The organism is Verrucosispora sp. FIM060022 (assembly GCF_003977705.1).
GTDB lineage: Bacteria > Actinomycetota > Actinomycetes > Mycobacteriales > Micromonosporaceae > Micromonospora > Micromonospora gifhornensis.
This window is the reverse complement of the sequence record NZ_RQIV01000005.1, coordinates 288,358-345,206: the sequence shown is the minus strand read 5'-3', so window position 1 is coordinate 345,206 and position 56,849 is coordinate 288,358. Positions and strand designations below refer to the sequence as shown.

Annotated in this window: 54 protein-coding genes (2 of these 54 only partly in view); 15 read left to right on the top strand and 39 right to left on the bottom strand. The window is 70.4% G+C overall.

Going from position 1 to position 56,849, the window contains the following annotated elements; translation table 11 throughout:
* The 4 genes from EG812_RS16770 to chvE form a co-directional block, all read right to left on the bottom strand.
* Nucleotides 1-1,076, bottom strand: partial view of an ROK family transcriptional regulator gene (locus tag EG812_RS16770; protein ID WP_126712086.1) — the 5' portion only. The gene continues 106 nt to the left of window position 1, outside the view; only the first 1,076 of its 1,182 coding nucleotides appear in the window; the start codon lies at nt 1,074-1,076; its stop codon lies off the left edge, out of view.
* A 110-nt stretch (nt 1,077-1,186) separates the two neighbouring features.
* Nucleotides 1,187-2,437, bottom strand: coding sequence for a multiple monosaccharide ABC transporter permease (gene mmsB, locus EG812_RS16765; RefSeq protein WP_013733661.1), 1,251 nt, complete (start codon nt 2,435-2,437; stop codon nt 1,187-1,189).
* Entirely contained in the window at nt 2,434-3,972 is a 1,539-nt protein-coding gene (gene mmsA / locus EG812_RS16760) for a multiple monosaccharide ABC transporter ATP-binding protein (protein ID WP_126712085.1), read from the bottom strand. Before mmsA ends, mmsB begins: the two co-directional genes overlap by 4 nt.
* 107 nt (nt 3,973-4,079) lie before the next feature.
* On the bottom strand, nt 4,080-5,210 hold the full coding sequence (chvE, locus tag EG812_RS16755) for a multiple monosaccharide ABC transporter substrate-binding protein (RefSeq protein ID WP_043720736.1): 1,131 nt from the start codon (nt 5,208-5,210) through the stop codon (nt 4,080-4,082).
* A gap of 561 nt (nt 5,211-5,771) precedes the next feature.
* On the opposite strand from chvE, the gene EG812_RS16750 reads away from it, so the two are divergent.
* Nucleotides 5,772-7,073, top strand: coding sequence for a hypothetical protein (locus EG812_RS16750; RefSeq protein ID WP_126712084.1), 1,302 nt, complete (start codon nt 5,772-5,774; stop codon nt 7,071-7,073).
* Between the two features lie 139 nt (nt 7,074-7,212).
* On the opposite strand, the gene EG812_RS16745 is transcribed toward EG812_RS16750, so the two are convergent.
* The 4 genes from EG812_RS16745 to EG812_RS16730 all read right to left on the bottom strand — a co-directional run bounded on the left by EG812_RS16745 (nt 7,213) and on the right by EG812_RS16730 (nt 12,955).
* Entirely contained in the window at nt 7,213-10,209 is a 2,997-nt protein-coding gene (locus tag EG812_RS16745) for a glycoside hydrolase family 95 protein (RefSeq protein WP_126712083.1), read from the bottom strand.
* A gap of 366 nt (nt 10,210-10,575) precedes the next feature.
* Nucleotides 10,576-11,034 carry a hypothetical protein gene (locus EG812_RS16740; RefSeq protein ID WP_126712082.1) on the bottom strand — a complete coding sequence of 153 codons (459 nt, stop codon included), beginning with the start codon at nt 11,032-11,034 and terminating at the stop codon, nt 10,576-10,578.
* Between the two features lie 137 nt (nt 11,035-11,171).
* Nucleotides 11,172-11,927: an SDR family oxidoreductase gene (locus EG812_RS16735; protein WP_199743895.1), complete on the bottom strand. Its 756-nt coding sequence runs from the start codon at nt 11,925-11,927 to the stop codon at nt 11,172-11,174.
* Between the two features lie 2 nt (nt 11,928-11,929).
* Complete coding sequence (locus EG812_RS16730) at nt 11,930-12,955, bottom strand: zinc-dependent alcohol dehydrogenase (protein ID WP_013733653.1); 1,026 nt, start codon at nt 12,953-12,955, stop codon at nt 11,930-11,932.
* Nucleotides 12,956-13,140: 185 nt separating this feature from the next.
* Here EG812_RS16730 and EG812_RS16725 point away from each other — a divergent pair, with 185 nt between their 5' ends.
* Nucleotides 13,141-13,893: a FadR/GntR family transcriptional regulator gene (locus tag EG812_RS16725; protein WP_126712080.1), complete on the top strand. Its 753-nt coding sequence runs from the start codon at nt 13,141-13,143 to the stop codon at nt 13,891-13,893.
* Here the strand turns inward: EG812_RS16725 and EG812_RS16720 are convergent.
* Genes EG812_RS16720 through EG812_RS16700 form a run of 5 tightly spaced genes read right to left on the bottom strand, consistent with a single transcriptional unit; the run spans nt 13,845 to nt 19,748 of the window.
* On the bottom strand, nt 13,845-14,723 hold the full coding sequence (locus EG812_RS16720; protein ID WP_126712079.1) for an amidohydrolase family protein: 879 nt from the start codon (nt 14,721-14,723) through the stop codon (nt 13,845-13,847). The two genes, EG812_RS16725 and EG812_RS16720, sit on opposite strands and share 49 nt — an antisense overlap.
* Complete coding sequence (locus EG812_RS16715; protein WP_126712078.1) at nt 14,720-16,063, bottom strand: enolase C-terminal domain-like protein; 1,344 nt, start codon at nt 16,061-16,063, stop codon at nt 14,720-14,722. The genes EG812_RS16720 and EG812_RS16715 overlap by 4 nt, the downstream gene beginning before the upstream one ends.
* 52 nt (nt 16,064-16,115) lie before the next feature.
* Nucleotides 16,116-17,156, bottom strand: a complete 1,041-nt coding sequence (locus tag EG812_RS16710) for an ABC transporter permease (RefSeq protein ID WP_013733649.1) — start codon at nt 17,154-17,156, stop codon at nt 16,116-16,118.
* Complete coding sequence (locus EG812_RS16705) at nt 17,149-18,690, bottom strand: sugar ABC transporter ATP-binding protein (RefSeq protein ID WP_126712077.1); 1,542 nt, start codon at nt 18,688-18,690, stop codon at nt 17,149-17,151. The genes EG812_RS16710 and EG812_RS16705 overlap by 8 nt, the downstream gene beginning before the upstream one ends.
* A complete protein-coding gene (locus EG812_RS16700) occupies nt 18,687-19,748 on the bottom strand; it encodes a sugar ABC transporter substrate-binding protein (RefSeq protein ID WP_233579508.1) in 1,062 nt (353 codons plus the stop codon). Before EG812_RS16700 ends, EG812_RS16705 begins: the two co-directional genes overlap by 4 nt.
* 419 nt (nt 19,749-20,167) lie before the next feature.
* On the opposite strand from EG812_RS16700, the gene EG812_RS16695 reads away from it, so the two are divergent.
* Nucleotides 20,168-20,629 (top strand): VOC family protein, encoded by a 462-nt coding sequence (locus EG812_RS16695; protein ID WP_126712076.1) that lies wholly within the window; start codon nt 20,168-20,170, stop codon nt 20,627-20,629.
* Nucleotides 20,630-20,691: 62 nt separating this feature from the next.
* On the opposite strand, the gene EG812_RS16690 is transcribed toward EG812_RS16695, so the two are convergent.
* Genes EG812_RS16690 through EG812_RS16675 form a run of 4 tightly spaced genes read right to left on the bottom strand, consistent with a single transcriptional unit; the run spans nt 20,692 to nt 25,041 of the window.
* Complete coding sequence (locus tag EG812_RS16690) at nt 20,692-21,840, bottom strand: serine hydrolase domain-containing protein (protein ID WP_126712075.1); 1,149 nt, start codon at nt 21,838-21,840, stop codon at nt 20,692-20,694.
* 4 nt (nt 21,841-21,844) lie between these two features.
* On the bottom strand, nt 21,845-22,672 hold the full coding sequence (locus EG812_RS16685; RefSeq protein ID WP_126712074.1) for a carbohydrate ABC transporter permease: 828 nt from the start codon (nt 22,670-22,672) through the stop codon (nt 21,845-21,847).
* Nucleotides 22,669-23,634, bottom strand: coding sequence for a carbohydrate ABC transporter permease (locus EG812_RS16680; protein WP_013733643.1), 966 nt, complete (start codon nt 23,632-23,634; stop codon nt 22,669-22,671). Before EG812_RS16680 ends, EG812_RS16685 begins: the two co-directional genes overlap by 4 nt.
* A 45-nt stretch (nt 23,635-23,679) precedes the next feature.
* Entirely contained in the window at nt 23,680-25,041 is a 1,362-nt protein-coding gene (locus tag EG812_RS16675) for an ABC transporter substrate-binding protein (protein WP_013733642.1), read from the bottom strand.
* A 351-nt stretch (nt 25,042-25,392) separates the two neighbouring features.
* On the opposite strand from EG812_RS16675, the gene EG812_RS16670 reads away from it, so the two are divergent.
* Genes EG812_RS16670 through EG812_RS16660 form a run of 3 tightly spaced genes read left to right on the top strand, consistent with a single transcriptional unit; the run spans nt 25,393 to nt 28,383 of the window.
* A complete protein-coding gene (locus EG812_RS16670) occupies nt 25,393-26,439 on the top strand; it encodes a LacI family DNA-binding transcriptional regulator (RefSeq protein ID WP_013733641.1) in 1,047 nt (348 codons plus the stop codon).
* A 50-nt stretch (nt 26,440-26,489) separates the two neighbouring features.
* A complete protein-coding gene (locus EG812_RS16665) occupies nt 26,490-27,437 on the top strand; it encodes a glycoside hydrolase family 68 protein (protein ID WP_126712073.1) in 948 nt (315 codons plus the stop codon).
* Between the two features lies 1 nt (nt 27,438).
* On the top strand, nt 27,439-28,383 hold the full coding sequence (locus tag EG812_RS16660; RefSeq protein ID WP_502697196.1) for a carbohydrate kinase family protein: 945 nt from the start codon (nt 27,439-27,441) through the stop codon (nt 28,381-28,383).
* On the opposite strand, the gene EG812_RS16655 is transcribed toward EG812_RS16660, so the two are convergent.
* The 14 genes from EG812_RS16655 to EG812_RS16590 form a co-directional block, all read right to left on the bottom strand.
* Nucleotides 28,362-28,544, bottom strand: a complete 183-nt coding sequence (locus EG812_RS16655) for a hypothetical protein (protein ID WP_126712072.1) — start codon at nt 28,542-28,544, stop codon at nt 28,362-28,364. The genes EG812_RS16660 and EG812_RS16655 overlap by 22 nt on opposite strands.
* A gap of 90 nt (nt 28,545-28,634) precedes the next feature.
* A complete protein-coding gene (locus EG812_RS16650; protein WP_013733638.1) occupies nt 28,635-29,156 on the bottom strand; it encodes a flavin reductase family protein in 522 nt (173 codons plus the stop codon).
* 243 nt (nt 29,157-29,399) lie between these two features.
* Entirely contained in the window at nt 29,400-30,407 is a 1,008-nt protein-coding gene (locus tag EG812_RS16645) for a sulfate/molybdate ABC transporter ATP-binding protein (protein ID WP_013733637.1), read from the bottom strand.
* The gene (locus tag EG812_RS16640; RefSeq protein WP_013733636.1) at nt 30,404-31,240 is read right to left on the bottom strand and encodes a sulfate ABC transporter permease; all 837 of its coding nucleotides are present in this window, start codon (nt 31,238-31,240) and stop codon (nt 30,404-30,406) included. Before EG812_RS16640 ends, EG812_RS16645 begins: the two co-directional genes overlap by 4 nt.
* Nucleotides 31,233-32,081, bottom strand: a complete 849-nt coding sequence (gene cysT, locus EG812_RS16635; RefSeq protein WP_013733635.1) for a sulfate ABC transporter permease subunit CysT — start codon at nt 32,079-32,081, stop codon at nt 31,233-31,235. Before cysT ends, EG812_RS16640 begins: the two co-directional genes overlap by 8 nt.
* Nucleotides 32,078-33,097, bottom strand: coding sequence for a sulfate ABC transporter substrate-binding protein (locus tag EG812_RS16630; protein ID WP_013733634.1), 1,020 nt, complete (start codon nt 33,095-33,097; stop codon nt 32,078-32,080). The genes cysT and EG812_RS16630 overlap by 4 nt, the downstream gene beginning before the upstream one ends.
* A gap of 247 nt (nt 33,098-33,344) precedes the next feature.
* Nucleotides 33,345-33,800, bottom strand: coding sequence for an RrF2 family transcriptional regulator (locus EG812_RS16625; RefSeq protein ID WP_126712071.1), 456 nt, complete (start codon nt 33,798-33,800; stop codon nt 33,345-33,347).
* Nucleotides 33,801-33,896: 96 nt separating this feature from the next.
* Entirely contained in the window at nt 33,897-34,919 is a 1,023-nt protein-coding gene (locus tag EG812_RS16620) for an ABC transporter ATP-binding protein (RefSeq protein WP_126712070.1), read from the bottom strand.
* Nucleotides 34,916-35,902: an ABC transporter ATP-binding protein gene (locus tag EG812_RS16615; RefSeq protein WP_126712069.1), complete on the bottom strand. Its 987-nt coding sequence runs from the start codon at nt 35,900-35,902 to the stop codon at nt 34,916-34,918. Before EG812_RS16615 ends, EG812_RS16620 begins: the two co-directional genes overlap by 4 nt.
* Nucleotides 35,899-36,792 carry an ABC transporter permease gene (locus EG812_RS16610; RefSeq protein WP_013733630.1) on the bottom strand — a complete coding sequence of 298 codons (894 nt, stop codon included), beginning with the start codon at nt 36,790-36,792 and terminating at the stop codon, nt 35,899-35,901. The genes EG812_RS16615 and EG812_RS16610 overlap by 4 nt, the downstream gene beginning before the upstream one ends.
* Complete coding sequence (locus EG812_RS16605) at nt 36,789-37,733, bottom strand: ABC transporter permease (protein ID WP_126712068.1); 945 nt, start codon at nt 37,731-37,733, stop codon at nt 36,789-36,791. Before EG812_RS16605 ends, EG812_RS16610 begins: the two co-directional genes overlap by 4 nt.
* A gap of 18 nt (nt 37,734-37,751) precedes the next feature.
* Complete coding sequence (locus EG812_RS16600; RefSeq protein ID WP_126712067.1) at nt 37,752-39,287, bottom strand: ABC transporter substrate-binding protein; 1,536 nt, start codon at nt 39,285-39,287, stop codon at nt 37,752-37,754.
* 81 nt (nt 39,288-39,368) lie between these two features.
* Nucleotides 39,369-40,022, bottom strand: coding sequence for a M23 family metallopeptidase (locus EG812_RS16595; RefSeq protein ID WP_050814609.1), 654 nt, complete (start codon nt 40,020-40,022; stop codon nt 39,369-39,371).
* 32 nt (nt 40,023-40,054) lie between these two features.
* Nucleotides 40,055-40,510 carry a MerR family transcriptional regulator gene (locus tag EG812_RS16590; RefSeq protein ID WP_126712066.1) on the bottom strand — a complete coding sequence of 152 codons (456 nt, stop codon included), beginning with the start codon at nt 40,508-40,510 and terminating at the stop codon, nt 40,055-40,057.
* Nucleotides 40,511-40,551: 41 nt separating this feature from the next.
* Here EG812_RS16590 and EG812_RS16585 point away from each other — a divergent pair, with 41 nt between their 5' ends.
* The 3 genes from EG812_RS16585 to EG812_RS16575 are packed head-to-tail and all read left to right on the top strand — an operon-like array spanning nt 40,552 to nt 42,167.
* On the top strand, nt 40,552-41,724 hold the full coding sequence (locus EG812_RS16585) for an MFS transporter (protein WP_126712065.1): 1,173 nt from the start codon (nt 40,552-40,554) through the stop codon (nt 41,722-41,724).
* Between the two features lie 33 nt (nt 41,725-41,757).
* Nucleotides 41,758-41,904, top strand: coding sequence for a hypothetical protein (locus EG812_RS16580; RefSeq protein ID WP_013733624.1), 147 nt, complete (start codon nt 41,758-41,760; stop codon nt 41,902-41,904).
* Nucleotides 41,901-42,167 (top strand): hypothetical protein, encoded by a 267-nt coding sequence (locus tag EG812_RS16575; protein WP_126712064.1) that lies wholly within the window; start codon nt 41,901-41,903, stop codon nt 42,165-42,167. Before EG812_RS16580 ends, EG812_RS16575 begins: the two co-directional genes overlap by 4 nt.
* 103 nt (nt 42,168-42,270) lie before the next feature.
* Here EG812_RS16575 and EG812_RS16570 read toward each other — a convergent pair whose 3' ends face one another.
* The 3 genes from EG812_RS16570 to EG812_RS16560 all read right to left on the bottom strand — a co-directional run bounded on the left by EG812_RS16570 (nt 42,271) and on the right by EG812_RS16560 (nt 44,356).
* Entirely contained in the window at nt 42,271-43,092 is an 822-nt protein-coding gene (locus EG812_RS16570) for an RICIN domain-containing protein (protein ID WP_126712063.1), read from the bottom strand.
* Nucleotides 43,089-43,598, bottom strand: a complete 510-nt coding sequence (locus tag EG812_RS16565) for a sigma-70 family RNA polymerase sigma factor (protein WP_013733621.1) — start codon at nt 43,596-43,598, stop codon at nt 43,089-43,091. Before EG812_RS16565 ends, EG812_RS16570 begins: the two co-directional genes overlap by 4 nt.
* Nucleotides 43,599-43,693: 95 nt before the next feature.
* The gene (locus EG812_RS16560; protein WP_233579507.1) at nt 43,694-44,356 is read right to left on the bottom strand and encodes a hypothetical protein; all 663 of its coding nucleotides are present in this window, start codon (nt 44,354-44,356) and stop codon (nt 43,694-43,696) included.
* 245 nt (nt 44,357-44,601) lie between these two features.
* On the opposite strand from EG812_RS16560, the gene EG812_RS16555 reads away from it, so the two are divergent.
* The 5 genes from EG812_RS16555 to EG812_RS16535 all read left to right on the top strand — a co-directional run bounded on the left by EG812_RS16555 (nt 44,602) and on the right by EG812_RS16535 (nt 51,273).
* Complete coding sequence (locus tag EG812_RS16555) at nt 44,602-46,197, top strand: GMC family oxidoreductase (protein ID WP_126712062.1); 1,596 nt, start codon at nt 44,602-44,604, stop codon at nt 46,195-46,197.
* 340 nt (nt 46,198-46,537) lie between these two features.
* Entirely contained in the window at nt 46,538-47,818 is a 1,281-nt protein-coding gene (locus EG812_RS16550; protein ID WP_013733618.1) for a multidrug effflux MFS transporter, read from the top strand.
* 205 nt (nt 47,819-48,023) lie between these two features.
* The gene (gene rox, locus EG812_RS16545) at nt 48,024-49,448 is read left to right on the top strand and encodes a rifampin monooxygenase (RefSeq protein ID WP_126712061.1); all 1,425 of its coding nucleotides are present in this window, start codon (nt 48,024-48,026) and stop codon (nt 49,446-49,448) included.
* 23 nt (nt 49,449-49,471) lie between these two features.
* Nucleotides 49,472-49,960 (top strand): GNAT family N-acetyltransferase, encoded by a 489-nt coding sequence (locus EG812_RS16540; protein WP_013733616.1) that lies wholly within the window; start codon nt 49,472-49,474, stop codon nt 49,958-49,960.
* A 53-nt stretch (nt 49,961-50,013) separates the two neighbouring features.
* Entirely contained in the window at nt 50,014-51,273 is a 1,260-nt protein-coding gene (locus EG812_RS16535) for a cytochrome P450 (RefSeq protein ID WP_126712060.1), read from the top strand.
* Nucleotides 51,274-51,360: 87 nt separating this feature from the next.
* Here EG812_RS16535 and EG812_RS16530 read toward each other — a convergent pair whose 3' ends face one another.
* The 4 genes from EG812_RS16530 to EG812_RS16515 form a co-directional block, all read right to left on the bottom strand.
* Nucleotides 51,361-53,622 (bottom strand): catalase, encoded by a 2,262-nt coding sequence (locus EG812_RS16530; RefSeq protein ID WP_126712059.1) that lies wholly within the window; start codon nt 53,620-53,622, stop codon nt 51,361-51,363.
* Between the two features lie 140 nt (nt 53,623-53,762).
* Entirely contained in the window at nt 53,763-54,266 is a 504-nt protein-coding gene (locus tag EG812_RS16525; RefSeq protein ID WP_126712058.1) for an SRPBCC family protein, read from the bottom strand.
* On the bottom strand, nt 54,263-54,625 hold the full coding sequence (locus tag EG812_RS16520) for a metalloregulator ArsR/SmtB family transcription factor (RefSeq protein ID WP_199743888.1): 363 nt from the start codon (nt 54,623-54,625) through the stop codon (nt 54,263-54,265). Before EG812_RS16520 ends, EG812_RS16525 begins: the two co-directional genes overlap by 4 nt.
* 52 nt (nt 54,626-54,677) lie before the next feature.
* A complete protein-coding gene (locus EG812_RS16515; protein ID WP_126712056.1) occupies nt 54,678-55,661 on the bottom strand; it encodes an NAD(P)-dependent alcohol dehydrogenase in 984 nt (327 codons plus the stop codon).
* Between the two features lie 118 nt (nt 55,662-55,779).
* Here EG812_RS16515 and EG812_RS16510 point away from each other — a divergent pair, with 118 nt between their 5' ends.
* Entirely contained in the window at nt 55,780-56,490 is a 711-nt protein-coding gene (locus EG812_RS16510) for a TetR/AcrR family transcriptional regulator (RefSeq protein WP_126712055.1), read from the top strand.
* Between the two features lie 62 nt (nt 56,491-56,552).
* Here EG812_RS16510 and EG812_RS16505 read toward each other — a convergent pair whose 3' ends face one another.
* Nucleotides 56,553-56,849, bottom strand: the 3' end of a protein-coding gene (locus EG812_RS16505; RefSeq protein ID WP_233579506.1) for a DUF5954 family protein. It continues 702 nt past the right edge of the window; the window shows 297 of its 999 coding nt (coding positions 703-999); its start codon lies beyond the right edge, outside the window — the gene reads right to left on this strand; its stop codon occupies nt 56,553-56,555.

Sequence of the window (56,849 nt, the reverse complement as noted above, 5' to 3'; positions counted from 1 at the left end):
TGTTCGCGGGCGACCGGCAGGACGTTGCGGGCGATGCGGGCACGGACCTGGTCGGCCGCGCCCGGGTACAGGTCGCACAGCATCCCGCCGAACACCACCATCCCGGGGTTGAACAGATTGATCAGGTTCGCCACCCCGATGCCGAGCCAGTCGCCGACGTGCCGCAGCGCCTCGCGGGCGGCGGGATCTCCCCGGTCGGTGTCGTCGGTCACCGCGCGGATCGCGTCGCGGCCGAACAGTTCGGCGGGCCGACCGGCGGCGTCGAGCAGGGCGCGCTCGCCGACCTCGGCCTCCAGGCAGCCGTACGAGCCGCACCCGCAGGCCCGCCCGTCGTACGGGTTGACCACCATGTGCCCGACTTCGCAGCCGTAGCCGCCGTCGCCGCCCAGCAACCGACCACCGACGATGATCCCGCCGCCGACCCCGACGTCCCCGTGCAGGTAGATGAGGTTCTGCAGGCCGACACCCGCGCCACGCAGGTGTTCGGCCTGCGCGCCCAGGTGTGCCTCGTTGCCCACCAGCACCGGCAGACCGAGCCCGAGCCGGCGACCCAGTTCGGCGCCGAAAGCCTGGTCGACCCAGCCCAGGTCGGGACCGAAGCGCACCATCCCGTCGCCGGGGCGGATCATCCCGCAGTACGACGCGCCCACGCCGACGCAGGTGGCCGACGGTGGCGCGGCGCGATGCAACTGGCGACCGAACCGGGCCAGCACCTCCACCACCTGCGGCAGGTCAGGCCCGGCGCGGGGGCGTACCGCCTCGCGACGGTCCAGGATGACGCCGCCCAGCCCGACCCGGGCGGCGACCAGCCGGTCCACCGCCACGTCGAAGGCGAGGACGTAGATCCGGTCGGACGCGGGCCGCACCAGCAGGGACGGTCGACCGGCACGACCGGTGTCCGACGGGGACTCCTCCTCGACCAGGCCCACCCGGGCCAGCTCGGTGGTCAGCGCGCGGATGGTGCTGCGGTTGAGCCCCATCCGCGCGGCCAGGTCGGCACGGCAGAGCGGACCGTCCAGATGCACATGGCGCAGCAGTGTGCTGGCGTTGCGCCGACGGATCTCCTCCTGGACCAACCCGATCCTCCGGCATCAGCGTCGATGCGGACACCCCGACGCGAGGCAGTGTGGTCAACAGCCGCCGTGACGTCAAGGCGAGGGCCGGGCGACCCATCTACTCCGCACCGTCAACGGGTCGCCCCGGCGCGGCGCTTGTTGTAGACGTCGAACGCGACGGCGACGAGCAGCACCAGCCCCTTCACCACCGACTGCATCGACTGGTCGACGCCCATCAACTGCATGCCGTTGCTCATCACCGCCATGATCAGGCCACCCACCATGGCACCGACCACGGTGCCGACGCCACCGGTGACGGCCGCGCCGCCGATGAACGCCGCGGCGATCGCGTCCAGCTCGAACATGTTGCCGGCCGCCGGCTGCGCGCCGTTGGAACGGGAGGAGAAGATGACGCCCGCCACCGCGGACAGGAAGCCCATGTTGACGAAGATCCAGAAGTTGACCGTACGGACCTTCACACCCGACAGCATCGCCGCCGGCAGGTTGCCGCCGATCGCGTAGACCTGCCGACCGAACACGGTACGCCGGGTGAGCAGCCCGTAGACCAGCACCAGCACGGCCAGGATGATCAGCACGATGGGCAGGCCCCGGGCGTTTGCCAACTGCCAGGCGAACCACATGACCACGGCGCCGACCAGGACCATCCGCGCGACGAACAACGCGAACGACTCCACCGGCTGCTGGTAGCGGATCCGCGCCACCCGGGTACGGAAGCAACTGACCACGTATCCGGCCACCGCGATGCCGCCGATGAGCAGGGTGAAGGCGTCGTAGCCGTCCCCGCCGATCAGCCCGTTGAGGAAGCCGGCCGCGATCCGGTTGTACTCCGCCGGGAACGGCGACAGCGAGATGTTGTCGAGCACCCGCAGTGTCAGACCACGGAACAGCAGCATGCCGGCGAGGGTCACGATGAAGGCGGGGATGCCGACGTACGCGACCCAGAAGCCGTGCCACGCGCCGACGGCGAGCCCGACGGCCACCGCCGCGAGCACCCCCAGCCACCAGGGTTGCCCCTGCCGGATGACGACCACGGCGGAGACCGCGCCGGTCAGCGCCACCACCGAGCCGACCGACAGGTCGATGTGCCCGCCGATGATCACGATGACCATGCCGATGGCGAGCACCAGGATGTAGGAGTACTGGAGGACGATGTTGGTGATGTTGCCGGGGCTCAGCGAGAGACCGTCGGTGAGGAAGGCGAAGAGCGCGACGATGACGACGAGCGCCACGAAGATGCCGCTCTGCCGCAGGTTGTTCATGATCAGCGTACGGGGGTCGCTACTGCCGACGTGCAGTGCGTCGGCGGGCGTACTCTCGGTCGACCCGCCCTTGTGCACCGAGGAGGGCTTGGTGCTGGTCATCTGACGGATTCCTTGTCCTTCGCCATGAGTTCCATGAGCTTCTCCTGGGTCGCCTCGGCCGCCGGCAGCACGCCGGTGATCCGGCCCGCCGACAGGGTGTAGATGCGGTCGCACATGCCCAGCAGTTCCGGCAGTTCGGACGAGATCATGATGACCGCCTTACCGTCGGCCACCAGTTGGTTGATGATCGTGTAGATCTCGAACTTCGCCCCGACGTCGATGCCCCGGGTCGGCTCGTCCAGGATCAACACGTCCGGGTCGGTGAACAGCCACTTCGACAGGACGACCTTCTGCTGGTTGCCGCCGGAGAGCTTGCCCACCACGGACAGCACGCTCGGCGCCTTGATGTTCATGTCGCGCCGGCTGGACTCGGCGACCCGGGTCTCCTCGTTGTCGTGCACCCATCCGGCGCGGGCCAGCCTGCGCAGCCCGGCCGAGGACACGTTGTGCCGGATGTCGTCGATGAGGTTGAGGCCGAAGCGCTTACGGTCCTCGGTCGCGTACGCGATGCCGTTGCCGATCGCCTCGGACACCGACCGTGCCCTGATCTCCTTGCCGTGCATGTACAGCCGACCGGAGATGTCCCGCCCGTACGAGCGTCCGAAGACGCTCATCGCCAGCTCGGTACGGCCCGCCCCCATCAACCCGGCGATGCCGACCACCTCCCCGGCCCGTACGTCGAGGCTCGCACCGTCGACGACCAGCCGGTCCTGGGTGGGATGCCGGACGGTCCAGTCCTCGATGCGCAGCACCTCCGCCCCCGGGGAGGAGACCCGGTCGGGATAGAAGCTGTCCAGGTCGCGGCCGACCATGCCGCGGATGATCCGCTCCTGGGTCACCTCGCCCGAGCCCATCTCCAGTCGTTCCACCGTGCGGCCGTCGCGCAGCACGGTGGTCGAGTCGGCGATGGCGGTGATCTCGTTGAGCTTGTGCGAGATCATGATGCAGGTGATGCCCTGGTCGCGCAGCCGGCGCATCAGGTTCAGCAGGTGCGCGGAGTCGACGTCGTTGAGCGCGGCCGTCGGCTCGTCCAGGATCAGCAGTTTGACCTCTTTGGACAGCGCCTTGGCGATCTCGACCAGTTGCTGTTTGCCGACGCCGAGTTGCACCACGGGAGTGACCGGGTTCTCGTGCAGGCCGACCGAGGCGAGCAGCTTCGCCGCCTCGGCGTTTGTGCGGTTCCAGTCGATCAGGCCGCTGCGGCCACGGCGTTCGTTGCCGAGGAAGATGTTCTCGGCGATGGAGAGGTACGGCACCAGGGCGAGTTCCTGGTGGATGATGACGATGCCGTGGGCCTCGCTGTCGCGGATGCCGCGGAAGTCCACAGGTTTGCCGTCGAGCAGGATCTCGCCGGAGTAGCTGCCCGACGGGTAGACCCCCGACAGCACCTTCATCAGGGTGGACTTGCCGGCGCCGTTCTCCCCGCAGATGGCGTGGATCTCGCCACGCCGTACGGCGAGGGTGACGTCCTGGAGCGCCGCCACCCCCGGGAAGGTCTTGGTGATGCGACGCATCTCGAGGATGTGGTCGTCCATGATCACCGTCCTGCGGTCTCGATCGTGGTGCGGGGCTAAGTGGTGCGGTCGAAGATGGGTCCGGGCTCGGCGGCGGGCACCCACCGCCGAGCCCGGGGAGCATGCCGTCAGCCCTTGGCCTGGCCGGCGGCGACCTCCTCGGCGGTGAAGTATCCGGAGTCGATCAGGACCGGCTTGATGTCGTCCTTGAACACGGTCTGCACCGGCAGCAGGTAGGACGGGACGACCTTGACGCCGTTGTTGTAGGTCTCGGTGTCGTTGGCCTGCGGCGTCTTGTCCTGGAGGAACGACTCACCGGCGACCACGGCCTGCTCGGCCAGCAGCCGGGTGTCCTTGAAGATCGTGGAACTCTGCACGCCGTCGTTGATCAGCTTGACCGAGGCGATCTCGGCGTCCTGTCCGGTCACCACCGGCATGTCGCCGCTGTAGCCGGCGTTCTGCAAGGCGGTGATGATGCCGCGCGACAGGCCGTCGTACGGCGAGAGCACCCCGGCGACCTTGCTGCCGTCGTTGTAGCTCGACGTCAGCAGGTCCTCCATCCGCTTCTGCGCGCCCTCCTGCTGCCAGCGCAGGATCGCCACCTGATCGATCTTGGTCTGACCGGACTTCACCTTCAGCGTGCCGGCGTCGATGAACGGCTTGAGGGTTTCCATGGCGCCGTTGAAGAAGAAGTGGGCGTTGTTGTCGTCGAGCGAGCCGGCGAACAGTTCGATGTTGAACGGTCCGGTCGCCTCGCCCTTCCCGCCGTCCTTGGTCTGCAGGCCCAGACCGACGAGAAGCGCGGTGGCCTGCGCCACGCCGACCTTGAAGTTGTCGAAGCTGACGTAGAAGTCGACGTTCGGGCTGTCCCGGATGAGCCGGTCGTAGGCGATGACCGGGATCTTGGCGTCGGCCGCCGCCTGCAACTGCCCGCTGAGCGCCGTGCCGTCGATCGCCGCGATGATCAGCACGTCGGCACCACGGGTGATCATCTGGTCGACCTGCTGCGACTGGGTGGGGATGTCGTCGCCGGCGTACTGAAGGTCCACCTTGTAGCCCTTGGCCTCCAGCTTCTCCTTGACGGAGTTGCCGTCGGCGATCCACCGCTCGGAGGTCTGGGTGGGCATCGAGACGCCGATGGTCAGATCGCCGGGCTTGTCGCTGTCATTGCCGCCACCGCCGGCGCCGTCACCACTGCAGGCCGCCATGCTCAGCGCCAGGACGACGCTACCGAGAGCGGCCAGGATTTTTCTGCTCACTGGCTTCCCCAATCTGAACTCGCGCCGTCAGCCGGCTGCGTGGGTCGCACTTGGAGGCCAAGTGTTAGCGCTCACATGTACCAGGTCAACACCTGCCCGGAAATCCAGCGGTCACGGTCTCGTAACGTTCCCAGGGCTCCTCCGATCGACCAATTAGCCGCAGGTCAGAGCGGGTCGCGCCGACGAACGCAGCGGCATCTCATCGATGCCCGAGGATGCCTTTGTCGCGTCGAACGCGACTCGGTGGCGGCCGCCGCGCACCACCCGGACGCCACCCTCGCGCCGTCGCGCACCGGGGGCGACGCCGATGACCACGAAGGGTGACAACGGAGACCACAGGAGACAGTCGGAGGCGGCGCATCATCGTCACCGAGCAGGCGACCCCGAGGCCTCCGTCACGACGGCGGCGCCGTCCGAGCGGGTTCCGATGACCCGCCCGTCCTTGACAGCGCACCGACTCTCGGAAGATGCTCTGCTAAATCAGTTTAGCGACTGCATCCCCCGGACCCCTGAGCAGTTGTCAGCACGCGCGGGCCAGTCGCACCCCACCAGGGAGGATCGATGAGACTGCGCAGGGCGCTGATCGCCGTCGCCGCGGCGCTGGCGATCGGCATGTCCGGTACGGCCTACGCCGCAGCCGGCGACCGGGGCGGTGCCGGCGGCATCGCCAGCATCACCCCCATCACCACCGTCTACACCTACGGTCAGAAGGTCTCGGCCGTGGCCGTCGAGTACCCGGCCACGGTCAACCCGCGCACCCTGGACACCTCGACCTTCGCGGTGTCCGACACGACGTACAACTTCCGCTTCAACCCGATCGAAGACCTGCCCAAGCTGGCGGAGCGGACGATCACCCACACCTACACCAACGACGCGCCGACCATCCGCGCCGACCGGCGGTCGGTGCCGGGGCGGTACGTCATCGTGGAGTTGGACCCGGACGAGAACCTCGGCTGGACCGTCGTGCTCTCCAAGTGCCCGACCTTCCTGTGCCACGTCAAGGTCAACGAGGACCTGCCGACCCGGGTGGTCCAGCGCAAGGACGTCCACGCCCAGCCGGGCAACGGCAAGGGCAAGGGTCCGGTGCTGGTCAAGGCGGCGCCGACCACCGCGCACCCGGTCACCGAGCAGGCCGTCAACCTGCTCGTCGACGACTTCCGGTACGGCTCGTACCTCAGCGGCGGCATGGTCCTGCCCTACCACTACCACCTGCCGAAGAACTACCAGCCCGGCAGGACGTACCCGCTGATGGTGGTCCTGCCCGGCCACGGCATGGGCTGGGACGGCGACAACCTGGGCGTGCAGATCGCCGCCGACATCCCGGCGACGGCCTGGTTGCAGTCGAGCTGGACCGGCAGCACCGAGGACGTCATCGTGCTGGCGCCGCAGAACCAGCGGGTCGGTCTGCCCGCCGAGGGGGACCTGCTGATCCGGCTGGTCGAGCAGTTCGTCAAGGACCACCCGGTGGACAGCGGCCGGGTCTACGCCACCACCGTGTCGTACGGCTCGCGTCTGCTGTGGGAGGCGTTCGCCAAGCGGCCCGACCTGTTCACCGCCGGCCTGGTCACCGGTGGCTTCCAGATCAGCGCCGCCCAGGCGACCGCGATCGCCGCCGGTGAGGTGCCGCTCTGGATCACCCACGGGGTCAACGACCACCTGCTCAACATCTCGCTGGCCCGTAACACGCACGCCGCGTTGCGGGCGGCGTACCAGGCGCAGGGCACCTCGCCCGAGCGGACCGCCGAGCTGCTGCGCTACACCGAGTACGGCAACGAGGCGTTCTCGCTGCCGGACTACCACGCCGCCTACGGCCCGACGTACGAGGACAGCAGCATCCTGCGGTGGCTGCTGGCCCAGCGGTGACGCACCGGTGATGATCGTCGCCTGACGCGGCGCGCCGGCCGCGGCACCCCCGTGGTGCGCGGCCGGCGCGCCGCTTTCGATGGTCCGTGCCCGCCCGGCGGTGCGGGCACGGACGTGTAGGGGCCGACCCGGGCGTTCCTCAGCCGCCGATCGCGACGGCGAAGATGTGCATGGTCGGCACGTTGGCGGCCGGTCGCGCGCTGATGTTGGGCAGCTCGACCCGGCTCACCGGCTTGTTCTGCAACCCCACCCCGACGTAGTAGACGCAGGCGGAGACGTTGTGCCGCTGGTTGCCGGGCCGGTTCTGGTACGCCGTCACGATGGCGGCGGTGGCACCGGCGTGCGGTCCGCCGTACCAGTCGGGGGTGCTCAACGTGAAGCTCTGCCGGGTGCCGTCGGCGTAGACCACCGTGGCGGTGCCGGACACCGCACCGTAGGTGCCGGTGGCGAGGAACCCGAGCGTGCGACCCGTACCGGTCACGCTTATCGACTGCCCTGAGGCGATGGCGTTGTCCGCGCCGCCGGGGGCCACGTTCGGCCAGCGGAAGTTCACACCGTTGCGGCTCACCGTGCTGCCCGGGGTGACGCCGGCCTGGGCCAGGGCCTGCGCGGAGAGGCTGGCGCCGTTGCCGTCGAAGTTGGCCGCCCCGGTGTTGGTGTCGTTCGTGGTGCTGGCGTTGCTGAAGCTCTGCTCCAGCGTCGGTGCGGCCGCCGCCGAGCCGGTGGCCCGGTAGGTGCGTCCACCCTGCACGGTGACCTCGATCAGGTCGGTCTCGACACGGGTGGTGCGGGCCGGCGTGCCGTCGGTGGTGTCGACCACGGTGACGGTGCCGGTGAACATCCGACCGCGCAGGCGTACGGTGCCCGGCCGGTCCGGCCGGACGAGGATCTCGGTGGCCTGGCCGTTGCTCCAGGTGATGCCGACGGTGTGCCCACCGCGCCCGCGCAGGCCACTGACCGAGCCGCTGGGCCAGGCGGCCGGCAGGGCGGGCAGCAGGTGCAGTTCACCGGCGTGGCTGTGCAGCAGCATCTCGGCGATGCCGGCGGTGGCGCCGAAGTTCCCGTCGATCTGGAACGGTGGGTGCAGGTCGAACATGTTGGGGGCGAGCCGGGCGGTGGTGGCCAGGTAGCGGATGAGGTCGTGGGCGCGGTTGCCTTCCTCGAGGCGGGCCCAGAAGTTGATTTTCCAGGCCAGCGACCAGCCGGTGCCGTCGTCGCCACGGATCTCCAGGGTCCGGCGGGCGGCCTCGAACAGTTGCGGGGTGCCGCGCCGGGTGATCTGGTTGCTGGGGGCGAGGCCGTAGAGGTGCGAGACGTGCCGGTGGTTGCGTTCGGTCTCCACCCAGTCGTAGAGCCACTCCATGATGTTGCCGCGCGAGCCGATCCGGGTCGGGGCGAGCCGGTCGCGGGTGGCCCGGACCTGGGCCCGGAAGGTGGCATCGGTGTTGAGGATCTCGCTGGCCCGGGCACAGCCGTCGAAGAGGTCGCGCAGGATCTGGTTGTCCATGGTCGGGCCGGCGCAGACGCTGGCGTCGGCATGGTGGCCGATCTCGGGTGAGTTCGACGGGTTGGTGACCAGGTAGCCGAGGCTGGGCTCGGTGACCAGGGTGTCGAGGAAGAACTGCGCGGCGCCCTTCATGGCGGGGTAGTTGGCGCGCAGGAAGTCCAGGTCGCCGGTGAACAGGTAGTGGTCCCAGATCATGGTGGCCAGCCACGCGCCGCCGGTCTGCCACATCCCCCAGAACGCGCCGTCGACCACCGACGATCCGCGCCAGGCGTCGGTGTTGTGGTGGGTGACCCATCCCCCGGCCCCGTACTGCACCTGGGCGGTACGCGCGCCACTGACGGTCAGGTCCTGGATCATCGAGAACACCGGTTGGTAGCACTCGGACAGGTTCGTGGTGTCCGCCGGCCAGTAGTTCATCGGCAGGTTCGCGTTGATCGTGTACTTCGAGTCCCAGGCCGGGGTCAGCGAGTCGTTCCAGATGCCCTGGAGGTTCGCCGGTTGGGTGCCCGGCCGCGACGAGGAGATCAGCAGGTACCGGCCGTACTGGAAGAGCAGGGTCGAGAACTGCGGATCGTTCACCGAGTTGTGCTGGGCGATCCGGACGTCCGTCGGCTGGTCCGCGGCCGACGTACGCCCCAGGTCGAGACTGACCCGACCGAACAGCGCCTGGTAGTCGGCCACGTGCCGGGCGCGCAGCTGGTCGTAGCTGCTGGCCCGGGCCGCAGTGAGGTGCCGTCGCGCGATGCCCTGGTAGTCGCCGCCGACGTTGCGGAAGTTGACATAGCTGGAGCCGATCGAGACGAGCAGGGTCACGCTTGTGGCGCCGGTGACCCGCAGCGTCCCACCGGAACTGCTCACGGTGCCGCCGCTGACGGTGGCGTGCGCCAGCGCGAGGAACCGGACCGCTCCGGTCACGCCTTCCTGGTTGCCGGAGACGCCGTCGAGAGCGATCGTGGCCCCGTCCGGACTGGACACGGTGGTCCGCTGCGGGCTGTCGAACGTCGCGGTGAAGGTGATCGAGGCGGACCGGTCGGCGGTCAACCGCATCGCGATGACCTGGTCCGGCGCGCTGGCGAAGACCTCCCGCTGGAAGCGCACCCCGTTCATCACGTAGCTGACGGAGGTGGTCGCGGTGGTGAGGTCCAGCTGGCGGTTGTACTGCGAGGTGCCGCTGGCGCTGGCGAAGGCCAGCCGGAGATTGCCGACGGTCTGGTATGCCAGTTGCCCGACCGGGTTGCCGAGCATGGTCTGGTTGATCAGGTTCTGGGCCTGGGTCCACTGGTTGGCGAAGACCAGCCGCCGGATCTCCGCGAGCGAGCCCTGGCCTCTGGGGTTGCTGGAGTCGTGCGGCCCACCGGCCCAGACGGTGTCCTCGTTGAGCTGGAGCCGTTCCGTGTCGCTGTTGCCGAACACCATGGCGCCCAGTCGGCCGTTGCCGATCGGCAACGCCCGCAGCCAGTCGGTGCCGGCGGAGCGGTCGTACCAGAGCGCGAGGTCGCCGGCCGCCAGCACCTGTGGGGGTGCCACCGAGTCGGCGCGGGCGACTGCGGTCCACGGCAGCGGCAGCAGGGCGCCCCCGGCGCCGGCCGCGCCGATCTTGAGGGCCTGCCGTCGGGTCAGGTCTGACATCGATCCTCCAAGGCGGTGACCGATCCCGGCCACCCGAAGCGCGGAAACACTGATTGAGGAATCAGCCCGTTGAAGCCAGCCGCGGCCGCGATGCGTCAGGTCGCCGGTAGCCTGCGAACCAGGCAGACATCTGATGTGTTTCGGAAATGTTACTACCGGCTCGTGCGATAGGCAATGGTCGATGCTTGCGGCGAACCTGCCCGACTGACCGGAGAAAACCGCTGCTGGAGGCGATCAGCGAGAGCTGATCGCCCACCTCAGGCGACACCCGGACACGCCGAGGAAGACAGCCAGCGGAGCAGTCACCGGTCGCTTACATCAGATGTTGTCGGGTACGCTTTTCTGCGTCGGGCTGCGTGGTGGCGGCTATCCGGTCCGGCCGCGACGAGGGTGGGGAATCCGGTCCATGTTGGCCAGCCGGACGAGTGCGGCGGTGCGCAGCACGGCGGGCTCGTCGAGGGCGAGCCGGCGCGCATGCTCGACGATCAGGTCCGGTATCCGGTAGCGGGCCCCGCACTCGACGACCAGCCGGCGCTCCACCAGGTCGGCCAGGGTGCGTCGGGCGTGCACGAGGGTCAGGTTGCCCAGCGCCGCCGCCGCGCACACGTCGAAATCCGGGCCCGGGTGCAGACCCAGACAGCGGAACAACCGCCTCCGGCTGGCGGGCAGGGCGTGGTAGGCCAGGTCGAAGGCGGCCGTCGCGGCCCGCTGCTCCGCAGCCGCGTCGAGCGGCTGACGGCGTACGCGGTCAAGCGCGACGAACGCGGCGGCGGTGGTACCGCTCGGCAGCCGCCCCGCGTACCGCACCTGGCCTGGTAGCCGCATGAAACCCCCTCCCACCAGCCGAACTCGGCAGTGACCTCCGACTTCGACGGTGGCCGCCACCGGCGACCAAGGTGTCCTGCTCATGTCGAGAGATAAAATGTTATCGATAACACTGCAGGAGTCAATGGCACGACAGTTCAGCGGGCGAGCCAGCCGCCATCGACCGGGATGATCGCCCCGTGCAGATAGGCCGCGGCGTCGGAGGCCAGGAAGACGGTGATCCCCGCGAGGTCCTCGGGCCGCCCCCAGCGTCCGGCCGGGATCCGCTCCAGGATGGCCTGGTTGCGTTCCGGCTGCTCGCGCAACGCCTGGGTGTTGTCCGTGCTGATGTAGCCCGGCGCGATGGCGTTGACGTTGACACCGTGCCGCGCCCACTCGTTTGCCAACGCACGGGTCAGCCCGGCGATCCCCGATTTCGCCGCGGCGTAGCCGGGCACGGTGATGCCCCCTTGGAAGCTCAACATCGACGCGGTGAAGATGATCTTCCCGCTGCCCCGGGCCACCATGTCCCGACCGACCTCGCGGGCGAGCAGGAACGGCGCGGACAGGTCGACCTCCAGCACGTGGTCCCAGTCGGCGTCGGAGTGCTCGGCTGCCGGCGCGCGGCGGATGGTGCCGGCGTTGTTGACCAGGATGTCCACCGGTCGGTCCCGCTGGCCGAGCCACCGCGCGAGCGCCCGGACGGCCTCGCGGTCGGACAGGTCCGCCCGGTACGGCACGAACGAACGCCCCTGCGCGCCGACCCGGGCCGCGACCTCGCTACCGGTCTCCTCCAGTGCGGCGCTCACCCCGATCACGTCGGCGCCGGCCGCCGCGAGCGCTTCGGCCATCGCCAGGCCGATGCCGCGGCGGCAGCCGGTCACCACGGCCAGCCGGCCACCGAGGTCGAACATCGTCACGCGTCTCCTCCACAGTCGATGAGCACCTTGACGTCGCCACCGGTGGCCAGTGCCTCGAACGCCTGCGCCACCTCGGTCAACGGCACGATGCGGGAGATCAGTCGGTCGACCGGCACCTGACCACCGTGCACCAGACGGACCGCCTCGACGTAGTCCGCGCGCTCGTAGACGCGTACGCCGATCACCTCCAGCTCGCGCCAGAAGATCCGGTGCAGGTCCACCTCGCGGGGGGCGGGGTGGATCGCCACCACGACCAACCGCCCGCGTACGGCGAGCAGGTCCGTCGCCGTACGGACACCGGCGGCTGATCCCGACACCTCGTACACCACCTCGGCACCGGCGCCCCCGGTCACCTCGTGGACGTAGCCGGCGACGTCGACCGTCGCGGGATCCACCGCGGACAGGCCGAGGTCGGCGGCGAGTTGACGCCGCCGCGGGTCGAGTTCGAGCACGGTCACCTGGGCACCGGTCGTCCGCGCGACGGTGCCGATGAGCAGCCCGACCGGGCCGGCGCCGATGACCACCGCGTGTTCACCGGCGGCCAGGCGGGACCGCCGTACGTCGTGCACGGCCACCGCAGTCGGCTCCACCAGCGCGGCGTGGGCCAGGGACAGCCCTTCGGGCAGCGGCACCAGGATCCGCGCCGGTACCGTCCAGGACTGCTGCATCGCGCCGGGCGAGTCGATGCCGACGAAGTTGAGCCGGTGACAGATGTGGGTGTGCCCGGCACGGCAGGCGGGACAGTCGCCGCACCAGTCCAGCGGCATCACCGTCACCGGGTCCCCCACCCGGTGGCCCTCGACACCCGCGCCCAACTCCGCGATGCGGCCCGACATCTCGTGTCCGATCACCGCCGGTCGCTGGACCCGCTGGTCCATCGCGCCGTGGGCGATGTGCAGGTCGGTGCCGCAGATCCCGGTGTAGGCGACCTCGATGCGGACCTGCCCGGGACCGGGCGGCACCGGGTCGGCCTCCTTGACGACGAAGGTCTGGTCGCCGACGTAGTACGCGCTGCGGTTCACGCCGCCTCCTCGGTCAGGTGCTTGTCGACGGACGTGACCGGACGCCGGTCCCGCTGCCCGGGTGGCACGGCGGACCGCGACGGCGACAAACGTCCGATGTCTCTATAGTGGTGGAAGCTGGTACCGGTCACCGCCGGTGGATCCGAGCCGAGGGTGCGAGGCGGGCCGGGCCGAAGGGGGCGTGGATGGCACTGACCGACGACGCGATCGCGAAGATCCGGAGCATGATCCAGAGCGGTGAGTTGCCGCCTGGGGCGCGGCTGCCACCGGAACCACAACTGGCCGCCCAGATGGGGCTCTCCCGCAGCGGCGTCCGGGAGGCGGTGAAGGTGCTGGAGTCGGCCCGGGTGCTCGACGTACGACGCGGTGACGGCACCTATGTCACAAGTCTCGCTCCTCGACTGCTGCTGGAGGGGCTGGGCCTGGCGGTCGAGCTGCTGCGCGACGACACTCTGCTGGAGGTCATGGAGGTGCGCCGGATGCTGGAGCCGGTGGCCACCGGCCTGGCGGCGCTGCGGATGACCGACGCCCAACTCGACGAACTGGCCCAGATCCTGGAGGACATGCGGGCGGCGGCCGACGACGCCGAGAAGCTGATCCAGTTCGACACCGCCTTCCACCACACCGTCATCGCCACCACCGGCAACGAGACCCTCACCTCGCTGCTGGACGGGCTGTCCAGCCGTACGTTGCGGGCTCGGGTGTGGCGTGGCCTGATCGAGGGCAACGCGGCACACAAGACGATCGACGAACACCACGCCATCTATCTCGCCCTGCGTTCGCGTGACCAGCTGCTCGCCCAGGCCAGCGCGTTGATCCACGTGAACACCTCCGAGGCGTGGTTGCGCACGGTGCTCGCGGCCAACGCGGCGAAGGCCCAGCGACGCGCTCATCCGGGTGCTCCGGCGGGGCGGATCGACGGCACGGACAGGCCGTAGGTGCGTACCGCGGTGCCGGCGAAGATCTCGTTGCGCTGCCGGTCGGTAAGCGTCGGCAGGGCCGCCTCCAGGGCCCGCCGCACGCCCGGATAGTCCGACCTGAGCAGGCACACCGGCCAGTCCGAACCAAACATCAGACGATCGGCGCCGAATTGTTTCACCGCCTCCTCGACGAACGGCCGCAGGTCGTCCGGCGACCAGTGCGGCGCCGCCTCGGTCACCAGGCCGGACAGCTTGGCGGTCACGTTCGGGTGCGCCGCCAGGTCGGTCAACGGCGTACGCCACCGGCGCAGTCCCGCCGCGCCCTCGTCGATGCGGGGCTTGCCGAGGTGGTCCAGAACGAACCGGAGTTCGGGCAGCGCCTGTGCCGCCCGGGCCGCGGCGGGCAGCTGATCGGCCCGGATCACCAGGTCGAACACCAGGCCGGCGGCGGCGATCTCGCCCAGTCCCCGGCGTACCTCGGGCCGATCGAGGTAGTCGGGGTCGGTCTCCCCCTGCACCTGCGAGCGGAGCCCGACCAGCAACTCGCCACCGCGCAGCCGCCGGTAGCGGGCAATGGTCTCGGCGACGTCACCTGCGGCAACGTCGAGCCAGGCCACCACCCCCAGGATCGGGGCGGTGTCGGCGGCGTAGCCGAGGAACTCGGCCGCCTCGTCGGGATGGCAGCGACCACCCTCGACGAGCACCGTGCCGTCCACCCCGGTCGCGCTCAGCTCGGCGGTCAAGTCCTGCGGCGTGAACGGCCGGCGGATGACCGCCAGCTCGGGCTCGTCGAGCCAGGTGTAGCCGCGTTCCGGCCGCCACAGGTGGTGATGCGCGTCGATGATCATGCCGGTGCTCCCGCCATGGTCGGGGCGGCCCACTCCGGGCCGTCGGGGTAGCGGTAGTCGGCCAGCGCGGCGGGCACGAGTTGGGCGCTCATGCCCGGCGCGGTGGGGGCCAGGTAGCGGCCGTCGCTGATGCGTACCGGATCGACGAAGTGTTCGTGCAGGTGGTCGACGTACTCGATGGCCCGGTCGTCGGTGCTGCCGCTGAGCGCGACGAAGTCGAACATGGCGAGGTGCTGTACCAGTTCGCACAGGCCCACCCCACCGGCGTGCGGGCAGACCGGCACCCCGAACTTGGCGGCGAGCAGCAGGATCGCCAGGTTCTCGTTGACGCCGGCGACCCGGCACGCGTCGATCTGCACCACGTCGACCGCCTCGGCCTGGAGCAACTGCTTGAACATCACCGCGTTGTGCACGTGCTCGCCGGTGGCCACCTTCACCGGTGCCAGGGCGGCGCGTACGGCGGCGTGGCCCAGCACGTCGTCGGGCGAGGTCGGCTCCTCGATCCAGTACGGGTCGAACACGGCCAGCTCACGCATCCACTCGATCGCCTCGGGTACGCCCCAGACCTGGTTGGCGTCCACCGCGATGCGCACGTGCGGCCCGACCGCCTGCCGGGCGATGCCCATCCGGCGAATGTCGTCGGCCAGGTTGCCGCCGACCTTGAGCTTGATCAGGCGGTACCCCGCCTCGACGGCCTCCCGGCACAGCCGGGCCAGCTTCTTGTCGTCGTAGCCCAGCCAGCCGGGTGTGGTGGTGTAGGCCGGGTAGCCCTCGGCCCGCAGGACCCGCTCGCGCTCGGCGCGGCCGTCGGCGGCGGCCCGCAGCAGCGCCACCGCCTCCTGCTCGGTGAGGGCGTCGCGCAGGTAGCGGAAGTCCACCTGGGCCACGAGTTGTTCCGGGGTGAGGTCGGCCAGCAGCTTCCACAACGGCTGGCCGGCCCGCCGGGCGGCCAGGTCCCACACCGCGTTGACCAGGCCGCCGGCGGCCATGTGCACCACGCCCTTCTCCGGGCCCAGCCAGCGGATCTGGCTGTCGCCGACGAGTCGCCGGGCCAGCGCGCCGGGGTCGGCGACGAGCTCGTCGACCGACTGACCGATCACCATGGCGGCCAACGACTGCACCGCCGCCACCTGGATCTCGGTGCCGCGTCCCACCGTGAAGACCAGACCGTGTCCTTCGGCCCCGGCGGTGGTACGCAGCAGCACGTACGCGGCGGAGTAGTCCGGGAACGGGTTCATCGCGTCCGACCCGTCCCGGTGCCGGGAGGTGGGGAATCGTACGTCGATGGTCTCTACGGACGAGATGAGTTCAGTCACCGGGGCTCCTGTGGGATCGGACATCTGACCTGCCTGTGCCGGGTGCTCGCCGGTCGGGGCGCCGCAGCGGTGCATCTCATGTCTGTGCCTTGCCTCCGGTGATGCGGGAGACCACCAGGGCCACCAGGATGACCGTGCCGTTGAGGAAGTTGGTCCACTGTGCGGGCACACCGGCCAGGGTCAACACGTTGATGATCATGAACAGGAGCAGCACTCCGGTGAAGGCGCCGAACACGGTGCCCTTGCCGCCGTTGAGGCTGACCCCACCGATGACGGCGGCGGCGAACACCTGGAAGATGGCACCGCTGCCCTGCGCCGCGGGCACCGAGGCGAGCCGACCGCTGATCAGCAGCCCGGCCAGGGCGGCGAGCATGCTGGCGACGATCAGCGCGATCCACAGCACCCGGTCGGTACGGATGCCGGCGGCGCGGGCCGCGTCGACGTTGCCGCCGATGGCGTAGAGCGCCCGACCGGCCCGGGTGTAGCCCAGCACCACGATGCCGACCGCGAACAGCAGCAACGACACCCAGATCGACACCGGTACGGCGAACCAGCTCGCCGAGCCCAGGTAGGTCATCGACTCGGGCAGGGCGAAGAAGGTCTTGCCACCGGAGATACCGGTCAGCAGTCCGCGCAGCACGATGAGCATGCCCAGCGTGACGATGAACCCGTTGAGGCCGAACCGGACGATGAGCAGGCCGTTGAAGGCGCCGACGAGGGCGCCGACGGCCAGCACGACCGGGACCGCCCAGGCCGACGGCAGTACGTCGAGCCCGAGGCCACGGGTCAGGGCCGGGTCGACGACCAGCCAGGCGGCGATGCCGGGGGCGAGCCCGAAGGTGGATTCCAGGGACAGGTCCATCTTCCCGGTGATCAGCACGATTGTCTGGGCGAGCACCACGATCGCGATCTCCGACATACTCTGCAGCACGTTGATGATGTTGTCGGAGCTGAGGAAGACCGGGTTGACGACGAAGCCGACGATCGCGACCGCGATGATCGCCGGCACCAGGGCCAGGTCCCGCAGTCGGGCGATGGCCAGCGTCCGTGACGGCGGCCGGGTCGGTGGTGGTGGCGCGGCAGCCGGTGACGCGGCGGTGGACAGCGTCTCAGACATGGTGGAGGTCCACCCCTTCCATGGCGGCTACCAGATCGTTGTCGCTCCAGCCGTGAGCCATCTCGCGGACGACCCGCCCCTGGAACATCACCAGCACGCGGTCGCAGATCCGCAGGTCGTCCACCTCGTCGGAGACGACGAGCACGGTCGTGCCGCGGCGTCGTACCTGCTCGACGACGCCGAGCAGAGTCTGCTTGGACCGCACGTCGACACCGGCGGTCGGCGTGATGAGCACCAGCAGCTTCGGGTCGCTGGCCAGCGCCCGGCCCATCACCACCTTCTGCTGGTTGCCGCCGGACAGCTCCGCGACGGGCACCTGCGGGCCGGCCGCCTTGATCGCGAGGTCGGCGATGCTCTGCCGGGCGAGGGCGTCGCGGCGCGCCGGGGAGATGAGGCCCCGCCGGCCGACCCGGTGCGGCACGGTCATCGTGACGTTCTCCGCGATGGACAGCAGCGGCACCAGTCCCTCCCGGTGCCGGTCCTGCGGGACCAGACCCACGCCGGCAGCCAACGCGTCGGGCACGCTGCCGGGACGCAACCGCCGGCCGTCGAGGGTGACCGTCCCGCCCGCCGGACGGGCCAGTCCGACGATCGCCTCGGCCACCTCGACCTTGCCGCTGCCGCCGCCACCGGCGATGCCGACGACCTCGCCGACCCTCGCCTCCAGCGACAGGTGCGCGCCGGAGGCGGTGACCAGGTCCCGTACCGACAGCAGCACCGGCACCTCGCGCGACGGTGGCCGAGGTGCCGCCTCGGGCATGCTCACGTCCTCGCCCGTCATTGCCGCCACCAGCGCCAGCCGGCTCAGCTGCGCCACCGGGGCGGTCACGATGTGCCGGGCGTCGCGGAACACCGTCACCTGGTCGCAGATCTCGTAGATCTCCTGGAGATGGTGGCTGATGAACAGGAACGTCACGCCCTGGGCGCGCAGGTCGCGGATGCGGGCGAACAACCGCCCGATGCCCGCGCCGTCCAGTTGGGCGGTCGGCTCGTCGAGGATGATGAACCGGGCCCCGAAGGACAGTGCCCGGGCGATCTCCACGAACTGCCGCTGCTCGACGGTGAGCGTCGCGGCGGGCTGGCGTACGTCGACGTCGACCGACCATTCGGCGAGCAGTTCCTGGGCCTGCCGGCGCAGGGTGTTCCAGCGGATCAGCCGGCCCGGCCCGCGGGCGTGCCGGTTGAGGAACAGGTTCTCCGCCACCGTCAGGGCCGGGATGATCGTGGACTTCTGGTAGACGCAGGCGACCTGCCGCCGCCACGCGTCGCGGTCGCCGAGCGGCGGTGCCGGCGCGCCGGCGAAGATCACCCGGCCCTCGTCGGCTGCCTGCAGGCCGGTGAGGATGCCGACAAGCGTGGACTTGCCGGCGCCGTTGCGCCCGACCAGGGCGTGCGTCTGCCCGCGCCGGACCACGATGCCGGCCTCGGACAGGGCCAGTGTCGATCCGAAGCGTTTGGTGACGTTCACCGCCTCGACGACGGGCTGGTCGTCGCCGACCGGCCCGGCGCTCGGGGCTTGCCGGGTGGCGCTCATCCGTTGTTGCCCCACAGCGCGGCGTCGTCGAACTTCGTGGTGGGTTCGCCGCCGATCGGCGCGCCGTCCAGGGTCACCAGCGGCGCGGGCAACTGGTCCTCCAGCAGCCCGTCACGCACCTGAATGATGGTGCTGCCGTGCTCGGTCGGGCCGGGCTGGAACGTCTTGCCCTCGATCGCCGCCTTGACGTACTCCAGCCCGTACTTGGCGTAGAGGTCGGCGGGCTGGCTGACGGTGGCGTCGATGAGGCCCGCGCCGATGTTCTTCAGCTCCTCGGGGATGCCGTCGTTGGAGACCACGAAGACGTGCCTGGGGTCGGTCGGGGGCACCTGAAGACCGCGTTGCTTGAGGATCTGCAGCGTGCCGGAGAGGGCGAACGACGACTGCATGTAGATGCCCTTGATGTCCGGGTCGGAGGCGAACCGGGTCTGGAGCTTCGACGCCGCCACGTCCGCCTTCCAGTCGGTGGCCTCGCCGAAGACGGTGATGCCGGGGAAGTCCCGTTGCATGCACTCGTTGAACGCCTCGGTGCGGTCCCGGCCGTTGATCGAGTCGAGGCCGCCCTGGAGCATCACCACCTTGCCCTTGCCGCCGAGCTTGGTGCCGAGGAACTGGCAGGCCTTCGTCCCGTACGCGCGGTTGTCGGCGCGGACCACCATGAACACGTTGCCGGTGTCCGGCCGGGTGTCGATGGTGACCACCGGGATCTTCTTGTCGTCGAGCTGGGCCAGCGTGGGCGCGATGGCTGCGGTGTCCTGCGGTGCCATCACCACGCCCTTGACCCCCTGGCTCATGAAGGTCTGGGTGTTCGAGATCAGGTTCGCGATGTCGTTCTGCGAGTTGGTGGTCTTCAGGTCGACTCCCAGCTCGGACGCGAACTGCGGCACGTAGGTGATGTACGAGTTCCAGAAGTCGGTGTCGGAGCGCGGGTAGTCCACCCCGACGAGCAGTTCGGAGCCGGACCCGTCGGTCGCGTCGTTGCCGCAGCCGGCGGCGAAGGTGGCCGACGCGGCGAGCATCGTGGCCACCCCCATACCGAGCAGAGCCCTACGGTTCATTGCCGTTCCTCCATATCGGGAAGTCATCGACACGGTCGCGCCCGGGGGACGGCGGCGACGCGGGTCGGACGGGGATGGCGAAGGATCAGACATCAAAGGCGACCTAGACATCGGACGTTATACGTTTCCGCCGCGTAACGTCAACGCCTCGATCCCGAGGCGGACGCGGCACTCGGCGCACGGGTCCGCGAAGAAGACACGCCGATAGGTCTGATGATTGCCTTGGGGCGACGACTCAGTGGGGCGAGCGGCTCATTCGCCGATGTCGGCGGTCACAACCGGTCGCCGATCGATCACTGTTTCGCGTTGAAGGGGCGCTGCGGGAACGCTAACATCGACGCCCGGTGATTGTCATCCCTCGTCCCGAATCGTCCCCGGGACGGCGCACCGAAGACCGGCGTCACTGGCAGGCTGGGGGCATGAGTCGCCACATCCAAGTCACCTTCGACGCCCATGACCCGACGGCACTGTCGTCGTTCTGGAGGGACGTGCTGGGCTACGTACATCCCGGTCCGCCCGGGGTCGACCTGCCCGACGGCGCTGACCCGCTGGCCGCGTGGGACGACTTCCTCGCCCGACTCGGGGTGCCGCCGGAGCAGCGCAACACGCGATCGGCCATCGAGGACCCGGACGGGCACGGTCCCCGGCTGTTCTTCCAGCAGGTGCCGGAGGACAAGGTCACCAAGAACCGGGTCCATCTCGACGTGCGGGTCGCGCCCGATTTGCAGGGCGACGAGCGGATGGCCGCGCTGGAGGCCGAGTGTGATCGGCTGGTGGCGCTGGGCGCGAGCCGGCTACGCCGGGTCGAACCCGCGCCGCCGTTCGAGAGCGGCTTCATCGTGATGGCCGATCCGGAGGGCAACGAGTTCTGCCTGGACTGAGCCGGCCCGAGGGGGTGGCGCCGACGCCACGGCCGGGGGGTACGGCCGTGGCGTCGGGTGTCCTACTCCCCCAGGCAGTCGCGCACCGCGGCGCTGAGCAGGTTGGCTCGTTCGTCGTCGAAGCCGCCCATCTGGTTGACCACGTAAGCGAAGCCGACCTGGTGGGCGTCGTCACCGAAGGCCAGGTGCCCGCCGGCACCGTCGTGGCCGAAGCTGCGTGGCCCGAGCATCGGCCGGGGCAGCGAGTGCACGAGGAACCCGGTGCCCCACTGGTGTCCGGCGTCGGGGTGGCCGTACACCTGCTGGCCGGCGGCGCGGACGGCGATCGCGTCGTCGACGGACGCGGCGGTGAGCAGCCGGGGCCCGTCGACCTCCGATACGCAGGCGGCGTAGAGCCGGGCGAGGCTCTCGGCCGTGCTGACCGCGCCCGCGCCGGGGACCTGCGCCGCCTGGATGGCCGGGTCGTTGAAGCTGACCTCGTTGTTCTCGTCGGCCGGGAACGGGAAGGCGCCGCCCATGGTGATGGCGCGCTCGGAGACCGGGTCGATCTCCGGGCCGGGGTCCCCGATCGGCCCCAGCATCCAGGCGACCGCGTCGCGTTCGGCGGCCGGCAGCCCGATCCAGGTACGCAGGCCGAGCGGCTCGGCGAGAGCCCGGGCGAACCAGACGCCGGGCAACTCGCCGGTGATCCGGCGGATCACCTCACCGATCAGCCAGCCGAAGGTGATCGGGTGGTAGCTGTGCGCGGTGCCCGGCTTCCACAGTGGTGCCTGCGCCTCGATCGCCTGGATCACCGGATCCCAGGCGAGCACTTCCTCCCGCGTGAAGGGCTTGTCCAGCGCCGACAGGCCGGACTGGTGGGTGAGCAGCCAGCGGACGGGGATCTCCGCCTTGCCGTTCTGGCCGAACTCGGGCCAGTAGCGGGTGACCGGGGCGTCCAGGTCCAGCCGGCCCTGCTGGACCAGCAGGTACGCGCAGATCGTCATGATCCCCTTGGTGCAGGAGAAGACGACGGCCGGTGTCCCGGCGGTCCACGGTCGCCCCGTGCGGGGGTCGGCCGACCCGCCGTGCAGGTCGACGACCTTGCGTCCGCGCCGGTAGACGGCGACCGCGGCGCCCACCTCCTGCCGGTGGGTGAAGTTGTCACGGAACACGTCGGCGACCCGGCCGAAGCCGTCGGCGACGTCGCCGTGGATCTGGGTGTCGGTCAACCCGCTATCCCTTCACTGAGCCCTGAAGCAGGGCCTTGATGAACTGCCGCTGGAAGATCAGGAACACGATGAGTGTGGGGGTGAGGATCAACAACGACCCGGCGCACAGCAGCACCAGGTCCGTCCCCCACTGTCCCTGGAAAGCGCCGAGCGCACCAGCCATGGTCCGCTTGGTGGCATCGTCGACCATCACGATGGCGAGCAGGAACTGGTTCCAGGTCCAGAGGAACAGCAGGATCGTCAGCGAGGCGATCGCCGGGCGGGCCAGCGGCACGTGGATCCGCCAGAACAACTGCCAAGTGTTGCTGCCGTCGACCCGCGCCGCCTCGGACAGTTCGGCTGGCACGTTCGTGAAGTGCGCCCGCATCCAGAACACCGCGAACGGCATGTAGAGGCCGATCAGCGGCAGGATGATCGCCCAACGGGTGTTGAGCAGGCCCAGGTCCCGCATCTGGTAGTACAGCGGGGTGACCACCGCCTCGAAGGGCAGGGTGAGCCCGAGCAGCAGCAGCCCGAAGGCGATGTGGCTGCCGGGTACCCGCAGGTGACCGAGACCGAAGCCGGCCATGGTCGCGATGAGCACGCCGATCGGCACCACCCCGGCCACGATCAGCATGCTCGACTTGAGCAGGGCGCCCATGTTCGCGGCGGTGAAGGCGTCGGCGAAGTTGCTCCACTGTGGGTCCGACGGCCAGGCCAGACCGGTGGGTACGGTGCCGCGCGGTTGCAGCGCCGCCGACAGCATGCTCAGAAACGGCAGCAGGGTGACCACGACCAGGGCGATCAGGAAGATCCGCCCGCTCACCCGCTCGCTGCGACTGGTCAGGTTCATGGCTTCTCCCCTCGGGTCAGCCGCTGGATCGGCAGCACGCAGACCAGCACCAGCAGCATCAGCACCACGCCCAGGGCGGAGGCGAGCCCGACCTGCCGCTGGGAGAAGGCGAGCCGGTAGATCTCCAGGCCCGGCACGGTGGTCTGGATGCCCGGACCGCCGCTGGTGGAGATGTAGACGATGTCGAAGCTCGCCAGCGCCGCGATGACGGTCACCGTGAGGCAGACGCCGATCTCCTGGCGCAGGCTGGGCAGGGTCACCGCGAAGAACTCGCGGATCGGGCCCGCGCCGTCCATCCGGGCCGCCTCGTAGAGCGACGGGTCGATCTTGCTCATGCCGGTGACCAGCAGGATGGTGCAGAGGCCGAGCATGATCCAGGTCCCGATCACCCCGACCGCCGGCAGCGCGGTGCTGAACTCGCCGAGCCAGGGACGGGTGACGCGGTCCAGGCCGACGGCCCGCAGCAGCTGGTTGACCAGGCCGTTGCTGGACAGCACCCAGCTCCAGGCGATGCCGGCCGCGACCAGCGGGATCACCTGCGGCAGGAACAGCACGGTACGGACCAGGGTGCCGCCCGGCCCGGTGGTGATCCGCCGTACCAGGCTGGCCACCAGCAGACCGAGCGCGACCGGGATGAAGCTGAAGAAGATGATCAGGACGAACGCGTTCGTGATGATCTTCAGCAGATCCCGGTCGGTGAAGACGGTCAGGTAGTTGTCGAACCCGACCCACTGGGCCGGCCCGATGCCGTTCCAGCGGTACAGCGAGTACTGCACGGTCAGCGCGAGCGGGCGCAGCACGAAGAAGCCGTACATGAGCAGAGCGGGCAGGACCCAGAGCCACCCGATCCACCGGGTCGGGCGACCCCTACGGTTTCGGCGCGCGGGTCGCGCAGGGTCCGCCCCGCCGGGCCGGGTCGCGGTGCCCGGCCCGGCGGGGACGCTGCCGAGGGCAGACGTCATCGGATTCCTTCCGTGGCTTCCCCGGCCCACGGGCCGGGGAAGAGGTCAGCGGGACAGTTCCTTCTCGTACTCGGCCTGCACCGCCTTGACGTAGCCCTGCGGGTTCTGCTGGCCGGCGATCAGCTTCTGCATCTCCGGGGTGATCGCCGAGGCGAAGATGCCGCCGGTGGCGTTGGCGGTGAAGTCGACGGCGCCGTTGTCCGCGCCGAGCTGCTGCGAGGCCTTGAGGGTCTCGGCCAGCACGGTGCCCTCGCCCACGGCCGGCAGCGCCGACGTGCTCGGGCCGCCCGGGTGCGAACCGCCGACGTTGACCGAGATCTCCCGGGCCTTGTCGTTGGTGTGCGCCCAGTTCAGGAAGTACGCGGCGGCGTCGGCGTTCTTGGCCTTGGCCCCGACGCCGAAGGTGTTCGGCGCGGACATCGCGACGCGCTTGGCGTCGGGGGTCTCACCCGGGAAGAGGAAGAAACCGACGTTGCCGGCCATGTTCTTGTCCAGGTTCGCCGACTCCCAGTCGCCGTTGAACATGAACACGCCGTTGCCCTTCATGAACTCGCCCATCATCGCGGTGTAGTCGATGGCGTTGGCGTCCTTCGGGAAGTACCCGGCCTGGGCCCACTTCTGGATGCTCTCGGTGGCCTTGAGGGCGGCCGGGGTGTCGAAGGTGGCGCCCGGCTTCTGGAAGATCCAGTCGGCGATCTGCTGCGGGTCGCCGAACTGGTTCTGCAGCGCCTGGTGCGGGAAGTTGATGCCTGCGGTGTTCTTGTTGAACTGCATGATCGGCTGGAGGTTCGCGGCCTTGGCCTTGGCCAGCAGGTCCTCGAACTCGGCGATGGTGGCCGGCGGCTGGGTCATGCCGATCTGCTCGGCCTGCTTCTTGTTGTAGAACACGCCGGTGACGCTGTAGCCCAGCCCCATGCCGTAGAGGGAGCCGCTGCCACGCTGGGCGCCACCGTCGGTGAGCCGCAGCTGCACCAGCTGGGAGGCGGGGAACTTGTCCCACCCGTGGGCGTCGAAGTACGGGTCCAGGTTCTTCAGCAGGCCGTCCTTGACCAGGTCGACCATGGTGGGCAGCCGGATGATGTCGGGCGCGTTGTCCGAGGCCAGGACGCGCGGCGCGTTCTCCACGATGACGGTGAACTGGTCTTCGCGGACGTTGAACGTGACGTTCGGGTGCTGCTTGGTGAACTCGTCGGCGAGCGCCTTGGCCAGCGGGAAGCCGGTCTCGGCGTACATCTCCAGGGTGATCGGGTCGGTGCCGAGCTCGGTGCTGACCGCGGCGTCGGCATCGCCCGACGGGGTCTGCTCCGTGCCCGGAGCGCTGCAGGCGGTGATGGTCAGGCCGGCGGTTAGCAGCGGCACGAGTAGTGCCAGCCGGCGTCGAGTGAACCTGGTGGAGAACTCCGGCACCTCAATGCTCCTTGACTCGTCCGCGTGCCTCGCCGTCCGGCGGTCCGGGCGCCCCGTGGATCGGCCTTCGGCCGGGTGGGACGTCGCGCCGGGACTCCGGCTCGCGGTATCCAATGACAAAATGGCGGAATACGTCCTCCGCCAGCAGCTCAACTACGTCGCTAAACTGATTTAGCAGAGCATGCGCGTGATGCCGGGCACTGTCAAGGAGCAGTTGGCAACGGTCCGGAAACAACCGGTTCACCTGGCGGGCCCGACGCCGGCCGGTCCGCCCGCCGGTGATCGGTCCTTTGCCGCAACGCATCATGATGGGACGGCGGCGCGCGACGGACCGCCGCGATCGGAGGACTGATGGGCCGCGACCGAGCAACCCTGGCCGATGTCGCCAAGCGGGCAGGGCTGTCCAAGACCGCCGCCTCGATGGTGCTCAACGGGCGGGAGGGCACCCGACTGTCCGCCGAGGCGCACCAGCGGGTCTTCGCCGCGGCCGAGGAACTCGGTTACCGACCCAACGTGGCCGCGCGCAGTCTGCGTACCCGCAAGACCGCGACCATCGCGTTCGTCTCCGACATCGTGGCCACCACCCGCTTCGCCGGTGGCCTGATCCGCGGCGCGCTGGACGCCGCCCGCGAGCGCGACCACGTCCTGCTCATCACCGAGACCCAGGGCGACGCGACGTTCGAGCGGTACGCCATCGAGGCGATCCTGGACCGTCAGGTCGACGGCGTCATCTACGCCGCCATGGCCACCCGCCGCCTGTCCGTGCCGCCGGCGATCCTCAGCGGGCCGGTGGTGCTGCTCAACGCGACAAGCGCCGAGGAGCTGCCCTGCGTGCTACCCGACGACGAGGGGGCAGGCGTCGCGATCGCCGAGACCCTGCTCGGGTACGGCCACCGGGACCGGATCGCCCTGATCGGGCGCAACCGGCAGAAGGAGCGTGACCCGGAGATCTCGCTGGCCGCCGAGGCGCGACTGCGCGGCATCCGGGCCACCCTCGCCGCCGCCGGGGTCTCGTTGCTTGTCGAGAGCTTCTGTCCCGAGTGGCTTCCGGAGCACGGCTACACCGCGACCCGGGCGCTGCTGGCCCGCCCGGACCGGCCGACCGCGATCATCTGCATGAACGACCGCCTCGCCTTCGGCGCGTACCAAGCGCTCGGCGAGGCGGGGTTGACCATCCCCGACGACATCTCGGTGATCTCCTTCGACGACGATCCCACCGCCTCGTGGTTGCGCCCGCGGCTGTCGACGGCCGCCCTGCCGCACGAGCAGATGGGGCGGCGGGCGGTGGAGTTGCTGCTCGACGGCGAGGCCCCGGCGCAGTCGCTCGTGCCGATGCCGTTGCGACGGCGCCGGTCGGTCGCCGCACCGGCCGGCGCACCTGCCGTCGAGCACGACTGACGGCAGGGCGGCGCTAGCCGCTAAACCGATTTAGTGGTACGTTCCCCGCCATGCTACGTCTGCCCGACCACTGGGTGTGGGACAGCTGGTACGCCCAGGACGACGACGGTTCGTGGCACGCGTTCTTCCTGCGTGCCTCCCGCGCCCTGCTCGACCCGCACCGCCGCCACCGGCGCGCCTCGATCGGCCACGCCGTGTCGACGGACCTCCGCTCCTGGCAACTGGTCCCCGACGCGCTGGTGCCCGCCGACTCCCCCGCCTGGGACGACCTGGCGACCTGGACCGGTTGCACGGTCCGTGGCCCGGACGGACGGTGGTACCTGTTCTACACCGGTGTCGGCCGGGCGGAGGACGGTCTCGTCCAGCGCGTCGGCGTCGCCGTCTCCGACGACCTGACCACCTGGCACCGGCACGGCGACGGCCCGCTCGTGGAGGCCGACCCGACCTGGTACGAGCTGCTCGACCCCCAGATGTGGTACGAGCAGGCCTGGCGTGACCCGTGGGTGTTCCCGGACCCGGCCGGCGACGGCTGGCACATGCTCATCACCGCCCGGGCCAACCAGGGGCCCGCCGCCGAACGCGGCGTCATCGGCCACGCCACCTCCCCGGACCTGCTGACCTGGACCGTCCGGCCGCCGCTGTCCGCGCCGGCCGGCTTCGGTCACCTCGAGGTGCCGCAGGTCGCCGTCGTGGACGGCCAGCCGCTGCTGCTGTTCTGCACCAACGCCGTCGCCGACGGCCCCGAGCACCAACTCTGGGTGGTGCCCGCGCCCACCGTCCAAGGCCCCTGGGACGTGGCCGCCGCGCAGCCGATCGCGCTGCCGAACCTGTACGCGCCTCGGCTGGTGCCCGACGGCGACGGGTGGTCCCTGATCGGGTTCGTCGACCACGTCGACGGTGAATTCGTCGGTGCGATCAGCGACCCGGTGCCGGTCCACTACCAGCCGGGCATCGGCCTGGTCCCCCGCCTGCCGGCCGCCACGACCAGCGGAGGCTGAGGTGACCTGCGACCCGCAGCCGGTGGTCACCGTGCTCGGTGAGGCGGTCGTCGACCTGGTGCAGGGCCCGGACGGCCGGTTCACCGCCCACCCGGGCGGCAGCCCGCTCAACGTCGCCGTCGGCCTCGCCCGGCTCGGCGTACCGGCCACGTTGCTCGCCCGCTTCTCCACCAGCCGGTTCGGTCGCATCCTGCGCGCACACGCCGACGCCAACGGTGTCGACCTGCGGCAGGCCGTCGACACCGACGATCCGGCAACCCTGGCGATCGCCTCGCTCGACGACGACGGGGTCGCCACGTACGACTTCTACGTCGACGGCACCGCCGACTGGCAGTGGCGCGACGACGAGTTGTCCCCGGCACTGACCAGCCGGGGCATCCTGCACACCGGTTCGCTTGCGGTGTTCCGCTCCCCCGGCGCCGACCGGGTGGCCGACGCGCTGCGTACCGCGCGGGCCGAACGCGCACTGATCAGCATCGACCCGAACATCCGTCCCGGCCTGCTCGGCACCCCCGCGCAGGCCCGCGCCCGCGTCGAAGAGTTGATACGGCTGGCTCACCTGGTCAAGGCCAGTGAGGAGGACGTCGCCTGGCTCTATCCGGGCCGGCCCGTCGAGGACGTCCTGCGGCACTGGCGGGACCTCGGCGCCGCCCTCACGGTGGTGACCCTGGGAGCCGGCGGGGCGCTCGCCCTCTCCGGCACCCGCACGTTCCGGCACCCGGCACCGGTCGTCGAGGTGGTGGACACCATCGGCGCCGGTGACGCGTTCACCGCCGGGCTGCTGGCCGCGCTGTCGCGCGCGGCATCCGGCTGGCCGAACGAGGAGATCGCCGCCGCACTGCGGTACGCCGTCGAGGTCGCCGCCGTCACCTGCACCCGGGCGGGCGCCGACCCGCCGTACCGACACGAGCTGTCGAACCCTGATCAGCCGGGCACCTCGGCCTGAGCACGCCGGGTGAGGTGCCCGCCCGCAGCACCGGTCCACTCACCCAGCAGTAGAACGTCAGGCGCCATCGCCGTCAGCACCGCCCGCCGTACCGGGGGCAGGTCGACGCGCGTCTGGTTGCCCAGCCAGAGGTATCCCGACCAGGCGAGCCAGAGAATCATCTGCAGCAGTCAGACGCCCCTCCCCCACCGCGACCTGCGGCTTTCCCGATGTCAGGCAGCGGTTCTCCGCAAGAGGGCGCAGGTGTCACTTCACCCGGGCACGTGGGCTGCCGGTAACCCGGTGTAGCGGCCCCGGTGGTAGAGCAGCGGTGAGCCGACTCCGGCGCTGTGAAGCAGTTCCGGTTCGGCCAGCACGATGGCGTGGCTGCCGACCCTGACCCGATCGATCACCCGGCACAGCAGCCAGGCCAACGCGTCGGCCAGGACGGGCACGCCCTCCGGGCCGGGCTGCCAACGGGTCGGTGCCGCGAACCGGTCGATCCCGCTGGTGGCGAAGGTCCGCGCGAGTTGGTGCTGGTCGTGGGCGAGCAGATGCACCCCGACATGCCGTGCCGCCGCCATGGTGGGCCAGCTCGACGAGCCGGTGTCGACACAGAACGACACGACCGGCGGTCGGAGCGAGACGGCGGAGAAGGAGGTGGCGGTGAAGCCGGCCAGCGGGGGTCCGGGCGCGGTGACCACGGTGACCGTGCTCGCCTGGTGACGCAGGAGGTTGCGGAGCTCCGCCACGTCGGCATCGACGGGCTTGAGATCGTCGGTGGGCGGCGCCATGGGGTACTCCCTACGCTCCGGGAACGGCCTCGGGTCAATAACCTACTGATCCGGTTGGTTATGTCGATATTCTGAGCCGGTCAACCAGACCATGACAAGTAGCGTCCAGATCCCGGACACTTCTCCCCGTTTCGGCCGCATCAGCACGACGCTGTGGGTGCGTTTCTTGTTGCTCCAGCGACAAGAAACGCACCCACAGCGTTCAGCAGACGCCGACCCCCCGCGCAGGGTGCGCGTCCCGGGTCACGAGGTGGTCGTGGCGAGGCTGGGTTCGGCGGTGCGCTGCTCCGGGGTGCTCACCGTGGTGCTGGGGCTGCCCGGGGCGAGCTGGACCCGCACCTCGGAGTCGACCGCGATGCCCAGGGCGAGGAACTCGTTGCGGGTGAGCGTCACCGTCACCGGCTGGCCGCCGGTCGTGGCCACGTCGACCCGGATCTCGAAACCGATCCGGGTCACCCTGGTCACCCGGGCGGCCACGCCGGCGGTGCCGCCGGCCGACAGGTGCAGGTCGTGCGGGCGCACCAACTGGTCGCCGAGCTGGGTGACCGGGCCGAGGAAGCGCATGACGAACTCGTTGGCCGGGCGGTCGTACAGGTCGTCGGGCGAGCCGATCTGCTCCACCCGCCCCTCGTTGATCACCACGATCTCGTCGGCCACCTCCAGCGCCTCCTCCTGGTCGTGAGTGACGAAGACGGTGGTGACGTGCACCTCGTCGTGCAGCCGACGCAGCCAGTCCCGCAACTCCTTACGGACCTTCGCGTCCAGGGCACCGAACGGCTCGTCGAGCAGCAGCACGGTCGGCTCGACGGCCAGTGCCCGGGCCAACGCCATCCGCTGACGCTGCCCGCCGGAGAGCTGCGCGGGCAGCCGCTCGGCGAACTGTTCCAGGTGGACCAGGGCGAGCAGTTCGTCGACCCGGCGACGGATCTCGTCCTTGGGCCGCTTGCGGATCTCCAGACCGAAGGCCACGTTGCGGCGTACGGTCAGATGCTTGAACGCGGCGTAGTGCTGGAACACGAAGCCGACGTTGCGTTTCTGCGGCGGCAGACCGGTGGCGTCCACGCCCTCGATCTCCACCTTCCCGGTGTCGGCGCGCTCCAGGCCCGCGATGATCCGCAGCAGGGTGGACTTACCGCCACCGGAGGGGCCGAGCAGGGCGGTGAGTCGGCCGGACGGGATGCTCACCGACACGTCGTCCAGGGCGACGAAGTCGCCGAAACGCTTGCCGACGTTGACAATCTCGATGCTCAACGGTCTTCCTTCGGCCTGAGGACGGACACGACGATGATGCAGGCGACAGCGACGAGGGCCAGCAGGAACGCGGTCGCGTACGAGCCGCCCTTGTCGAAGTTCAGGTACTTCTCCTCGACGACGAGGGTGGCCGTACGGGTCTCGCCGAGCACGTTGCCGGAGACGACCTTCACCGCGCCGAACTCACCCAGGGAACGGGCGAGGCTGAGCACGACGCCGTAGATCACGCCCCACTTGATCGCCGGCAGGGTGATTCGACGGAACGTCTGCACGGCGTTCGCGCCGAGGCTGCGGGCAGCCTGCTCCTGCTCGTCGCCGATCTCCTGAAGGACCGGTACGACCTCCCGGATGACCAGCGGCAACGCCACGAACACGGTGGCCAGCACCATGCCCGGCGTGGCGAAGATGATCTGAAGACCGGCGGATTCGAGCGTCGGGCCGAACCAGCCCTCCCGACCGCCGTAGACCAGCACCAGGGCGAGGCCGACGACGATGGGCGAGACCGACAGCGGCATGTCGAGCAGGGCGTTCAGCGTCCGCTTGCCGGGGAAGTCGTACCGGACCAGCAGGATCGAGATGCCGACCCCGAACACCGTGTTGATCACGACGGCGGTCACCGCGATGACCACGGTCAGCCGCAGCGCGTGGGTGACGTCGGGATCGGTGAGGATGTCGCCCAGGCTGGTGAAGCCGTCGGCGAGAGCGTTGCGGCCGACCAGGTACAACGGCCAGGCCACCAGGAGGAACAGGTACGCGGTGACCACCGCGCGCAGCACGTACCGGCCGGGTCGGCGGCCGACCTGGTTGCGGGTGGTGATCGAGTGTTCAGCCACGGCGTATCACCCTCCGCTGGATGACGTCGAGCACGACGATGACGGCCAACGAGACGGCCAGCAGCACCACCGCGACCGCCGCCGCGCTGTCGATGTTGTCGTTCTCGATGCTGCTGAGGATGCGTACGGAGGCCACCTCGGTCCGCATCGGCAGGTTGCCGGTGAGCAGGACCAGCGAGCCGTACTCGCCGACCGCGCGGGCGAACGACAACGCCGCGCCCGCGGCGATGGCCGGGGTGAGGCTCGGCAGGACGATACGCCGGAAGGTGGTGTACCGGCTGGCACCCAGCGAGGCGGCGGCCTCCTCCACCTCCGGGTCGAGTTCGGCCAGCACCGGCTGCACGGTCCGCACGATGAACGGCAGGGTGACGAAGAGGAAGGCGAGGAAGACCGCGATCCGGGTGTTGGCGATGTTGACCCCGAGCGGGCTGCCCGGCCCGTACAGCGACAGCAGCACCAGACCGGCGACGATCGTCGGCAGCGCGAACGGTACGTCGATGAGGATTTCCAACGCCCGCTTGCCGAAGAACCTGTCGCGGACCAGCAGCCAGGCGATCAGGGTGCCCATCACGATGTTGACCAGGGTGACCAGCAGCGCGGTGCCCACGGTCAGCCGAATGGTGGCGGCGGTCTGCTCGTTGGTCACCGACCGCCAGAAGCCGGCCCAGCCGCCTTCGGCGGCGGTCACCGCGACGGCGGCCAGTGGGATCAGCACGAGCAGGCTGAACCAGACCATGGCCACGCCGAGGCCCAGCCCGGACACCCGGGTCAGCGGCAGGCCGCTCCGGACCGACCGGCGGGGGGCCGCCGGTCGGTCCGGAGCAAGAGTTGCCGAGGTCACTTCGCCTTCCCGGAGGCCGCGATGACCTTGGTGATGATGCCCTCGTTCTCATCGAAGAACTTCTTGGACAGCGCCGACCAGCTCTCGAAGTCCGTGTCGACGGTGAGCAGCTTCTGCGGCGCCGGGAACGGGTTGGCCGGGTCGAGCGCGCCCTCGATACCGCTGGTGTCGACGCCGTCGATGATCGGACGGAAGCCGGTCAGGGCGAACTGCCGCTGCCCCTGCGGGCCGAGCACGAAGTCCAGCCACTCCTTCGCCTTCGGGTCCGCGTCCTTGAGCACGGCGCCCGGGTTCTGGATCAGGATGGTGGTGGGAGGCAGGATCCAGTCCAGATCCTCGCCGTTCTGCCGGGCCAGGATCGTCTCGTTCTCGTAGGCCAGCAGCACGTCACCGGTGCCACCGAGGAAGGTGGTGGTGGCGTCCCGGCCGCTGCCCGGCAGCGACACCACGTTGGCGAACAGCTTGGTGAGGAACTCCTGCGCCTGGGCGTCGGTGCCACCGTTGGCGGCGATGTGTCCCCAGGCGGCGAGGGCGTTCCAGCGGGCGGCGCCCGAGGAGGCCGGGTTGGGCGTGACGATGCCGATGCCGGGCTTGATCAGGTCGTCCCAGCCCTGGATGTTCTTGGGGTTGCCCTTGCGTACGGCCAGGACCACGACCGACGAGGACACGATGCCCTTGTTCGGGCCGTCGTCCCAGCTCTCGTCGACCAGACCGGCGTCGACCAGGCGGGTCACGTCGCTGCTGACGGAGAAGTGCACGTAGTCGGCCTTGAGGCCGGAGACCACCGCGCGACTCTGGTCGCCGGAGGCGCCGTAGGAGGACTTGAACCGTACGCCCTTGCCCGCCTCGGTCTTGTTCCATTCCGCGGCGATGGCCTTGTTGGCCGCCTCGGGCACCGCGAATCCGACGATGTTCAACGTGCTGGAGTCACTCGCCGAGGTGCCGCCGCCGCAGCCCGACAGGGCCAGGCCGGTGACCATGGCTGCAGCGATGGCCGTTCTGATCCGGAGCCTCATCGCAGGTGTCCTCCTCCAGTGCGCGCCCGCACTCTATAAATCCGACCGACTAGATAGGGAATATGCCCGTTTTGGGCCATCAGCAGGAAAAGCGGTGTTGGATCGCGGTCACGGACCGAGCCTCGGTGCCCAGCCGACAACGGCGCGACGACGACCCCGACGCGCCCGGCTCACGCCGGCGCGGCAGCATCGATCGCCTGCCCGACCGCGCACCGAATATCCCACCAACTCGACAGGATTTCAAGCCTTAATCCGGGCCGGACCGGGTGCAGACCCGACCGGCGTGCGCATCCGCGGGGCGGTCGACCGGCACGAGCAGGTCGGCGAGGCTGGACCGGTCGACCACCCGCTCGATCGCGCGGTGCACCGACTGCCACACCTCGCCCAGCCCGACGGCCACCCCGTGATACGTCGCCACCTCGGCAGGCGCACCCCGAACGGTGGTCAGCGGCCCGCCGGTGGCCCGCAACACGTCACCGACGGTGATGTCCTCCGGCGCCCTGGTCAGCGCGTATCCGCCGTCGGAACCGCGGGCGCTGTGCAGCAGACCGGCACGGCGCAGATCCAGCAGGATGCCCTGCAGGAAGGAGTACGGGATGTCCTGGCTGGCCGCGAGCGCCGCCGCCTTCACCAGGGCCGGGTGCTGCTGGGCCATCGCCAACATGGCCCGTACGGCGTAGTCCGATCGCGCTGACACGTACACGCCTAGGCCCCCGGTGCCCTACATACTCCATCGAACATATAGGGATACTGGACAACGTCGTTCGGCGCGTCAAGAGCCACGGTGCCGGCGGAGGGGTCAGGAGACGCGCATCGCCCGTACGGCCTCTCCCGCGTACAGGCAGGCGGCCCGGTGCCCGGCGGCGACCTCGACCAGCGCCGGATCGGTCTCGGCACAGTCGGGTCGCGCCTGCGGGCAGCGGGTCCGGAACCGGCAGCCGCTGGGCGGTTCGACCGGGCTGGGGATGTCCCCACTGAGGATGACCCGCCGACGTTCCCGTTCGACCCGCGGATCCGCCACCGGAATCGCCGACAGCAGCGCGGCCGTGTACGGATGCGCCGGCTCCCGCCAGATCTGCGCCGGTGTGCCGCTCTCCACGATGCGACCCAGATACATCACCGCCATCCGGTCGCTCATGTGCTCGACGGCGGCCAGATCGTGGGCGATGAACAGGTAGGTCAGTCCCAGGTCCCGTTGCAGCCCGCGCAGCAGATTCATGATCTGCGCCTGCACGCTGAGATCGAGCGAGGCGATCGGCTCGTCGAGGACGATCAGGTCCGGCTCGCCGGCCAGCGCGCGGGCGATACCCACCCGCTGCCGCTGGCCGCCGGAGAGTTCATGCGGGTGCCGGTCGGCCAGGTCCCGACGCAGACCCACCGCGTCGAGCAGTTCCTCGACGCGGCGACGACGAGCGGAGGAGGAGTCGACGAGCCGGTGCACGATCAACGGTTCGGCGATGCTGGACCCGACGGTACGGCGTGGATCGAGCGACGCCTGCGGATCCTGGAACACCATGGCGACCCGACGCCGCAGCGCCCGCAGCTGGCGACGCGACCAGCCGGTCACGTCCTGCCCGGCTACCCGGACGCTGCCCGTGGTGGGATCGACCAGGCGCAGCAGCGCCAGACCGGTGGTCGACTTGCCGCTGCCCGACTCCCCCACCAGCCCCAGCGTCTCGCCCCGGCGGACCTGCAACGACACCCCGTCGACCGCCCGGACCACGCCGGCCGAGGTCGGGAACCAGACCCGCAGGTCGTCGAGCTCGGCGACCGCCTCAGTCGCACCGCGCTGCGTCGGCACCTGCACCTCACCGCGCTTCATCGGCCCTCCCCGTCGGGTTGCTGCGGGTAGAAGGTGCGGACGTGGTGTGCGCCGGCAACCGGGACCAGCGGCGGCAGCTCGTACTCACATCGGGCGTCGCCGCGCACCGGGCAGCGGGGCCAGAAGGCACAGCCGGCGGGTAGCTCGTGCGGGCTGGGTGGCGCGCCGGCGATGGTGACCAGGTCGCCACCGCCGGCCCCCGGCTCGGGTCGGGCGGCGAGCAGAGCCGAGGTGTACGGGTGCCCCGGCCGGTCGAACACCGCGTCGACCGGCCCCTGCTCGACGATCCGCCCGGCGTACATCACCGCCACGGTGTCCGCGATGCCGGCGACCACGCCCAGGTCGTGGGTGATCCAGACGACCGCGGTGCCGAGGCGCTGTTGCAGGTCGGCGACCAGCTCGACGATCTGGGCCTGGGTGGTGACGTCCAGCGCGGTGGTCGGCTCGTCGGCGATCAGCAGATCCGGTTCGCAGGCCAACGCCATGGCGATGACCACCCGCTGGCGCATGCCACCGGAGAACTGGTGCGGGTAGGCGTCCACCCGCTGCGCGGCCGACGGGATGCCGACCAGGTCGAGCAGTTCGATGGCGCGGGTGCGGGCGGCCCGCCGGGTCAGCCCGAGATGTTCCTCGCCGGCCTCGGCGACCTGCCGACCGACTGTGAGCACCGGGTTGAGCGAGGTCATCGGATCCTGGAAGACGAATCCGACGTGCCGACCCCGCATCCGCCGCCGCCGATCCGCCGGCAACGCGGTGAAGTCCTCACCGAGCAGCCGTACGCTGCCCGTCACCCGGGCGGCGCGCGGTGCCAGGCCGGTGGCGGCGAGCACGCTCATGCTCTTGCCGCTGCCCGACTCGCCGACCAGGGCGAGGGTCTGCCCCGCCTGGACCGACCAGTCGACCCCGGCCACCGCGCGGGCCGGACCGCGCCGGGTGCCGATGGTGACGGTGAGCCCCGACACGGCCAGTACGGCATCGCTCATCCGGTGCTCCTCCTGGCCTCGTTGACGGTCAACTGACGGGGGTCGAGCACGTCGCGCAGCGCGTCACCGACCAGGTTGAACGCCAGCACGGTGCAGAAGATGGCGGCACCCGGAAAGACGCCCAGCCACCAGGCGTCGGTGACGAAACCCCGACCGTCGTAGAGCATCCGACCCCAGGCGGGGGCGGGTGGCTGCACCCCGAGACCGAGGAAGGACAGCGCCGCCTCGGACAGGATCGCGAAAGCCAGCGACAGCGACGTCTGCACGATCAGCGGCGCGGCGATGTTCGGCAGCACGTGCCGGCGCATGATCCGCAGGTCGGACGCGCCGATGGAGACCGCGGCCCGGACGAAGACCTGCTCCCGCACCGAGAGCACACCGGCCCGGGTGACCCGGGCGAAGATCGGCGTGTAGACCACCCCGATGGCGATCATCGCGGTGAGCAGGCCCGGTCCGAGCACCGCCACGATGGCCACCGCGAGCAGCAGCACCGGGAACGCGAACAGCACGTCCATGCAGCGCATCAGCAGGTTGTCCAGCCAGCCCCGGTAGTAGCCGGCGAACAGGCCGAGGGTGACCCCGGCGACCAGGGCGATGCCGACGCTGACCGCGCCGACCTGAAGGGACACCCGGGCGGCGACCATGACCCGGCTGAGCACGTCGCGGCCGAGTTCATCGGTGCCGAACGGATGCGCCCAACTGGGCGCCTGGAGCATCCGGTCGACGTCCACGTCGTTGATGCCGGCCGGTGCCAGCCACGGCCCGGCCACCCCGACCACGACCAGCAGCACCAGGACCGCGGTGCCGGTCAGGGCCAACGGGTCGTGGCGCAACGCCGACACGGCACGCCGCAACTGCCCCTCGCTCGGGTTGACCGTCGGCGCGCTCATTTGACCGTGATCCTCGGGTCGAGGCGGGCGTAGAGGATGTCCACCAACAGGTTGACCAGCAGGAACAGCGCCGCGACCAGCAGCACCGCCCCCTGGAGTACGGGATAGTCGCGGGCCTGTACCGCGTCGAAGGTGAGCCGGCCGATGCCCGGCCAGGCGAACAGCACCTCGATCACGATCACTCCGCCGAGCAGGCTCGCCAACTGCACCGCCACCACGGTGACCACCGGGATCAGGGCGTTGCGCAGCACATGCCGCAACACCACCACCCGGGTCCGCAGACCCTTGGCCTCGGCGGTACGGACGTAGTCCTCCGACAGCACCTCCAGCATCGACGAGCGGATGAACCGGGTCAGGATCGACGCGGTCACCAGGCCCACGGTCGCCGCGGGCAGGGCGACGTGCGACGCCCACCGGGCCGGGTACTCGGTCAACGCCACGTAGCCCGACGGCGGCAGCCAGCCGAGCACCCCGGCGAAGAGCAGGATGCCCATGATGCCCATCCAGAAATCCGGCACCGAGACACCGAACTGGCTGAACACCCGCGCCGCGTGGTCGACGACCGATCCGCTGCGCATGGCCGACACGATGCCCAGCGGCAGGGCGATCACCAACGCGAACAGCACAGCGGTCACGGCCAGCGACAGCGTCGCGGGCAGCCGCTCCAGCACGATGGCGGTGACCGGCTGGCCGCTGCGGAAGCTGACCCCCAGGTCGCCGGTCAGCGCCCGCCGCAGATAGTCGAAGTACTGCACCACCAGGGGTTGGTCCAGCCCGGCCCGAGCCCGCAGCGCCTCGTAGGTCTGCGGGTCGAACCGGGTGCCCAGCGCCACCCGGACCGGGTCACCCGGCACCAGTTGCAGCAGCAGGAACACCACGAGGGTGACGCCGAGCAGCACCACGCAGGACTGGAGCAGTCGGCGGATGACGAAGCGGGCCACCTGCGGTCCCCTGCCCGCTCACCTGGTCAACGCCACGTCGCGGAACCGGATCGCCCGGTCGGTGCGTACCTGATAGCCGGTGACCTGTTTCGACCAGCCCTGCGCCACGTCGGGGTTGTAGAGGTAGATGTAGCTGGCGTCGTCGACGATCTGCTTGGCCACCTGCTCGTACTGCTGTTTGCGGGCGCCCTGGTCGGTCTGCGTGCGGGCCCGGTCCAGCAGTTGGTCGACGGCGGGGTTGTTGTACTTGTGGAAGTTGAACGTGCCGCCGCTGTGGTGCTGGGCGTAGTAGAACTCGTCCGGGTCGATGTTGCCCAGCCAGCCGAGCATGAACGAGTCGAAGTTGCCCTTGCCCTGCTCGTCGAGCCACTGCGCGAAGTCCAGCGTACGAATCTTGACGTTGACGCCGATGCCCGCCAACTGCGACGCGATGACCTGCGCGGCGGTGACCGTCTCCGGGTACTCGCTTGTCACCATCAGGTCCATGGTCAGGTCACTGACGCCGGCCTGGTCGAGCAGCTGCCGGGCCTGGTTCACATCGTGCGAGTACGGCGCGTACTCGTAGTAGAAGGCGCTGTTCTGCGGAATCGCCGTCTGGTTGACCGTGGCCAGCCCGAACTTGGCGGCCTTGGTGATCGCCTCCCGGTCCAGCGCGAACGCGATCGCCCGGCGCACGTTGACGTCGTCGTACGGCTTACGCGCCTGGTTGAGGGCCAGGTACCAGTAGTCCGTCGACGGCACCGACTCGACGGTCGGCTCGTCGCCGTCGAGCAGCGCGGGCACCTGCTGCGGGGGCAGGTTGTCCGTCCACTGCACCTCGTTTCCGCGTAGGTTCTGCAACGCCACCGTGGGGTCGCTGACGAAGGTGAACCGCACCCCGTCGAGCTTGGGCCGCTCGCCCCAGTAGTTGTCGTTGCGGACCAACTGGATGTTGTCGCCGGAGGTGTAGCCGCCGATGGCGAAGGGTCCACTGCCGATCGGCTTGGTGGTGATCTCGCCGGACTCCACGTTGGCCTTCTGCACGATCGCCACCCCCTTGAAGCCGCCCAGGTTGGCCAGCAGATTCGGGGTGGGCGCGGACAGGGTGATCACCACGGTGGTCGGGTTCGACGCGGCCACCGACTTGACGGTGCCGAACTTGTACGCCGTGTTCAGCTTCTCGTCGATGATCCGGTTGTACGAGTAGACGACGTCCTCGGCGGTCAACGGCGTACCGTCGGAGAACTTGACCCCCTCGCGGAGGGTGAACGTCCAGGTCAGCTGGTCGTCGCTGGTGGTCCACCCGGTGGCCAGCGACGGCTGCATCTCCAGGTTCGCGTCCGGCTCCACCAGGGTGTCGAAGACGTTCTCCAGCACCTGGAAGCTGTAGTAGGCCGAAGTCTTGTGCGGGTCGAGCTGATCCGGTTCACCACCGATGGCGGCGTTCAGGACACCCCCCGCGCCGGCCTCGTTCCCGCCGTCGACATCGACGCCCTCCCCCGCGCTACAACCCACCGACACGGTGAGCAGCAGGGCGAGCGTCGCGCCGGCCAACCCGAATCTGGTGCTGGACATGGTCCTCCCCCAGGGATCCTGCGGCCACTGCCTGACCCCACGCTAGCCGCTAACCGGGCATCTGGCAGGGCATGATCGGCGTCAATTACCGGCAGCGGCGCAGTTCTTGCTGGTCAGCCGCACGGTGTACTCGGCATCGTCGTGCGTGATACCGGACGGTTGACCGTCGAACCAGGTCTCCACCTTCTGCCAGCCCGCACGCTGCTCGTAGTGCAGATGCGGGGCCCCGGAGTTGCCGGTGCTGCCGATCCGCCCGATCTGCTGACCCTGGGCGACCCGCTGCCCGACCTGCACCATCGGCGGTTCGAGCAGGTGCAGATACTGGGTCTCCCACCGCCCGCCGTGGTCGATCTTCACCCAGTAGCCGCCACCGCGGCCCCGAGGCCCATCCGGATTCTCCGGCGTACGCCCACCGAGCGACCCGTTGATGCCCGCCACGGTCACCGTGCCCTCGTACGAGGCGAGCACCGGCTGCCCCCACGGGTCACCGGAGAGGGGGAAGAAATCCACGTCGTTGTCACCGTGACCGGGATAGGTGCCCACCTGCCAGGTCTCCCCGCAGCCCACCGGCATCTGGAACAACGGTCGCGGCCCCGGCGGCAACACCTGCGGCACCACCACGTACGCGACCGCGCCGAGCACCCCCAGCAGACCGACGACCAGCAGCAGCCACGGCAGACGTCTGCGGCGGCGACGGTGTGAGCGGGGGTGGCCGGTCGTCACGCCCCGAAGCATCTCAGACGCCCACAACGCCGCTGCTCGGACGGTCAGCGGGCGCGGCCGGTCGCCGGTCCCGCCTTGCTTACCGATCGGCGCACCACCCGGGCACCCGGGTCGCCCGGTCGGCCGGGTCCCACCGCGTCCCCGCGTACGTCGGCGACGAAGGTGGCGAGCAACTCCCGGCTGTGTTGCAACGACGCGATCTTCTCGGTCAACTGGTCCAGTTCGCTCTCAAGGGTTTCGGCCAGCCGAGCCCGGTCGGCCGGTTCGTCGGGGATCGCCGCACGCCCGTCCAGCAGGAAGCGCAGCGCCTGCCCGACCACGCCCGAGGGCAGCGAGGCCGACAGCATGCACCTGATCCGGGCCACCCGGTCGACATCCGCTTCGGCGTAGACCCGGTAGCCCGAGGCGGTCCGCTCGGGCTTGAGCAGCCCCTGCTCCTCGTAGTAGCGCAGCATCCGCTCCGAGGCACCGGTACGGGCGCTCAACTCACCGATCCGCATGGCTTGACTCTAACGTCGATGTCAGGCTTTAGCGTCCGTCTGTGATCATCTATGTACTCCTCGTCTGCTCGTTCGCCGTGGCCACCGCCGAGTTCGTGCTGGTCGGTCTCCTCCCCCAGGTCGCCGTCGACCTGGGGGTCTCGGTGCCCGCCGCCGGGCAACTGATCACCGCGTACATGATCGTGGTGACCGTGGGCGGCCCCGTCGCGGCCCTGCTGACCCGCCGGCTACCCCGCCGGGAACTACTCGCCGCCACCATGGCGCTGGCGACCGTGTCGGCGGTGGCCAGCGCGATGTCCACGTCGTACGCCATGCTGTTGTCGGCCCGGCTGGGGTCGGCGCTGGCGCAGGCGCTGTTCATGGCCGTGGCCTCCCAGATCGCCATGGCGGCCGTGCCGCCCGAGGGGCAGACCGCCGCGGTGGCCCGGGTGTTCGGCGGGTTCGCCCTGGCCACCGTGCTCGGTCTGCCGCTGGGCAGCCTGATCGGTGCGGCGTACGGCTGGCCGGTCACCTTCGTGGTCGTCGCCGGCCTGGCCGCCGTCGGGCTGCTCGGCGTCGTCGTCTTCTGCCCCCGGATCGTCGCCGTGCCACCGGCCGGGATCCGCGACAGCGTCGGCGCGCTGACCCGTCCGGCCATCCTCGCCGGCCTCGGCGTCACCCTGCTCACGCTTACCGGCTTCGTGGCAGCCTTCACCTACGTCGCCCCGATGCTGCGTACCGTCACCGGATTGAGCCCCGGCTGGGTCAGCGTCGGCCTGGTCGGCTACGGCCTGGGCACCATCGTCGGCAACCTGCTCGCCGGCCGGGTACGCCCCGACGCCATCACCCGCCGCCTGCCGTACGCCATCGGCGCCCTGGCGCTGATCCTGCTCGCCCAGCCGCTCCTGCTACCCACGACGGCACCGGCGTTGGCCGGGCTGGCTCTGCTGGGTGCGGCGGCGTTCCTGGTCGTACCGCTGGTCCAGACCTGGCTGATGGGCCAGGTCGACGCGGGTGCCACCGGCCTGATCGCGGCGGTGAACATCTCCGTCGCCGGCGCGGCGGGTGCCCTCGGCGCCGCGCTCGGCGGGACGGTGCTCGCGATCGGGTTCGGCCCCGCCTGGATCGGCCCGGTCGCCGCCGTCTCCGTACTCGGTGCGACCATCATCGCCACCGGCATCGCCCGGGCGTCATCGCCGAGCAAACGGTCACCGGGAGCACTGCTACGGCGGTGAAGTGGGTGAGAACGGCTCCGACGGTGCCCGCCGATGTTGCTGGAAGCCGACCGGATCGCGCCCGCCGAGGTACGCCACCGGCCCGCCGCCCGGCAGGTGCTCGCCGACACCCTCAGTCACCCCGACGCCCCGGCCACGATTCTCGCGCTCGCCGCCACCCTGGGGGTGACCCGAGGATGACCGCAAACTTCCTGACCCTGGCCCAGATCCTCAACCGGCTCACCCTGACCGCCCGCTGGACCCTGCGTGACCACCAGCCCGGCCCGGACGGCCGCTGCCCCCTCTGCCGCGTCCCGGATTGTGCCGTGGCCGCCGCCGCCCGCGACGTGCTCACCACGATCAAGCAGACCCGCTGGGTCCCGCCCAACCCTCCCTCCACCCCAGACGCCCTCTCCCCCACGCCCCCTCCCCGTCGATCATGGAGTTTCGGCCGGGACAAATAGTTGATATGCCACATTCCGGCGACCAAAACTCCATGATCGACGGGGAGATCGGGCGGGGCGAGCGGGCGGGGCGAGCGGGTGGGCGAGTGGGTGGGGAAGGGGGTTACTTGGGGGCGGGGCCGTTGTCGACGAGGCGGAAGCGGGCGGTTACCGGGGCGTCGCCGGCCTCTTCGAGGATCAGGCCTCGGGTCGGGGAGTTCTGCAGGTACGCCGAGTTGCTGCTGATCAGGTACGTGCCTCCAGCGGCGGGGTCGAGAGAGAAACGCTGTCGGGGTTCGTCCTGGTCGCAGGGGACGCCTTCGACGCGCAGCGGCTGGCTGCCTGCCGAGCGGACCTCCCAGCAGGTGTCGGTCAGGTCGGTGTCGGGGTCGGCGGCGGTGCGGATCTGGTAGGTGCCGGGGCCCTGCGGCGTGATCACGAACAGCCGGCGGCCCTCGACGCCGTCGACCTCGGCCAGCCGGCCGTCGTCGAGCATCGACACCGCCGACTCGAACGCGTCGGTGCGCACGATGGCGACCTGGCGGGTGCCGGACAGCAGCCGATCGGTGCTCGGCGGCACGGCCGGCGAACTGGTGGACGAATCAGGTGAATCAGGCGACCCCGTGGACGAGTCGGGCGAGCCCGTGGGCGAGGTCGACGGGCGCGACGGATCGACGCTGGGGCTGGTGGACGGGCCGATGACGGTGGACGGACCGGCCGGGTCGATCGGCATCGACTGCGTGGAGCCGCCGAGGCGGGCCAGTGCGACGCCCGCGCCGAGCACGACGACCGCGGTGGCGGCGAGCGCCACCGAGGCGGTCCGGCGGCGGCGGCGGCGAATTTCGCCGCGTCGCCGGATGTCGGTGGCGGCGGGGATCCGGCTGTCCTGCCCGCCGTCGCGCGCCAGTGCCCGTAGGGCGTCGTCGAGCTGGTCGTCGAAGCTCACGTGCTGCGCCCTCCGTCCATGTGGGGACTGCTCTCCTCGGTCAGATGGGCGGCCAGCGCCCGGCGGCCCCGGGCCAGCCGGGTCTTGACGGTGTTCTCGTTGCTGCCCACCTCGGTCGCGATCTCGGTGACGCTGAGGCCGACCAGATGGTGCAGCACCACCACCCGACGCTGCTCGGTGGGGATGCGCCGCAGCGCCGTCACCACCGCGACGTGGTCGACCGAGGTGGCCTCCACCTGCTGCCCGGTGGCGTCCCGCCGGTGGGCGCGCAGCCGGTTGACGGTCTTGCGCCAGGCGCTCACCGCCACCCGGTAGGCCACCCGGCGCACCCAGGCTTCCGGGCTGTCGCACTCGCGCACCGTCGCCCACCGGTCCCAGGCCCGGGCGTACGCCTCGGCCACCGCGTCCTCGGCCTCGGCCCGGTTGCCGATCATCGCGTACAGCTGTCCCAGCACCCGCTGCACGGACGCGGAGTAGAAGGCGTCGAACTCCGCAGCGTCACGCATCGATCAAAGTCTCCCACCCGACCCGGTTGAATCCGTCAACTGTCTGGTCACACTGGTGACCCGGCCGGGGGTGGACGGCCGGGTCACCGGGCCGGTCACGTGCGCGGGGCCGGGCCGGTGTCGTTGAACCGGAAGCTGCTGAACGGTGCGGCGTCACCCAACTCCTCCAGGATCAGCCCGGATCGTACCGAGTCTCGCAGGTACGCCCAGCGGTTGCTGATCACGTACTCACGGGGTCCACCACCCTCGGCGGCGGTGATGACGAACCGCTGTGCCGGGTCGTTCGCCCGGCAGGTGGCACCCCGCACGTACAGCGGTTGGGTGTTCTGCGGGTTGTGTGCCTGCCAGCAGATCGGCTTGCCGGTGCCGCCGCCGTAGTACGCCTTCATCAGGAACTCGCCCGAGCCGAGGGGGGTCGGCACGAACACCTGTCGGCCCCGGTCGTCGTCGACCTCGGCCAGCCGGCCACCGTCGAGCAGGGACAGACCGCCCTCGAACGCGCCCACCCGTACGATCGTGACCCGGCGTTTGCCGGAGAGCACGGCGTCGATGCTCGGGGTCGGCTGCGGTGTCGGCCGCCCCTTGCCGGCACCGGGCGGCCGCAAGCCAGCCACCGGCGCCGCCGCAGCCGGCGCCTCGACGGCCACCGCGCTCGGCGTCGGTGTGTCGTTTTCGGACGCCGACGCTACCCCGTACACGGTCGCGGCGACGCTTGTCAGCGCCACCAGGCTCGCTCCAGCGAGCCATCTACCCACCACCACGGTTCCTCCCGGCTGCCTCGCCTGTCGAGGCCATCTGCCCTGCCGGCGGCTGGTCCTCGGTCGTTCAGCCTGATGACGCGTAGCGCCGGCAGCGGGTTTCACCGATCCGCCGCATTTCTCGGCGGGCATTGCGGACACCCCTGCCGGCTGCTGACAGGACGGCCTCCGCCGCCACCCTTTCCCTGCCGTGAGCGACGCAATACGGTGTGTGGCAGCGAGACACGCCAATATCGGGGGCCAGCATGGCGGAGTTCGACTACATCGTGGTGGGTGCGGGGTCGGCCGGCTGTGTGCTGGCGAACCGGCTGACCGAGGACCCGGGCACGCGGGTCCTGCTCATCGAGGCCGGCGGCTGGGACCGCAGCCCCTGGGTCCGCATTCCCAAGGGTTTCAGCCGGCTGATGGACGACCGACGCACCGCCTGGCACTACCCGGCGCAGGTCCGAGCGGGCCAGCAGGAGGTCTGGCAGCGCGGCCGGCTGGTCGGCGGGTCAAGCTCGATAAACGGCATGGTGTACGGCCGCGGCGACCGGCTCGACTACGACGAGTTGGAACGTCTCGGCAACCCCGGCTGGGGTTGGGACACCATGCTGCCGATCTTCAAGCGCCTGGAGGACAATCCGCTCGGCGCCTCGCAGGTGCGCGGCGTCGGCGGGCCGCTGCGCCTGTCCACCGCCACCGGCACCGACGAGATCAGCGAGAACGCCATCGCGGCCGGGGTGGAACTGGGCTGGCAGCGGGTGGACGACCTCAACGCCACCGACGACGAACGCATCGGCTACCTGATGGCGACCATCCGCGACGGTCGCCGCAGCAACGCCGCCGACGCCTTCCTGCATCCGGTCCGCAACCGACCCAACCTCACCGTCGTGGTCGACACCGTCGTGGTACGCATCCTGATCGAGAACGGTCAGGCGGTCGGGGTATGCACCCGCCAGGGCGGCCGGAGTGTCGAGCATCGTGCCGCCGCCGAGGTGGTCCTCGCCGCCGGGGCGATCGCCACCCCGCAGTTGTTGCAGGTCTCCGGCATCGGGCCGGCCGAGACCCTGCGCCGGGCCGGTGTCCCGGTGCTGGCGGACCGGCCGCGCGTCGGGGTCGGCATGCGCGAGCACCGCACCACGCCCATGCAGTTCCGGCTGGCGGGCCGGGCCGGCTACAACGCCCGCCTGAGCAGCCCACTCGGGCAGGCCCGCGAGATGCTGCGCTACCTGACCACTCGACGGGGGCTGCTCGCCCTACCGGTGTACGACGTCGGGGCGTACTTCCGCTCCGCGCCGGACGTCGGGCACCCCGACGCGCAGTTGCTGCTCGCGCCCTTCTCGGCAGCACCCCGACGCCCCGGACGGGCGATCGAGTTGGAGTCGGAGTCGGGGTTGATGGCCCAGGTCACGGTGACCCGGCCGGAGAGCGAAGGCAGCCTGGCAATCACCTCGGCGGCCCCTGGCACCGCACCGGCAATCGTGGCGAACTACTTCACCGCCCCGCATGACCGTCGGGTCGCCGTCGGCGCGTTCCGGCGGGTGCGGGAGTTGTTCGGCACGGCACCGATCGCCAAGCGGATCGTCGCCGAGACGCTGCCCGGCCCGGCGGTGCAGGACGACGAGGAGATCATCGAGGCGGGGCTCGCCCTCGGCTACTGCGGTTACCACGCGGTGGGCACCTGCGCGATGGGGCCGGGCGACGACTTCGTGGTGGACTCCCGGCTGCGGGTACGCGGTGTGGCAGGCCTACGCGTCGTGGACGCGTCGGTGCTGCCGATCCTCGTCTCGGGCTACCTCAACGCCCCGGTGATGGCGCTGGCCTGGCGCGCCGCCGACCTGATCCGCGCCGACCGCTGACCGCCCCCGCATCCGCTCATCTGATCCTGCTGATCACGTGACCACCTGGCGTGGCTGTCACCGGCGTTGACCGCGACACCACCCGTAGAGCATCCTAGGCAGATAGGTTGAAGAGGAACAGCTCGGCGCGCCTGAAGGCCCATGGCAGGTCAGTGGCGGAGAGTTACCAGGTGGTGCCTCGTGCTGCCGGCCCGGCCGCTCGGGCGGCATCGTCCGGCAGGGCTGTGACCTGCGTTACCAACGTCCGCAGCGGGAATCAGCTCGCCGGTCACGGGTTGCAGCCAGTTGTGACGATCACGCCCCTGACTGCCCTGACCGCCCGTTTCGTGGAGACGACCCGATGACCTCAGTCGACACGGCCACGGCACCGGCGCAGCCGGTGATGCCCGGCGACCTGATGACCCCTCGGCAGCGCCTGCGGCTGATCCTCGTCCTCGGCTCGCTGATCGCGGTGGGGCCGCTGACCATCGACATGTACCTGCCGGCGCTGCCCGCGATCGTCGACGACTTCGCGACCAGTTCGGCGGCGGTCCAGTTGACCCTCACCGGCACGCTTATCGGTCTCGCGTTGGGTCAGCTGCTGATCGGTCCCCTCTCCGACGCCGTCGGCCGCAGGGCACCGCTGATCGCCGGCACCGCACTGCACATCGTCGCCTCGGTGTGCTGCGCGCTCGCCCCGAACGTCACCGTGCTGGGGGCGCTGCGGGTCGTGCAGGGTCTCGGCGCGGCGGCCGCCGCCGTGATCGCCATGGCCGTGGTGCGTGACCTGTTCACCGGCATCGCATTCGCCCGGACGCTGTCCCGGCTGCTGCTGGTGATGGGTGCCGCGCCGGTGCTCGCCCCCACGCTCGGCAGCGAACTGCTGCGGTGGACGCAGTGGCGTGGCGTCTTCGCCGCGCTGGCCGTCTTCGGCGTACTGCTGATGCTCGTCGCCGTGTTGGGGCTGCCGGAGACGTTGCCGCCCGCGCAGCGGCAACGCGGCGGGCCGCTGCACATCGTGCGGCTCTACGGTGGACTGCTCCGCGACCGCGCCTTCGTCGGGTTGATCATGGTTGCCGGCCTGGCCATGGCGGCGCTGTTCGCCTACGTCGCCGGGTCCTCGTTCGTCATGCAGGAGCAGTACGGGCTGGACGAGCAGCAGTTCGGGCTCGCCTTCGGTGCCGGTGCCATCGGGCTGATCGCCGCCACCCAGGGCAACGTACGACTGCTGCGCCGCTACACCCCGCAGCGGATCCTGCTGGTCGCCCTGCTCGCGGGCACCGCTGCCGCTCTGGTGCTCGTCGCGCTCGCCCTGACCGGTTTCGGCGGGCTGCCGGCGCTGCTGGCCGCGCTGTGGTTGGTGCTGGCCGCGACCGGCCTCGCGCTGCCGAACGCGCCGGCGTTGGCGCTCAGCCGGCACGGCGAGGCGGCCGGCACCGCCTCCGCTCTGCTCGGCGCGGTGCAGTTCGGCGTCGGCGCGGTGGCCGCGCCGCTGGTCGGCGTGCTCGGCAACGGCGCGGTGGCGATGGCCGCGGTGATCGCCGGCGGCCTGGCCTCGGCACTGATCGCCCTGCTCGTCGTGGCCCGGCCCGACCAGCTCGCCGCGGTGGACGCGGAGCCGGTGGCCGTAGCGCTGCACTGACCATCAAGGCCGAGAAATGCGAAAAGCAGGAAGCGGATCGCTTCCTGCCACTCTTAACTTATAGCGCACAGGGGGTCTTGCGGCAAGACCCCGGTGATGGCGCAGACTCTGCGCCCGAGGCCACAAGCTGCGGAAATGGCAGCGCCTGCGGTGCAAGTGAAACCGCAGGAACTGGTGGCCGAATCCTTCACCGAATGGGCGGCGCATGTTTGACGTGATCGTTGTGGGCGGCGGACCGACCGGCCTGATGCTGGCCGCCGAGTTACGGCTGCACGGGGTGCAGGTCGTCGTACTGGAGAAGGATTCGGAGCCGACCAAGTTCGTCCGGTCGCTCGGCCTGCACGTACGCAGCATCGAGGTGTTGGACCAGCGCGGGCTGCTGGACACCTTCCTCGCGCACGGCCAGCGGTACCCGGTCGGCGGCTTCTTCGCCGGGATCGAGAAGCCGGCGCCGGAGCTGGACAGCGCGCACGCGTACGTGCTCGGCATTCCGCAGACCACCACCGACCGGCTGCTCGCCGAGCATGCGGTCGCGGTCGGCGCGGACCTGCGGCGCGGCTGCGAACTGGTAGGGCTGAGCCAGGACGAGGACGGCGTCACCGCCGAACTGGCCGACGGCACCCAGCTGCGCGCACGCTACCTGGTCGGCTGTGACGGCGGGCGCAGCACCGTACGCAATCTGCTCAAGGTTGGTTTTCCCGGCGAACCGAGCCGGGTCGACACGCTGCTGGGTGAGATGGAGGCGAATGCCCCGCTGGACACGATCGTCGCCATGGTCACCGAGATCCGCAAGACCCAGAAACGGTTCGGTCTCGGGCCCCTCGGCAACGGGGTCTACCGGGTCATCGTGCCCGCCGAGAAAGTGGCAGTCGACCGGACCGTCGCGCCGACGCTCGACGAGTTCAAACAGCAACTGCGGGCGTACGCGGGCACCGACTTCGGTGTGCACTCACCGCGCTGGCTGTCTCGCTTCGGCGACGCCACCCGGCTGGCCGAGCGTTACCGGGTGGACCGGGTGCTGTTGGCCGGCGACGCCGCGCACATCCACCCGCCGACCGGCGGGCAGGGCCTCAACCTCGGCATCCAGGACGCGGTAAACCTCGGCTGGAAGCTGGCCGCCGAGGTCAACGGGTGGGCCCCGGAAGGGCTGCTGGACAGCTACCACACCGAACGGCATCCGGTCGCCGCGGACGTGCTGGACAACACCCGGGCGCAGATGGAGTTGCTCTCCACCGAGCCGGGCCCGCAGTCGCTGCGCCGACTGCTGTCGGAGCTGATGGACTTCGAGGAGGTCAACCGGTACCTGACCGAGAAGATCACCGCGATCGGCGTCCGGTACGACTTCGGCGCAGGGCACGACCTGCTGGGCCGGCGGATGCGGGACGTGCCGCTGGGCCGGGGACGCCTCTACGAGCTGACCCGGACCGGTCGTGGGCTGCTGCTCGACCAGACCGGCCGGCTCTCGGTCGCCGGCTGGGCCGACCGGGTCGACCACGTCGTGGACACCAGTGGCGAGCTGGACGTACCCGCGGTCCTGCTGCGGCCCGACGGCCACATCGCCTGGGCCGGTGCCGATCAGCAGGAGTTGCGGGGCCAGCTACCGCGCTGGTTCGGCGACCCGACCGATTGACGTGATGTGCGAGCATCGCGCGCATGTCTGAGCTGACGGTGCGATCGATGACCGAGGCCGAGTTCGACCGGTGGCGGGCCGGCATTGTGCGGGCCTTCGCGGACGCGCAGGTGGCGGCCGGCAACTGGCCCGCCGAGGAGGCCCAGGAACTGGCCCAGCAGGGCAACGACGCCCTGCTGCCGGCGGGTTTCGGCACCCCCGGGATGCTGTTCCTCACCGGTGAACTCCGCGACGGGACACCGATCGGGGTGTTGTGGATCGGCCTCACCCATCCGCGTGGCGTCCCGGACTGCGCGTTCCTCTACGACATCGAGATCGGCGCGGACCACCGTGGGGCGGGCTACGGGCGGGCGCTGCTCGCCGCCGGTGAGGACGCGGTTCGCCGGCACGGCGTCGGTGCCATCGAACTCAACGTCTTCGGTGACAATGCCCGCGCCGTCGGGCTGTACGGCAGTTCGGGATACCGGGTGGTCACGCAGCAGATGCGGAAGACCCTGGTGGCGCAGCAGTGAGGTGAACGGGTGCTGCTGGTTTGACAACGGCCGCAGTGGGCAGGACCAGCCTCATGCTGGTTGACCTGATGGGACGCATGGACGACACGCTGACGCTCGCGATCCAGGGCTACGGATGGCTGCCCAACCGCCTGCGCCACAGCCCGCAGGACGTGGTGCGGACCCGTCTGCTCGGTCAGACCACGGTGGCGCTGCGCGGGCCCGACGCCGCCCGGTTCTTCTACGACGAGCAGCACATCCGCCGGCACGGCGCCATTCCCGAGCCGCTGCGCGGCACACTGTTCGGCAAGGGCGCCGTACACACCCTCGACGGCGAGCCGCACCGGGTGCGCAAGGCGATGTTCACCGCGCTGCTGATGAACGGCGGCTACGACGGCCTGGTGGAGCGGGCCGAGACGGCGTGGGACGCGGCCACGCGATCCTGGGCGGGGCGGCAGGTGGTGTTGTTCGACGAGACGGCCCCCGTGTTGGCCCGCGCGGTCTGCGAGTGGACCGGTATCCCGGTGCAGCCGCAGGACCTTCCGGCACTCGCGGCCGACCTGGTCGCGATGGTCGACGGCTTCGCCACTGCCGGGCCCCGGCACTGGCGGGCCCGCCGGGCGCGGGGACGTCGGGAGCGCTGGCTGGCCGACATCGTCACCCAGGTCCGGCGGGGTGAGCTTGACGTGCCGCCGGGCGCGGCGCTGGCCGCGGTGGCCGCGCACCGGGACAGCGACGGTGAGCTGCTCGACCCGCAGATCGCCGCGGTGGAACTGCTCAACATCATCCGACCGACGGTCGCGGTGACCTGGTTCGTGACCTTCGCCGGGCACGCCCTGCACCGCTGGCCCGAGCACCGGGGCCGGCTCCGACAGGGCGACGCGGTCTTCGCCGAGGCGTTCGCCCACGAGGTGCGCCGCTTCTACCCGTTCGCGCCCTTCATCGGCGGTCGGGCCAGGACCGACCTGACCTGGCGGGGCACCGACATCCCGGCCGGCGCGATCGTCCTGCTCGACCTGTACGGCCAGAACCACGACGCGCGACTCTGGCCGGACCCGTACCGGTTCGACCCGGACCGCTTCGTCGGTCGGGAGATCGGTGCCTTCGACCTCGTACCGCAGGGCGGCGGCGACCCGCGTACCGGCCACCGCTGCCCCGGTGAGCAGATCACCGTCGCGCTGCTGAAGGCCCTGGCCGTACGGCTCGCCCGCCTCGACCACCAGGTGCCCGCCCAGGACCTGGACATTCCGCTGCACCGCATCCCGACCCGGCCGGTCAGCGGCCTGGTGATGGCCGTGCCCGCCCGCAGCGCCGCGCCGCTGAGCAGCCGCTGACACCGGGTGCCTCACACCAGCCGAGGACCCACTGAAACGCCGGTGCCCCGCCGTTGAGCAGGCGGGGCACCGGCGTTTCGAGCTGGATCAGCCGACCGAGGCGGGGAACCTTTCCCAGACCCGGTGGTGGGTCATCAGTTGCCGGACAGCGTCGAAGACGTCGTCGCCGGAGTCGCCGGTGACCACACCCGGACTGGCGGTGACACCGGCCTGCTCCAGGACGGTGACGCCGGCACCCCAGGCGCCGATCGCCTTGGCGTGCCGCCAGACCTCCTCGACCAGGAGCAGCACCCGGGGGTCGACGGTGGCGGAGTTGGCCGCGCCGGCCTTGGCGTCCCGGGCGGGCAGCGCGTCGGGGGCCGGTGGCGGTGCGGCGGCGAGCAGGAGCGCGTCGAACTCGACCGAACGGCCGGTGGCGAAGGTGCGCTGCACCGGCAGATCGCCGATCATGCCGCCGTGCCCGGCGATCAGCAGCGGCACCATGTCCGCGGCGAAGACGGCGCGACGCACCTGGTGAATGGTGTCGAGGTCGCTGTCGTCGGTCACCACGATGCCGATCGTCCGGCCGTCGATCGGCCACGGCCGGCCCACCTGCGAGAGCGCGGGGCTGGGCTCGACGTCGGCCAGCGGTACGGTCGGCTTCGGCGCGGGCAGTCCCAGGCCGGTGGCGACCTGGGCGCAGAGCACCGGGTCGATGTTGGCCAGGCATTGCAGTTGCCGTTCCTTGATCGCCTGGTGGTAGCACTTGCCCAGCTCGAAGGTGTAGGCCCGGATGATGTGTTCCTGCTCGACCGGGGACATGCTCAACCAGAAGAGTCGGGCCTGGCTGAAGTGATCGTCGAAGGACGCCGGGCTCTGCCGGACCTTGGGAGCCTGGGCCACCTGGACGGGTACGTCGATGAACGGGTGGTCGTCGTCGCCGGCCGGGAACGGGTTGCCGCCGTCGAGGGAGTTCGGCCGGTACGGTGCCACCCCGGCGTGAATGGCGTGCTGGTGGAAGCCGTCACGCAGCATGTCGTTGACCGCGGCGTGCGGCCGGTTGATCGGGATCTGCGAGAAGTTCGGCCCGGCCAGCCGGGTCAGCTGCGTGTCGACGTACGAGAAGAGGCGGCCCTGCAACAGCGGATCGTTCGTGACGTCGATGCCCGGTGGCAGGTGGCCGACGTGGAAGGCGACCTGTTCGGTCTCGGCGAAGAAGTTCGTGGGCGTGCGGTTGAGCACCAGCTTGCCGATGGGCTGCACCGGCGCGAGCTCCTCCGGCACGATCTTGGTCGGGTCGAGCAGGTCGATGCCGGCGAACGTCTCCTCCGGGGTGTCGGGGAAGACCTGGATGCCGAGTTCCCACTCGGGGAACGCGCCGGCCTCGATGGCGTCGTAGAGGTCACGGCGGTGGAAGTCCGGGTCGATGCCGTTGAGCAGCTGCGCCTCCTCCCAGACCAGGGAGTGCACACCCAGCTTCGGCTTCCAGTGGAACTTCACAAGCGCCGTCTCCCCCGCCGCGTTGACCATGCGGAAGGTGTGGACGCCGAAGCCCTCCATGGTCCGGTACGAGCGCGGGATGCCCCGGTCGGACATGTTCCACATGGTGTGGTGCTGTGCCTCGGTGTGCAGGGAGACGAAGTCCCAGAAGGTGTCGTGGGCGCTCTGCGCCTGCGGGATCTCCCGGTCCGGGTGCGGTTTGGCGGCGTGGATGATGTCGGGGAACTTGATGGCGTCCTGGATGAAGAAGACCGGCATGTTGTTGGCGACCAGGTCGAAGGTGCCCTCGTCGGTGTAGAACTTGGTGGCGAAGCCACGGGTGTCGCGTACCGTGTCGGCCGAACCGCGCGAGCCGAGCACGGTGGAGAAGCGGACGAAGACCTCGGTCTCGCGGCCCTTGCGCAGGAAGCCGGCCCGGGTGACGTTCTCGGCGGTGCCGTACGCGGTGAACAGCCCGTGCGCGCCGGCGCCCCGGGCGTGCACGACCCGCTCCGGGATGCGCTCGTGGTCGAAGTGGGTGATCTTCTCCCGCAGGTGATGGTCCTGGAGCAGGACGGGCCCGCGGGGCCCCGCCTTCAGCGAGTGGTCGGTGTCGCGCAGCCGCGCCCCCTGCGCGGTGGTGAGGAAGGCACCCTGCTGGCCCTTTGCCGTCGGCGGCGTGCCGGTCTTCGCGCCGGTGGGCGTACGGGTCTGCGGTGCGCCCTGCTCGGGCTTGGGTGGCAGCGGGTCGTGCGGGGTGGTCGGCTCCGCCAGGGACGGCGGGGCGCTGCCCGGCGCACCGGGCACCTGCGGGGTCAGCGCCTCGGTGACCTTCTCCGCCGCGGATTCCACGACGTCCTTGACCGCCTTGGCGGGGTTACGCGATTCCATCTCTGCAGGTACCTCCCTGGAGCACAACGACCGGACTCCAGGGGCGGTACCCTGGCCAGGGAGAACAAAACGGGCCGAAGGCACTCGACGCCGCCGAATCGATCACACCTGCCGGATCGGGCATCTGCCGGCGGAGGAGATCAGCGCGGTGACCGACTCAGCTGATCGAAATAGGTCTTCATGGCCGGGTAGTAGTCGTCGAACGACGGCATCGTCGTGTCGTTGTGGACGGCGAGCAGCCGATCCAGGTAGTACTCCCAGCCGGGCCCGATCTCGCCGATGCCCTCGACCGTGTCCAGGTGCTGGACGAAGCGCAGTTCCGTCCGCTCCCCGTGCGGGATGAGCTGCACCTCCCACTGCCAGGCACCGGCTTCGTCCTGGCTGGAGAGGGCGAGTCGGCGGGGCGGCTCGCAGGCGTCGATCCGTAGCTCGGACCACGGCTGCCCCTCCTCGAAGGCCAACTGGAGCCGGATGCTGCGCCCGGGCGCGGCGTGGCCGTCCCAGCGGCCGTACCAGCGGGCCGTGCGGTCAGGTTCGGTCAGGCTGGCCCAGACGTCCTCGACGGGAGCGCGAAATTCGCGGGTGATGACCAGGTCGGTCCCGCGACCGGCGCCGAAGAGGCGTCCGGTCGGTGTGGGTGTCACGCTGTCCGCTCCTCACGGGAGTTGGGCGAACGGCCGGTGCGGCGCTCGCGGCGGGTACGGTGAACTTCGGTCTCCAGCGCGTCGAACCGGCGCTCCCAGCGCTCGGGCTGCGCGAACTGCGACAGCCATCGATTCAGCTCGTCGAAGCGTGTCGCGTCCAACTCGTAGCGACGCTCGCGGCCGACCAGGGTGTCGCGCACCAGGCCGCTCTCGCGCAGGACGCGCAGGTGGCGACTGACCGCGGGTCGGCTGATCTCGAAGTGCTCGGCGATCCGGCCGGCGGTGAGCCGGCGTTCCCGCAGCAGTTCGAGGATCCGCCGGCGCACCGGATCGGCGATGGCGCCGGCTACCTTGTCCACCACAGAAGCGTAACTGATGGGTTACGGGTTTTCCAGCGGAACACCGGGCCGCTCAGATGGTGATGACCACCTTCGCCCGGGCGTGTTCGCCTTCTAGGTAGCCGATGGCCTGGGGCACCTCGTGCAGCGGGTAGGTCCGGTCGATGACCGGGGTGAGCCGGCCTGCCTCGACGTACGCGCGGAGAGTGTCGAGGTGGGCACGGCAGGGTGTCGCGGTGAGGATGGCGATGCGCTGCCCGACGACCGGGGCCAGCAGCCGCCCCCGGGTCAGCAACCAGACCGGCCCGAGCAGGCTGCCCCGACGGTGGACACCGCCGCCGGAGAGCACAAGCGTCCCGGTCGGGGTCACCGCGCGCCGAAGCGCGGTCAGTGAGCGGTTGCCGACCAGGTCGAACACCAGGTCGTGGCGGCGGCCGTCGCGGGTGAAGTCGTCGCGGGTGTAGTCGACCACGTGGTCGGCGCCGAGGGAGCGGACCAGGTCGACGTTGCGGGTGCTGCACACCGCCGTCACGGTCGCGCCGAAGGCCTTGGCCAGCTGTACGGCCAGGGTGCCGACGCCGCCGGAGGCGCCGTTGACGAGGACCCGCTGACCCGGCTCGACCCGCCCGACGTCGGACAGTCCCATGAGGGCGGTCACCCCGGCCAGCGGCAGGGCAGCGGCCTGCTGCGGGGTCAGGTTCGTCGGCGCGGGCGCGACCAGGGCCTCCGGTACGCAGACGTACTCGGCGAACGCGCCGTTGGCGTCGCCGAGGTCGCCGAAGACGGCGTCGCCGGGGCGTACCTGGTGGACGTCGGGGCCGACGGCGCTGACCCGGCCGGCGAAGTCGCGACCACGGATGCGGGCCCGAGGCTTCGCGGGGCCGAAGGCCAGTCGGGACATCCAGGGGTCGCCGCGCACGATGTGCCAGTCGTACGCGTTGAGCGCGGCGGCCTCGACGCGCACGAGCACCTCGCCGGCGGCGGGCACCGGCACGTCGACGTCGGCGAGTCGCAGTGTCTCGGGCGGGCCGTACCGGTCCTGGACGATCGCTCTCATCGCGCTTCCTCCCCTTGGTGGGTGTACGGCGTACACCATTGCGACCTACGGTAGGTGTACGCCGTACACCTGTCAAGTCGGTTATGGTTCTCCCGGCACCCGGAAGACGAGGATCACGATGGCTGAGCAGGCAGGAACGGCCCGGCGGACGCCGCTGAGCAGGGAGCGGATCCTGCGTACCGCGATCGCGCTCGCCGACGCCGCCGGGATCGGGTCGCTCAGCATGCGCAACCTCGCCCAGGAACTGGGTGTGGTGCCCATGGCGCTCTACAAGCACGTGGCCAACAAGGACGAACTACTCGACGCGATGATCGACATGGTGGTCGGCGAGATCGACACGTCGATCCCCGACACCGAGTGGAAGCAGGCCATCCGGGGACGGATCCTGTCGGCCCGCTCGGCGTTGCAACGCCATCCCTGGGCGGCGCTCGCGATCGAGTCCCGGAACATGGCGACCCCGGCGATCCTGGGCTACCTCGACTCGGTGGTCGCCACCCTGCGATCCGGCGGGCTCTCCGCCGACCTCGCCCACCACGTCATGCACGCGATGGGTAGCCGGGTCCTCGGCTTCAGCCAGGAACTGTTCGACACCACCCGCGACGCCGGCCGGTCCGGCCCGAGCACCGCGCCGCAGCCGGCCGCCATGCCACCGGAGGTCGCGGCCCGGTTCCCGCACCTCGCGGAGATCGCCACGGCGGCGTCCCACGACGACGCGTCGGTGGTGGGATCCGGCTGCGACGACCAGTTCGAGTTCGAGTTCGCGCTGGACCTGCTGCTCGACGGCATCGAACGGTTGCAGCAGCAGGGATGGACGTCAGCACATCGCTGAGGACGGTCGGTGCCGGCCGCGGCGCTCAGTCCGGCTGTGGTGGTCAGTCCCGGCTGTGGTGGTCAGTCCGGCTCGGGTAGCCGGCCCTCGGCGCGCAGTCGGACGAAGTGCGCCTCGGGTGGCGGCTCGGGGTCCGGATCGGAGGGACGTGGCCGCTCGGGCCCGTCGGCGGCGAAGCGCAGCAGCGTCTCCACGCGGATGACCCGGAGCCGACGGCCGCGCACACTCACCTCGTCGGCGCGGCTGGCTTCCAGGTCGTCGGCGGCGCGGCGGTACTCGGCGGCCGCCGCCTCGCCGGGGTTGGCGATGCGCGGGGTCAGCCACCGGAAGTCGAAGAGGATCAGCTCGCGGGCCTGCTG

Coding starts and splice junctions, on each gene's coding strand:
- mmsB (WP_013733661.1), bottom strand. CDS start 2,437: ATGACCAGCACCAAGCCCTCCTCGGTGCACAAGGGCGGGTCGACCGAG.
- mmsA (WP_126712085.1), bottom strand. CDS start 3,972: ATGGACGACCACATCCTCGAGATGCGTCGCATCACCAAGACCTTCCCG.
- EG812_RS16750 (WP_126712084.1), top strand. CDS start 5,772: ATGAGACTGCGCAGGGCGCTGATCGCCGTCGCCGCGGCGCTGGCGATC.
- EG812_RS16745 (WP_126712083.1), bottom strand. CDS start 10,209: ATGTCAGACCTGACCCGACGGCAGGCCCTCAAGATCGGCGCGGCCGGC.
- EG812_RS16740 (WP_126712082.1), bottom strand. CDS start 11,034: ATGCGGCTACCAGGCCAGGTGCGGTACGCGGGGCGGCTGCCGAGCGGT.
- EG812_RS16735 (WP_199743895.1), bottom strand. CDS start 11,927: ATGTTCGACCTCGGTGGCCGGCTGGCCGTGGTGACCGGCTGCCGCCGC.
- EG812_RS16725 (WP_126712080.1), top strand. CDS start 13,141: ATGGCACTGACCGACGACGCGATCGCGAAGATCCGGAGCATGATCCAG.
- EG812_RS16720 (WP_126712079.1), bottom strand. CDS start 14,723: ATGATCATCGACGCGCATCACCACCTGTGGCGGCCGGAACGCGGCTAC.
- EG812_RS16715 (WP_126712078.1), bottom strand. CDS start 16,063: ATGTCCGATCCCACAGGAGCCCCGGTGACTGAACTCATCTCGTCCGTA.
- EG812_RS16710 (WP_013733649.1), bottom strand. CDS start 17,156: ATGTCTGAGACGCTGTCCACCGCCGCGTCACCGGCTGCCGCGCCACCA.
- EG812_RS16705 (WP_126712077.1), bottom strand. CDS start 18,690: ATGAGCGCCACCCGGCAAGCCCCGAGCGCCGGGCCGGTCGGCGACGAC.
- EG812_RS16700 (WP_233579508.1), bottom strand. CDS start 19,748: ATGAACCGTAGGGCTCTGCTCGGTATGGGGGTGGCCACGATGCTCGCC.
- EG812_RS16695 (WP_126712076.1), top strand. CDS start 20,168: ATGAGTCGCCACATCCAAGTCACCTTCGACGCCCATGACCCGACGGCA.
- EG812_RS16685 (WP_126712074.1), bottom strand. CDS start 22,672: ATGAACCTGACCAGTCGCAGCGAGCGGGTGAGCGGGCGGATCTTCCTG.
- EG812_RS16680 (WP_013733643.1), bottom strand. CDS start 23,634: ATGACGTCTGCCCTCGGCAGCGTCCCCGCCGGGCCGGGCACCGCGACC.
- EG812_RS16670 (WP_013733641.1), top strand. CDS start 25,393: ATGGGCCGCGACCGAGCAACCCTGGCCGATGTCGCCAAGCGGGCAGGG.
- EG812_RS16665 (WP_126712073.1), top strand. CDS start 26,490: ATGCTACGTCTGCCCGACCACTGGGTGTGGGACAGCTGGTACGCCCAG.
- EG812_RS16655 (WP_126712072.1), bottom strand. CDS start 28,544: ATGATTCTCTGGCTCGCCTGGTCGGGATACCTCTGGCTGGGCAACCAG.
- EG812_RS16650 (WP_013733638.1), bottom strand. CDS start 29,156: ATGGCGCCGCCCACCGACGATCTCAAGCCCGTCGATGCCGACGTGGCG.
- EG812_RS16630 (WP_013733634.1), bottom strand. CDS start 33,097: ATGAGGCTCCGGATCAGAACGGCCATCGCTGCAGCCATGGTCACCGGC.
- EG812_RS16620 (WP_126712070.1), bottom strand. CDS start 34,919: ATGAAGCGCGGTGAGGTGCAGGTGCCGACGCAGCGCGGTGCGACTGAG.
- EG812_RS16615 (WP_126712069.1), bottom strand. CDS start 35,902: ATGAGCGATGCCGTACTGGCCGTGTCGGGGCTCACCGTCACCATCGGC.
- EG812_RS16610 (WP_013733630.1), bottom strand. CDS start 36,792: ATGAGCGCGCCGACGGTCAACCCGAGCGAGGGGCAGTTGCGGCGTGCC.
- EG812_RS16600 (WP_126712067.1), bottom strand. CDS start 39,287: ATGTCCAGCACCAGATTCGGGTTGGCCGGCGCGACGCTCGCCCTGCTG.
- EG812_RS16595 (WP_050814609.1), bottom strand. CDS start 40,022: ATGCTTCGGGGCGTGACGACCGGCCACCCCCGCTCACACCGTCGCCGC.
- EG812_RS16590 (WP_126712066.1), bottom strand. CDS start 40,510: ATGCGGATCGGTGAGTTGAGCGCCCGTACCGGTGCCTCGGAGCGGATG.
- EG812_RS16580 (WP_013733624.1), top strand. CDS start 41,758: ATGTTGCTGGAAGCCGACCGGATCGCGCCCGCCGAGGTACGCCACCGG.
- EG812_RS16575 (WP_126712064.1), top strand. CDS start 41,901: ATGACCGCAAACTTCCTGACCCTGGCCCAGATCCTCAACCGGCTCACC.
- EG812_RS16565 (WP_013733621.1), bottom strand. CDS start 43,598: ATGCGTGACGCTGCGGAGTTCGACGCCTTCTACTCCGCGTCCGTGCAG.
- EG812_RS16555 (WP_126712062.1), top strand. CDS start 44,602: ATGGCGGAGTTCGACTACATCGTGGTGGGTGCGGGGTCGGCCGGCTGT.
- EG812_RS16550 (WP_013733618.1), top strand. CDS start 46,538: ATGACCTCAGTCGACACGGCCACGGCACCGGCGCAGCCGGTGATGCCC.
- rox (WP_126712061.1), top strand. CDS start 48,024: ATGTTTGACGTGATCGTTGTGGGCGGCGGACCGACCGGCCTGATGCTG.
- EG812_RS16540 (WP_013733616.1), top strand. CDS start 49,472: ATGTCTGAGCTGACGGTGCGATCGATGACCGAGGCCGAGTTCGACCGG.
- EG812_RS16535 (WP_126712060.1), top strand. CDS start 50,014: ATGCTGGTTGACCTGATGGGACGCATGGACGACACGCTGACGCTCGCG.
- EG812_RS16530 (WP_126712059.1), bottom strand. CDS start 53,622: ATGGAATCGCGTAACCCCGCCAAGGCGGTCAAGGACGTCGTGGAATCC.
- EG812_RS16515 (WP_126712056.1), bottom strand. CDS start 55,661: ATGAGAGCGATCGTCCAGGACCGGTACGGCCCGCCCGAGACACTGCGA.
- EG812_RS16510 (WP_126712055.1), top strand. CDS start 55,780: ATGGCTGAGCAGGCAGGAACGGCCCGGCGGACGCCGCTGAGCAGGGAG.